Here is a 56,957-nt window from a genome sequence, read left to right on the forward strand (position 1 = left end):
GGCCGCGCCCCGCCCGGCGGCCGCCGGGCTGCGGCGGACCGCCCGGCGCAGCGTCGCCGTGCTCGGCGGCGGGGTGGCGGGCCTGACGGCCGCCCACGAACTGGCCGAGCGCGGCTTCGCGGTGACGGTCTACGAGCGCAAGGCGGCGCTCGGCGGCAAGGCCCGCAGCATGGACGTGCCCGGCAGCGCCCGCGGCGGCCGCAAGCCGCTGCCCGGCGAGCACGGCTTCCGCTTCATACCGGGCTTCTACCGCAACCTGCCCGACACCCTGCGCCGCATCCCGTTCCCGGGCAACGACAACGGCTGCCACGACAACCTCGTCCCGTCCACCGAGGTGATGCTCGCCCGCATCGGCCACGAGGACATCCGCCTGCCGTTCCGCAGCATCGGCAAACCGCCGCCCGTCCTGACGCCGGACGCATTCCTGCGCATGCTGACGGCGCTGCTGGAGACCTTCGCGGGGCTGCCGCCTCATGAGATCGCCTACTTCGCGGGGCGATTGCTCGTCTGGTTCACCAGCAGCGAGCGCCGGCGGACGCAGGAGTGGGAGCGCGTGCCCTGGTTCGACTTCACCAGGGCCGGCCGGATGTCGGCGAACTACCGGCAGCTGCTGGCCATCGGCATCACGCGCAACATCGTCGCGACCAAGGCCGAGGTGGCCAGCACGAAGACCGTCTCCACCTGCGTGGAGGCGTTCCTCTACAACGCCCTGGGCCGCGGCGCGGACGGCGAGCCGGACCGGGTGCTGAACGCGCCGACCAACGAGGCGTGGATCGACCCGTGGGTGACCCATCTGCGCGCGCTCGGCGTGGAGTTCCGCACCGGCTGGGCCGTACGCGAGCTGCGCCCGGCCGGCGGCCGGATCACCGAGGCCGTGCTGGAGGACGCGACCGGGGCGCGCCAGGTGGTCACGGCGGACCACTTCGTCTCGGCCATGCCCGTCGAACACGCCCGCAGGACCTGGAACGCGCAGGTGCGGGCCGCCGACCCGGCCCTGGCCCGCTGCGACAGGCTGCAGACGGACTGGATGACGGGGATCCAGTTCTACCTGACCGAGCCGACGCCGGTCGTCCACGGTCACATCAACCACATCGACTCGCCGTGGTCGATCACGGCCGTCAGCCAGGCCCAGTACTGGTCCGGGCGCGACTTCCGCCGCGACTACGGGGACGGCACCGTGGCCGACTGCCTCTCGGTGGACGTCTCCGAATGGGACCGGCCCGGCATCCTGTACGGCAGGACGGCCAGGCAGTGCACCCGCGAGGAGGTCGCCCGCGAGGTGTGGGCGCAGATGAAGGCGGGGCTGAACGACACCGGCCGTACGGTGCTCAGCGACGCGAAGCTGCACTCCTGGTTCCTGGACCCGGCGGTCGAGCTCGACGGCACCCGCGCGAGCAATGACGAGCAGTTGCTGATCCACCCGACGGGCACCTGGTACGACCGTCCCGCGGCCCGCACCGCGATCCCCAACCTCTTCCTGGCGGGCGACTACGTCGCCGTCGACATCGACCTGGCCACCATGGAGGGCGCCAACGCCGCGGCCCGGGCGGCGGTCAACGCACTGCTGGACGAGGAGGGGTCGGGCGCGGCGCGGTGCGAGGTGATCCCGCCGTACCAGGCACCGGAGTTCGAAGGGCTCAAGCGGCAGGACGAGTTCCGCCACCGGCTCGGGCTGGCCAACGTCTTCGACCTGGGCTGAGAAGGCCTGTCCGGCGGCGGCGCCCCGTAAGGGGCGCACCACCACCGGCCCGCGGACGCGCGACGCGTCCGCGGGCCGGTGTGCCCCGGGTGCGGGTCAGTGGGCGGTGCGCAGCGGGCCTTCGCAGGTGAAGTCGGCGGTGCCGGCCTTGCCGTCGGACCAGATGCCGACGGCGCCGAAGGCGCAGTTCATGTCGGCGAAGTTGTCGGCGGCGGGCGCCGTGCGGTCGAGGATGAAGTAGTCGACGGCGTCGGACATGTCCTCGAAGACGTGGTCGGGACTGGTGGCGTCGCTGAGGTTGGCGGTGATGCGGCCGGTGCAGGTGAAGCGGGGGTGGCCGGTGTCACCGTTGGAGGTGCAGGCGGAGGGGGTCACGGAGGTGGCGGCGGCGAAGGCCGAGCGCACGCCTGCCGGGTCGGCGTAGGTGAGCTGACCGACGGGCTCGTGGGTGGTGACGGGGACGTACAGGTCGGCGACGTGGCGGATCTGCTCGTCGAGGAAGGCGTCGTAGCCCTTCTGCAGGGAGGCGTCCCGGCCGGTGCGGGTGCGCCAGGCGTCGAAGCCCTTGGGGTCGTCGGCGCGCTCGTAGCCGTACATCTCGCGCAGCAGCGAGGGGTGTTCGCGCCAGAGGAACTCGAAGAAGGTGCCGGCGTAGTCGTAGAAGCGGAAGCCGTCGCCGTCGTAGGTGGCGTGCAGCAGCTTGTCGACGGTCATGCGCGGCTTGCCGCCGGCGGTGTCGTTGATGATGCCCTGGACGAGGGACTTGCGGACCTTGATGCCCTCGTCGCGGGTGGAGCCGTCGAAGAACTCGGCGGTGCCCTCGTCCATGGCGGTGGTCAGGTCACCGGTGTACCAGGGGCCCTGGCCGAAGAAGCCGGGCACGGCCCAGCGGCCGTTGAGGTAGTGGGTGTACTCGTGGCGGAAGAGCTCTTCGAGGGTGAGCCGGGAGTCCTGCGGTACGCGGCGCTGGTAGGTGTAGAAGGTGGCGCCCTGTTCGACGTAGACGCCGCCGTTGTTGGTGCCCATGCCGGTCAGGAACGGGTGGAAGACCTCGTAGTCGGCGCGCGAGGCGTACAGGTGGATGTGCAGGGTGCTGTTGGGGTCGCCGGCCAGCGGCCGGTCGGTGCCCAGGACCCGGAAGAACTGGGTCTTGACCTGCTTGCTCGCGTAGTAGAGCTGGTCGACGGTGGCGGCGTCGAGGGCGGTGCGCACCTCGATGCCTCCCTTGTCGTAGGTGTAGGTGCGCGGGAAGAGCCGGGTCTCGATCTGCGGCTTGCAGACGTTGTACGGGGCGCAGGCCTGGTAGAAGTTCAGCCACGAGGCGACGCTCAGCCAGGGGGCGCTGAGCTCGCCGAAGGTGGTGCCGGTGGTGCCGAGCAGGCTGCCGCCGAGCTCGGCGACGATCGCGGTGTGCAGGGCGTCGATCTGGCCGAAGCGCCCGTACTCGCCCACGGCGTCGCGCGCGGCCCAGGCGTTGGGGGTGTCCTTCAGGTGGCGGTAGCCGGCGAAGGCGCGGAAGGCGGCCCGGTAGCCGGCGTCGGCGGCGACGGCCTGCCGGAAGGCGGTGTCGTCGTTGCCGGGGTAGATGCCGAGGTAGTTGACGGTGAGGGCGGCCAGGGCGGCGTTGCCCCAGGCGGGGTCGGTGGCCGTGGCGGCGCCGGGTGCGAGCGTGCCCAGCACCTTGCGCACCAGGGCGAGCTGGTGCTGGCGCAGTCCGCCGGAGCCGGCGGTGTACAGGGCCTCGCGCAGGGCGTCGGCGTTGGGGCGGGTGGGGTCGAAGGCGTGGGGCGCGTCGGCGAGGGCGGCGACGGCCGCGCGCATGGCCTCGACCGTCGCGGGATCGGTCAGGTCGATCTCGGTGCGGGAGAAGTCGTGGTAGACGGCGGCGTGGAGGTAGGTGAACAGCTCCACCAGGTGGCCGTTGTCGGTGCCGTCGTGGCGGGGGGCGAGCGCGGTGATGCGGGCGGCGACGGCCTGGACGTGGGGCCTGGACATGACCGGTGCGAGCCGGGCGTCCCAGGTCCAGATCAGGCCGCGCAGGCAGCCGTCGGCGGTGACGGCGGGGTCGGTGAGGAAGTCCGCCAGCTGGTTCGGGGTCAGGCCGGTGAGGCCGTCGAGCGTGCAGGGGACGCTGCCGGCCAGGGCGGTGCCGTGCGGCCGGCCGGGGGTGCCGGGGGCGGTGTCGCCGGGCAGGTGGCCGGGGGTGATTCTGCCGCCGCCGGGCACGGGGGGTCTGGAGTCCTCCTTGGGCGGCGCGGCGAGCCGGTCGACGCCGTCGCGGGGGTCGTGGACGGACGGGGCGGCCGGGGCCGGTGCGGTGCGGGCGGCGGGCGCCGCCGGGGCGGCGTGGCCGGCCTGGGCCGCCGGCAGGGCGAGGCAGGCCGCCGTGACGGCGGCGAGCAGCCCCTTGCGCGCAGTGCGTAACGCAGACACCTGTACTCCTCGGTGGGGTTGATGTGGCGTCAGGTACGGCTGGGTGTGCGGCGTAACATAGTAATGTGATATTTCACTGACAACCCGTTGCGCAGCGGGTTGCCGTTTCTTGACCAGCCGTTAATTCTTGACCGATCGTTCTCGAAACGCCTAGCATCCCGGTATGGCAAGGACCAAGGAGTTCGACCCGGACGCCGCCCTGCAGTCGGCCCTGGAGCTGTTCTGGCAGCGGGGCTACGAGGCGACGTCGATGGCCGACCTGGTGCAGCACCTGGGCATCGCGCGGGCGAGCCTGTATGCGACGTTCGGCAGCAAGCACGCGCTCTACCTCAAGGCGCTCGAGCGCTACGGCGAGCAGCAGAACCCCAGGCTGACCGAGGAGCTCTCGCAGCCCGGCCCCGCGCTGCCCGCCGTACGGGCCCTGGTCCGCCGTTTCACCGCCGAGGCCGCCTGCGACAGCGGGCGGCGGGGCTGCTTCGTGACGAACACGGCCGCCGAGCTCGGCCCGCACGACCCGGCGGCGGCCCGCCTGGTCGAGGCGAGCTGGGACGCCATGGAGGGCCTGCTGACCTCCGCGCTGACCCGGGCCCGTACGCAGGGCGAACTCGCGCAGGACAGCGATCCCGCAGCCCTCGCCCGGATGCTGCTGGTCTTCCTCCAGGGCCTGCGGGTGACCGGCAAGACCGGCTCCCGGCCCGGCCTGCTGCACGACGCGGCGGAGCAGATCCTCGCCCTGCTGCGCTGACGCGAAACCGCTCGGACGCGACGCCGGGCCGCCGCACACCCTTTTTCAAGACCGATCGTTCCAGAAATCTGGGAGTACCGACATGACCGCACGTTTCACCGGCAGCACCGTCCTGGTCACCGGCGGCGGCACCGGCATCGGCCGGGCGATCGCCGTGGCCTTCGCCCGCGAGGGCGCCCGGGTGGTGGTCGCGGGCCGCCGGGCCGAGCCCCTGCACGAGACGGTCGCCGCCATCCGCGCCGAAGGCGGGGAGGCGAGTGCCGTGACCGCCGACGTGACCCGCTCCGAGGACGTCCGGGCCCTGGTGGAGCGGACGGTCGAGCGGTACGGGAGCCTGGACGTCGCCGTGAACAACGTCGGCATGCTGCCCCCGCTCGCCAAGACCGCCGACATCGACGAGGAGGACTGGCGGGCCGCGCTGGCCACCAACCTCACGGGCCTGTGGCTGTCGATGAAGCACGAGATCGGATACATGCGGGAGCACGGCGGCGGGGCGGTGGTGAACATCTCGTCCAACCTCGGCGCCCACCTGCGCGTGCCCGGCCTGGCGGCGTACGCCACCAGCAAGGCCGCCGTCTCCGCGCTCACCCGCAGCGCCGCACGCGACCACATCGGCGACGGCGTGCGGATCAACGCCGTCAGCCCGGGCCCGATCGAGACCCCCATGTCCACCCGGCCCGGTGAATCGGCCGGGGAGAAGGCCGAGCGCATGCGCGACGCGGTGCCGGCCGGCCGCGCCGGCACACCGGAGGAGGTCGCCGCCGCGGTGCTCCACCTTGCCTCGGACGAGGCCGGCTACACGGTCGGCACCGACCTCGTCCTGGACGGCGGCGTCACGGCCTGACGGGCTCCGCGGCCGCGGCCATACGCTCAGCGGCGGGCACCTCGGCGGGCCCGGCGGCGGGCTGCGCCGCGGCCTGCTCCCCCGCCGTGGCCGCCTTGCGGCGGGCCGCCAGCCACACGTAGACGAGGATGCCGGCGAAGAGGAACAGCGTGCCCTGGTAGACCGCCGCGTAGCCGGCGCCGGCCACCAGCCAGAAGGAGAAGCCGAAGCCGCCGAGCGCGAGGACCATGTCGCGGGCCATCCGGCCCGCCTGGACCTTGTCGCGGGCGCCGGTGAGCAGGAAGTACACCTGCGCGGCGGTGGACAGCAGGTAGGGGACGGTGGCCGAGAAGGTCGTGACGAGCACGAGGATCTCGAAGACGCCACCCACCCCGGTGGTGTAGTTGATCAGGGTCAGCAGCGTGGCCAGCACCGCCGCGGCGAGCACGCCCACCGTGGGCACGCCGCGCTTCTTCTTGGCGAAGGACGCCGGGAACAACCCGTCCTTGGCCGCCGCGTAGGGCGACTGGGCACTCATGAGGGTCCAGCCGTTGAGGGCGCCCACGATCGAGATCACGGCCGCGAAGGCGATCAGGGTGCCGCCCCAGTGGCCGCCGAACATCGCGTCGACGGCGTCGGAGAAGGGCGCCGTGGACTTCACCAGCTTGTCGTGGGCGACCGTGCCGAAGACGGCCAGCGTGCCCAGCAGGTAGACCAGGGCGGCGCCGATGGTGCCGAGCACGCTGGCCCGGCCGACGTTGCGCTCCGGGTCGCGGACCTCGCCGGCGCTCATGGCCGCCGACTCCACGCCCACGTAGCTGTAGAGCAGGATGGCCGCGGAGGCCGACAGGCCGCCGGTCCAGCTGTGGCCGCCCTCGGTGAAGGAGCCCAGGTTGGACGGGTCGAAGAAGAAGATGCCGATGACGGCGACGAACAGCAGGGGCACGAACTTCAGCACCGTGGAGATCATCTGCACCGCACCCACCCAGCGCGTGCCGGCCAGGTTCGCCAGCGCCGGCAGCCACAGCATGAGCAGGGCCACGACGAGGTCGGTGCCCTTGGACGGGTTGCTGCCGGTGAGCACGTGGAAGTAGCCGACGCCGGCGACGGCGAGGGCGGCGTTGGACACCCACGTCATCGTCCAGTACGACCACGCCGACAGGAAGCCGGCGAAGTCGCCGAACGCCTCGCGGGCGTAGACGTACGGGCCGCCGGTGTGCGGATGGCGCTCGGCCAGGCGCCCGAAGACGAGGGCGAGGGCGATCGCGCCGATGGTGAGCACGCCGAAGGCCAGCAGGCTCACCGTGCCGAAGGGCGCGACGGAGGCGGGCAGCAGGAAGATGCCGCCGCCGATGATGTTGCCCATGACCAGCGCGGTGGCCGTGGGAAGTCCGAAACGGCGGCCGGAACGGCCGTCGGTGTCGTGCATGGGGTGGTGCGCCTCTCGTCCTGCGGGCAGGTCGCCGGTCTCGTGCGTCGCACATGTGGGTGCGAGTCCACATAGTGAATGGCACAGGGGGCGGCGCAAAATCAATGATTTTTGTCCCGTGATTAGCGCCACGTGGCCGGAAAAGGTGCGGAAAGAAGGCCCCGGGACCGTGATTCGTCCACCTCGCGACGATCAAGCGGAATCGTCCCGGCCGCTTTCCCGGTCGAGGGTCGGGTCGAGGGCGGAGTCGTACGTGCCGGACCCCCGGCAGTGCCGGCACTGCCCCGCGCGGTGCACGGTCTCGGCGGGGCCGGCGAAGGGGTCGGGGCCCGGGGTGCGCGCCAGGGCCCGGCTCACGTAGCCGGCGCCGTGACACCACTGGCACGTCCTGCCCTCGGACTCCTCCTCGGGAAGGTCTTCGCATTCGCTCAACGGGACCGACCAGCCTCGCGCCACATGATCGCTGCCTGCACCCCTCAGCCTAGACCTCCGGCGGCACGCCGCCCGGCGCCTGCCGGAGAGCACCCGAACGGGTGAAACCGTCCCGGTGCAGGGCGTGCAGCAGCGCCGGGACGTCGGCGATGGAGTCGACGGTGTGCGCCGCCCGCCCGGCCGTCCCCTCGGCGGCCTGTCCGGCGTACTTCCCGGTGCGGACCTGGATCGTGGTGGCCCCGATGGCCCGGCCGCCGGCGGCGTCGGTCGTGGCGTCGTCGCCGATCACGGCCGTGTGCCGGGGGTCGAAGCCCGTGGAGGCGGCGGCCAGCCCGAAGTACTCGCCCGACGGCTTGCCCAGCAGCCGGGCGGTGCGGCCGGTGCCGTACTCCAGGGCGGCCACGATCGCCCCGGTGTCGAGGAACTCCTGGCCGTCGGGGGTCCGGTAGAGCGCTCCGCGCTGGAGCGCGATGAGCTGCGCCCCGGCCCTGACCGCCCGGAAGGCGCGGTTCAGCAGCGGGTAGTCGAGCACGTGCTGGCAGTCGCCGACGACGACGTGCGTGTGCCCGCCGGTGCCGGTGTCGAGCGGGGCGAAGGTGGCGCTCAGCTCCGCCGACATCAAGGCGAGCACCCGGGGGCCGGGGTGGTCGGCCAGGAGCGTACGGGCGGCCACCACGGGTGTGAAGAGCTCCGCGGGCTCGACGTGCAGGCCGCAGCGGGAAAGGCTCTCCAGGGTGTCCTCGACCGTTTTGGATTCCGTATTGGTCAGGAAACGCAGCGTATATCCCTCGTCGCGCAATCGGTCGACGGCCTCGGGGGCACCCTCCACGGCGATCCCGTGGTCGAAGACCGTGCCGTTGATGTCGATCAGCAGCGCCCGGACGGGAAAGTCCACGGCGTCAACGTCCACGGCTTCCTCCTGCTCGCCGACAAAGCCCCGCGACGGGGTATTTCCCGGCAATTCCGCACCGATAAGCGCAATGTCACCAATGCTGCCATGATGAATTATCGGCCGCCTCCGGTCGTCCGCTGATCGCAGGTCGCGCGCCTGCCGCACGGAAGGTTCCCGGAGATGAGAGCAGGCTTCGACCCGGCGCGGATGCGCCGGCCGTTCCGGTCCATAGGAATCGCGGCGGAACACGAATCGCCGGAGAACCCCGACGGTTCGGAGGACAGGGTCGCGCTCACCCCCGGCGGCGTCGCGGCGCTGGTCGCGCACGGGTGCCGGGTGAGCGTGGAGCGCGGCGCGGGCGCCGGCACCGGATATCCGGACGCCGCCTACGCCGCGGTGGGCGCGCGCATCGAATCCCGGGACGCGCTGTATCCGGGAAAGGACCTCGTCGTCAAACTCAAGGGGCCCGCGCACCACGACCTCGCGCGCATGGACCCCGGTTCGAGCCTGTTGTGCATGGCCCACGTGCGCTCCCTTCCGCAGCGCGCGGCGATCGCCGGGGAACGCGGCGTGAACCTCATCGCGATGGAACTCGTGCGGGAGTGCCCGGAGTTCGTCTCCGACGAATTCCTGCGCAGCCGCCTGGCCGCGCGCCGGTGGTTCGCGCGGCTGCCCGTCGCCGACCCCTCCCGGCTCTCGGTCGCCTTCACCGGGCACTCCCTGCGCGCCTTCGGCGCCCTGCAGTACGCCGCCCGGACGCGGCCGCGGTCCCTGCGGATCCTGCAGGCTCCCCCGCCGCCCGGACCGGACACGGCCACCGTGGGATTCGCCGAACTCGACGACATGGCCGCGCAGTTGCCGGCGGAGGAGGTCGACCGCGAGCGTGCGCGCCACCGGCTGCAGGCGTACGGCAGGCGCAGGATCGAGTGCCTGCACGAGACGGGGCGGGCGGGCGCCCGCTTCGGGATCGCCCTCGCGCTGCGGCAGAACCCGGCCCTCGGCACCCCGGCCCGCATCCACACCGCCGTCCTCGGCTACGGCAACGTCGCCTTCGGCGCCCTGGACGAGTGCGCCCGGCACGGCGTGGCCCATGTCGAGATCCTCACCAAGCGGACCACCACGAGACCGGACGTCTGCCACCACCTGCACGCCAGCGACCTGGTGATCAACGGGGCCGAGCCCGCCGACCGGGGGCGGACCGGCTATGTGATCACCGAGGCCGACCTGGGCGGCGTGCTGCGGCCCGGCACCGTCGTCGTCGACCTCGTCGGGGGCTGCGCCACCAACCGCTCGGTGGTCGAGCCGCTGGTGGAGTGCACGCACCCGGGCGATCCGTACGTGGTGCGCGAGGGCGTGTTCCTGGCGGCGGTCTGGGGCTGGCCGCTGCTGGGCTTCAAGCGGGAGTCGGTGGAGCGCTACAGCGACCAGATCACCGCCGTACTCCTGCACGAGGAACGGCTGGCCGACGGGCTGGCCACGGCGCCGCCGGGCGTCTTGCGGGCCGTGGTCGCCGGCCCCATGCTGTCCCTGACGCCCTCTTCCCAGCAGGTGGCACTCAGTGCCACACTCGGGGGATGATCAAGAGGTCGTCCGAAACCGCCGCCCACGCCTGGCAGTTGCTCGGGGGTGATCCCGCGCTGATGGCCGCCGTCGAGTACGGGGGCGCCGAGGGGGTCCTCCCGGCCCGGCTGCCCGCGCGCGAGCTGGCCCGGGCGACCGTGACCTGCGCCGCACTGGCCGCGGCCGAGCTGCAGGCCGCGCGGCGCGGCGGGGGCGCCCTGCCCGCGGTGCGCGTGGACGACGGCGCCGTGGCGGCCGCCTTCACCAGCGAGCGCCTGGTCCGCGTCGAGGGCCGGGCCCCCACGAACTTCGCCCCGCTGTCGCGGTTCTGGCGCACCGCCGACGGCTGGCTGCGCACCCACGGCAACTACGCCCACCACCGCGAGCGCCTCCTGGCCGCGCTCGGCGTGCCCGACCCGGGGCCCGCGGGCGATGCCGCCGCGGCCGAGCGCGTCGCCGCCGAACTGGCCGGCCGCACGGCGCAGGACGCGGAGGAGCTGATCGACGCCGCGGGCGGGCTGGCCGTGGCCGTGCGCACCCCCGCGCAGTGGGCCGCGCACCCGCAGGGTGCCGAGGTGGCCCGCCGGCCGCTGCTCGCCGTGGAGCGGTTCGCCGACGGGCCGCTGCGCCGGCCGCTCGCGGCGCCGGACGGCCTGCCCGCCGCGGGGCTGCGCGTGCTGGACCTGACCCGCGTCCTGGCCGGCCCCGTCGCCACCCGCACCCTCGCCCTGCTGGGCGCGGACGTGCTGCGCATCGACGCGCCGTGGCTGCCGGAGAGCCAGGAGCTGCACGACGACACCGGGCTGGGCAAGCGCTCGGTCTGCCTGGACCTGGCGCGGCCCGCCGACCGGGCCGCCTTCGAGGACCTCCTCGCCACGGCCGACGTCGTGGTCACCGGCTACCGGCCGGGCGCCCTGGACCGCCACGGGCTGTCCCCCGAGGCCCTGGCCGAGCGGCGGCCCGGCCTGGTCGTGGGGCAGCTCAGCGCCTGGGGCGCGTACGGGCCCTGGGGCGCCCGGCGCGGCTTCGACAGCCTCGTCCAGGCGGCCTGCGGCATCGCGGTCACCGAGTCGGCGCCGGGAGCGGACGCGGACGCGCCGCCCGGCGCGCTGCCCGCGCAGGCGCTCGACCACGGCACCGGGTACCTGCTTGCGGCGGCCGTGCTGCGGGCCGTCACCGAGCAGCACGCCACCGGCGGCACCCGCCTGGCCCGGCTCGCCCTGGCGCAGACGGCGGCCTGGCTGTGCCACGGCGTCGTCGCCGACGAGGGCGAGCCGGAGGGCGACCACGACGCCCGCGCCCACCTCACCGAGGGCAAGGGGCCGCTCGGCCGGATGCGGCACGCGCGGCCCGCGGTGGCCTTCGACGGCAGTCCCTGTGACTGGTGCCGGCGACCGGGCCGGCTGGGCGCGGACACCCCTGTGTGGCTGTGAGCCGGCGAAAGGAGCGACAAAGAGCCGTGGCAACGACCATCCGTCGCACCGTCCTGACCCTGCCCGCGGCACCGCTGGGTCCGGAGGACCCGCTGCCGCCGCTGGCGGCCCCCGCCGACGTCCACCGCCGCGGCCGCGGCCTGCCCCCGGACCTGCCGGCGGAGATGGCCCGGCGGATGGCCTACGAGCCGCTGCGCTCCCTGCTGCCGGTGCGCCGCCGCGACGGCTACACGCGCGAGCGGGTGCCCACCGACGTGGAGGCGATCGTGGTCGAGAACGACCGGCTGCGCGCCACGGTCCTGCCCGGTCTCGGCGGGCGGGTGCACTCCTTGGTGCACAAGCCCACGGGCCGTTCGCTGGTGTACACGAACCCCGTCCTCCAGCCGGCCGGGTTCGCCCTCAACGGCGCCTGGTTCTCCGGCGGCATCGAGTGGAACACCGGCGCCACCGGGCACGGCACCCTGTCGGTGGCGCCGCTGCACGCCGCCCGCGTACCGGCGCCCGACGGCGGCGAGATGCTGCGCCTGTGGGAGTGGGAGCGGCTGCGCGACCTGCCCTTCCAGGTGGACCTGTGGCTGCCGGAGGGCTCGGACTTCCTGTACGTGGGAGTGCGCGTGCGCAACCCCCACCACCACACGGCACCCGTCTACTGGTGGTCCAACACCGCCGTCCCCGAGGGGCCGGGCACCCGCGTCCTGGCGCCCGCCGACGCCGCCTGGTCCTTCGGACCGGAGCGGGCGCTGCGGCGCGTGCCGGTGCCGGACGGCGCGCACGGCTCGTACCCGCTGCGGTGCGCGCGGCACGGCGACTACTTCTACGACCTGGCCGCGGACGAGCGTCCCTGGATCGCCGCCCTCGACACGGACGGGCGGGGGCTGGTGCAGACCTCCACGCGCCTGCTGGGGGGCCGCAAGCTGTTCGTGTGGGGCACGGACGAGCCCGGGCGCCGCTGGCAGGAGTGGCTCACCGAGCCGGGCACGGGCGGCTACGCCGAGATCCAGGCCGGCCTGGCCCCGACGCAGCTGGAGCACGTGCCGCTGGAGGCTGGCGGGGAGTTCGCCTGGCTGGAGGCGTACGGGCCGCTGACCGCCGACCCGGCCGCCGTCCACGGGGCCGACTGGGCGGCGGCCCGCGCCGAGGCCGCCGGGCGGCTGGAGGCCGCGCTGCCGCGCGCGGCGGTGGACGCCGCGTACACCGCCTGGCGCCCGTACGCCGACCACGAGCCGAAGGAGACGCTGGCGACGGGATCGGGCTGGGGCGCACTGGAGGTCGAGCGGGGCCGCCTGGAGCTGCCCGGCACGCCCTTCCCCGCCACGACCCTGGGCGCCGAGCAGCAGCCCTGGCTCGCCCTGCTGCGCACCGGCACGCTGCCGCAGGACGGGCCCGAGCCCGGGCCGTCCCTGGTGTCACGGCCGTGGCGGGAGATGCTGGAGACCACGGAACCGGGGCCGGCCTCGGCGTACCACCTGGGCGTGGCGCAGTGGCACGCGGGCGACCGCTCGCAGGCGGCCCGCAGCTGGGAGACGGCCGAGCGGCTGGGCGCCGGCTGGCCGGCCCTGCGCTGCCTGGCCGCCGCGGACGCGCTGAGCGGCCACCCGCAGCGGGCCGCGCAGCGGTACGCGGCGGCGGTTGCGGCGGCACGGGAGGGGCGCGCGTCGCGGGCGGCGCGGGTGGCGCTGGCACGGGAGGCGATCACGGCACTGCTGGCCGCGCAGCAGGTGGACGAGGCGGCCGCCGTCCTGGCGGGGCTGCCGCCGGCGGCCCGCCGGCACGGCCGCTTCCGGCTGCTGGAGGCGCGGATCCTGCAGGCGCGCGGGGACGAGGAGGGGGCGCGGGCCGTCCTGGCGGAGGCGGAGATCGCGGACCTCGCCGAGGGGGAGGGTACGCCCGCTGCCCGGCCCCGCCCCTGAGCCGTCCGTGCCGGGCGGGGCCGGGAAAGGAATCACTCCTGGGATCACTCCTCCTTGCGGTCCACGTACTCGAAGACCGACCCGTCGGGGTGACGGGCCACCAGATTGCGGCCGATGGGGGTGCGCACCGGGCCGGCGACGATGTCCGCCCCCACGGCCCGCAGGTCCGCCAGCGCCTCGTCCACGTCGGTGACGGCGATGGTCGCCTTGATGGCGCGCAGCACCGACAGCTCCGCCTCCGGCCCGCTCATCAGGAAGAAGCAGCCGACGGCGGCCACGGACACGCCGCCGCGCCGAAAGCGCATGGCCTCGGCGCCGGTCAGCCGTTCGTACACCGCGATCGCCGCTTCCAGGTCGCCGACACACACCCGTAGCGAGGTCCCCAGAATGTTCATGAAAACAAGGCTAGTTGGCGGTGGTGGGCCCGGTCACCGGGGAACGGATGAGCCGGCCTTGCACAACAGTTCGCCGTTGAGGACGGCGAACCACGCGTCCTCGTGCCGTCCCCACGCGTGCCACGCCTCGGCGATCGCCGCGAGCCGCGCCTCGTCCGCCCAGCCGCCCTCGACGGCGTGGCGGGCGAAGGGGGAGGCGAGGGTGCGGTCCGCCCACAGGCCGCTCCACCACTGCCGTTGCTCCGCGCCGGTGTAGCACCAGGCGCCGGCGGTGGCCGTGACGTCGGTCAGGCCGGCCTGCCGGGCCCAGGAGTACAGGTGGCTGCCCGCGTCCGGCTCCCCGCCGCCGGCCCGGGCGACCGCCACGTACAGCCGCTGCCAGTCGTCCAGGCCGGGCACCCGCGGGTACCAGCTCATGGCCGTGTAGACCACGTCGCGGACGGCGATGACACCGCCGGGGCGGCACACCCGGCGCATCTCGCGCAGCGCGCCGACGGGGTCGTCGAGGTACTGGAGCACCTGGTGGGCGTGGACGACGTCGAAGGCGCCGTCGGGGAAGCCGAGGGCACGGACGTCGCCGGTGGTGAAGTCCACGTTGTCCAGGCCGCGTTCGCGGGCGGCCGCACGGGCGGTGGGCAGGATGTCCGGCGCGGCGTCCAGGCCGGTGACGTGGCCCTGCGGGACGAGCGCGGCGAGATCGGCGGTGATGCTGCCGGGCCCGCAGCCGATGTCCAGCACGCGGTGGTGCGGGCGCAGTTCGGGCAGCAGATAGGCCGCGGAGTCGGCGGCCGTGCGCCGGCTGTGGGAGCGCAGGACGGATTCGTGGTGGCCGTGGATGTAGTGCATGGTGCCCCCTCGGTCGCCCGGGTCGGTCACGGTGCCGCACTCACCGTACGCCGCTTTTTCGCATGGCGAGAGGGCAGTCTTGAAACGTGGGACGGCTCGATGGGAGGGCTCGTCGTCCTGCCGCCCGTGTCGGCCACCGTCCTCGCGCCGTGATCTGCGAAGGTGGGTCAGAGGACCCATCGAGGCGCCCGGCGCGGCGCGGAGGTGTGCGGACGGATGCAGCAGCGCTTCCCGGCACTGACCGGCCTGCCGGCCCCCGAGCGCGGAATGCCCGTCCTGCCGGAACTGGCCGAGCAGCTCGCCGGGGCGGCCGCGCACGGCGACCCCGAACCCGTCGGCGGCGGCCCGCGCCTGCGCGAGGCCGCCTGCGGCCACTGGGCCCGCCGGGGCCTGCCCACCGGCCCGGGGCAGGTGCTCGCCGCCCCGGGCGCCGCGCCGCTGCTGCTGGCCCTGCTGGCCTCGGCGGGCGGCGAGGTGCTGCTGACCCGCCCCTGCGCCGCCTGGTACGCGCCGGTCGCCCGGCTGGCCGGGCGGCTGGCCTACCACGTGCAGGTACCGGCCGAGTGCGGCGGGGTGCCCGACCCCTTCGCCCTGCTGGAGACGGTGAGCCGGATCCGCGCCGAGGGCGGGCGGCCGCGCTTCCTGGTGCTGTCGGTCGCCGACGAGACCACCGGCACCGTCGCCCCGCCGGAGATCGTGCACGAGGTGTGCGAGGCCGCGGCCGCCGAGGAGCTGACCGTCGTCAGCGACGAGACCTGGCGCGACGCCCTGCACGACGCGCACGCCACCGTCCACGTCGGGCCCGCCGAGATGTACCCCGACCGGGTCGTCGTCCTCACCGGCCTGGCCGGGCCGCTGCTGCCCACCGCCTGGCCGGCCGCGGTGGCCCGCTTCCCCGCCGGCGGCACCGGCCCGGCCCTGCTGGCCCGGGCCGGCACGGTGCTCCAGGCGATCGGCGCCGAACTGCCGCCGCCGCTGGCGGCCGCCGTGCGGTGGGCACTGACCGAGCCCGGGCCGGTGCGCGCCCGCACCGCGGCCGCCGCCCGGCTGTACGCGGCACTGGGCGCCGCGGTGCGCGAACGCCTGGACGCGGCGGGCGTGCTGTGCCGGCCGCCGCAGACCGGCCCCTACCTCTACGCCGACCTCGGCGAACTGCGCGGCGCCCTGGCCGCCCGCGGCATCAGCGACTCCGTCGAGCTGGAGGCGCACCTGGGCGAGGTGCTCGGGCGGCCGGTGCCGGGCGGCCACCGCTTCGGCGACGCCCCCGACGCGCTGCGGGTGCGGCTGTCCACCGCGGCGCTGCTCGGCGACGACGACGAGCGGCGCCGGCGCGCCCTGGCGGCCCCCGCCCCGCTGGCCGAGCCGGATGTCGCGGAGGCGTTGTCCGCTTTTGGATCGGCGTTCAGTGAACTCGCCCGCACCTGATCTACCGTCGACCGGTGAGCGTGCCACGGCGCGGGGCGCGCGCCCGGCGTGCCGCAAGCCCCGCGCCAAGGTTCCGGTTCCCCACGAATGGAGCCCCAGATGACCGAACAGACCGAGCGTCCCCTCGCGGAGCCGCGTCCTCTCGGTGAGATCCGCTCCTGGCCCCGGTCGTTCGCCGACCGCCTGACCGCCCCGCTGCCGGGCGTGCGCGCCCTCGCGCGGCTCGCCCGCGAGGGCCGGCTGCGCCCGAGCGCCGCCTCGCTGCACGAGCTGGCCCTGCTGCCCCTGGAACCGGGCCCGCTGCCCGCCGTGGACGCCGGCTCCCTCGCCCTGACCTGGGCGGGGCACGCCAGCTGGGTGCTGCGCATCGGCGGGCTGACCGTGCTGACCGACCCGGTCTGGTCCCGCCGCATCCTGGGGACGCCGCCGCGCGTGACCCCGGTGGGGGTGCGCTGGGAGGACCTGCCGCACGTCGACGCCGTCGTCATCAGCCACAACCACTACGACCACCTCGACCTGCCCACCCTGCGGCGGCTGCCCCGCGACACCCACCTGCTGCTGCCCGCCGGCCTGGCCCGCTGGGCGCGCCGGCGCCGCTTCGCCCACGTCACCGAGCTCGACTGGTGGGAGGCGGTGGAACTGCCCGGGCCGCGCGGCCCGGTGCGCTTCGACTTCGTACCGGCCCACCACTGGAGCAAGCGGACGCTGACCGACACCTGCCGGTCGCTGTGGGGCGGCTGGGTGATCACCGCGCCGGGAGGCCCGCGGGTGTACTTCGCGGGCGACACGGGCTACGGCTTCTGGTTCGAACGGATCGGCGAGGCCTACGCGGACATCGATGTCGCACTGCTGCCGATCGGGGCGTACGACCCGCGCTGGATGCTGGGGCCGGTGCACACCGACCCGGAGGAGGCCGTGCGCGCCTGCACCGACCTGGGGGCCCGGGTGATGGCCCCGATGCACTGGTCGACGTTCCTGCTGTCGGCCGAACCGCCGCTGGAACCGCTGCGGCGCGTGCGCGCGGCCTGGGAGGCGGCGGGCCGGCCCCGCAAGGACCTGTGGGACCTGCCGGTGGGCGCCTCACGGGTGCTGACGGGCGTGTGAGCCCGGGCAGCCCTTGACTCAGCGGCTCCAGACGAACGTGAACCGGTTGGCGCCGTGACCGGTGCAGGTGAGGTACGAGGGGAACCGGCTGGCCCGCGTGTCGATGCCGGTGGTGCGGGTGGCCTCGTCATAGGTGAAGCGCACCGTGCCGCGGCCCACCAGCTCCTCCCCGTGCCGCACCACCATCTGCACGTCCTCGCCCTCGTGGACCGCGAAGTCCACGGCGGGCTGATGGGAGGTCAGCACGACGTCCGGACCGCCCCGCGGGTCCCGCAGCCGCAGGCTCAGGGCCCGCTCGGGGCCGCCCTCGCGGGTACGGAAGTCCGCGCGCGCCGTGCGCCCGGCGGGGCCGTCGCCGGCGACGACGGCCAGGCTGTGCCGGCCGCCCGCGGCGACGGCCGCGACGCGCTGCCCGGCGGCCGCGGCCAGCAGGCCCGAGACCTGCCGGTCGCCGTCCTTGCCCGCGCCCACGAGCTGTCCGGCGGAGGTCAGGGCGAGGCTGTGCAGATGGCCCGCGGCCACGGCGGCCACCCGCTGCCCCTGGGCCGCGCGCAGGATGCCGGAGACCTGGTGGTGGCCGTCGTGCCCGGCGGCGAGAATCCGGCCGTCCTCGGTCACCGCCAGGCTCTGCAGCGCGGCCGCCGCGACGGCGACGACCTTGTGGCCCTCGGCCGCCGCCAGCAGGCCGGAGACCTGCTGGTCGTCGTCGCGGCCGCTGCCCAGGAGCCGGCCGTCCTCGGTGACCGCCAGGCTGTGGAAGTCGCCGGCGGCGGCCGCCACGACGCGGTGACCGCGGGCGGCCGCGCGGATGCCGGCGACCTGCCCGTCGCCGTCGTGGCCCGCGGCCAGCAGATCGCCCTCCTCGGTCACGGCGAGGAGGTGCACCGCGCCGCAGTCGGCCCCGGTGACCTTCCTCCCGCGGGCCGCCTCGCGGATGCCGGTGACCTGGTGGTTGCGGTCGTCGCCGGCGGCCAGCAGCCGGCCGTCGGCGGTCACGGCCAGGCTGTGCGAACCGCCGGCGGCCACGGCCGCCAGGCGCAGCCCGCGGGCGGCGGCGAAGATCCCGGTCACCTGGGCGTGGTCGTCGAGCCCCGCGGCGAGCAGCCGGCCGTCCTCGGTCAGCGCCAGGCTGTGGCGGTCGCCCGCGGCGACGGCGACGACGCGCTCGCCCTCGGCCGCCATCAGGATGCCCGGCACCTGCCCCTCGTGGCCCAGGCCCGCGGCGAGCAGCCGGCCGCCGGGGTGGCCCGCACCGGCGGATGCGGCGGGCGGCGGGGGCGACACGTCGGACACGGCGGCTCCTTCGGCGCGGGGCGGGGGCGGCACGGCGCGTGCACCGCCCCCGTCCACGCTCTTCGCTCGGCCGCCAGCGAGCACGTGCGGTGCGGCCGAACGTGTGAGCCGCCGCCCCCGCCCGGGCCAGGCGCATCTTCGCCACGCGGCACCACTGCGCCCCGTAGGGGCGCGGGGAACTGCGCGACAAGCCACGACGCGCCCGCAGACGAAGTGCCGTGCTCCGCCCGGACCCCGGGCTGGCGCGTCAGCTGCGGGCCGTCGGTGGCCGATCGCGCCCACGCGGCGGCAGCCGCAGATCGACACCGCCCCGCGCCCCTACGGGGCGCCGTACGACCCGCCGGACACGCGCCCTACGGGCACGTCTCCAAGACGTGGACGCACAGCGGCACCCCGTACCGCGGATGGGTCGTGCGGCGCTCGCGGCGCATACCGAGCTTGCCCAGGACGCGCTCGGACGCGTGGTTGCCGGTGGCGTGCACGCCCACGATCCTGGCCAGGCCGCGGTCGCGCAGTGCGAAGTCCAGCACGACGCGGGACGCCTCCGTGGCCAGCCCCCGGCCCCAGAAGGGCCGGGCCAGGCGCCAGCCGAGCTCCACGGCCGGCAGGATCTCCGGCAGGAAGGACGGCACGGACAGCCCGGCGAAGCCCACGAACTGCCCCGACTCCCGGCACTCGACGGCGAACAGGCCGACCCCGTGCTCCTCCCACTCCCGCTCGCTGGCGTCGATGCCGGCCCGGGTGCGGGCCCGGTCGCGGACCGATCCGTCGCCGATCCAGCGCATCACCTCCGGGTCGGCGTTGATGGCCGCCATGGGGCCGAGATCGTCCTCGCGCCAGCGGCGCAGCGTCAGTCGGGGCGTCCGGAGCACAACGGTCGTCGTCATGGGCAGAGCCTGCCCACATCCTCCGTCGGCTACTTGGCCAGTTCCAGCACGGGTATGCCGGGGACGTCGATGCCGAAGGTCTGGGCGTACAGGGAGAGCTCGGCCTCCAGGGAGCGCACGACGCTGGCGGCCTTGCGGAATCCGTGGCCCTCGCCCTCGAAGGTGAGGTAGGCGAACGGCACCCCGCGCCCGGCCATGGCCTCGGCGAACCGCTCGCTCTGCTCGGGCGGGCAGACCGCGTCCTCAAGGCCCTGCAGCAGCAGGAAGGAGGCGGTGACACGGTCGGCGCGGGCGAGCGGGGAGCGGTCGCGGTAGCGGTCGGGCACCTCGGCGAGGGGGCCGATCAGATACTCCAGGTAGTGCGACTCCAGGTCGTGGGTGCCGCCGTCGGCCCAGGTCAGCAGGTCGAGCACGGGATAGGCGATGGTGGCGCAGGCGTAGGTGGAGGTGGTGGCGAGGGAGGCGGCGCTCGTCCAGCCGCCGGCGCTGCCGCCGCGGATGGCGAGCCGGGCGCGGTCGGCGGTGCCCTCCTCGGCCAGCGTCTCGGCGACGGCGGCGCAGTCCTCGACGTCCACCACGCCCCACCGCTCGCGCAGCCGGTCGCGGTAGTCGCGGCCGTAGCCCGTGGAACCGCCGTAGTTGACCTGGGCCACGCCTATGCCCCGGGAGGTGAAGTAGGCGATCTCCAGGTCGAGCACGAGCGGCGAGCGCCCGGTGGGGCCGCCGTGCGCCCACACCACGAAGGGGGGCAGCTCGTCGGCGGGTGCGGTGTGGTCGGGGCTGTGCGGCGGGTAGATGTGGGCGTGCACCTCCCGGCCGTCGGGGCCGGTGAAGGTGCGGATGAGCGGCTCGGGGTAGTAGGCGGGGTCCACCGCGTCGGTGTGCCGGGCGCCGATCGCCCGGGCCCTGCCGGTGCGGGTGTCCAGCTCGACGACCTCGTAGGCGGTGCGGGGGCTCGCGGCCACCCCCACGACCCGGGTGCCGCTGACGGCCAGGGTGGAGCGCCACTCCGTCCACGGACCGGCGGCGTCCACCACTTCGCCGGTCTCGGGGTCGAGTATGCCCAGGCGCTGGGCGCCGCGGCCGTGGACGACGGCGACCGTGCCGCCGGGCAGGGGGGCGAACCAGCGCTGGCCCGGCACCCAGGGGGCGCCGGCGAACTCCTCCTCGCGGCGGCAGAGGTTGACGGCCCGGCCGGTGTCCGGGTCGACGCGGTGCAGGTTCCACCAGCCGGTGCGGTCGGTGACGGCGAGCAGGCTGCCGTCCGGGGCCCACTCCACCTGGGCGACGGACTCCCGCTCGCCGCCCGCCACGGTGCGCACGTCGTCGAACGGGGCGCCGGGTCCGGCGACGTCGGCGACCTTCAGCTCGGTGCCCTCCCAGGGCATGCGCGGGTGGTCCCAGGCCGTCCAGGCCACGCGCCGGCCGTCCGGGGAGAGCCGGGGGCCGGTGACGAAGCGGTGCCGGTCGTCGGTGAGCTCCCGTACGGCGGCGCGGTCCTCGGCGGCGGAGCCGTCGAGCGGGACGGCGGCGATGACCCGGCGCACGTCCTGCGGACCCTCGCCGGTGAACTCCTCCAGCACGCACCACACTTCGCCGCGCTCGGGCAGCAGCAGCGGGTCGGCCCAGCGCAGCCCGCCGCCGACGGCCGAGACGGGCGTCAGGGGCCGGGGCGCGCCGCCGGCCGGGTCGTCCGGCTCCCAGGCGTACAGCCGCTGGTCGGAGCACTCGGTGAAGACCAGCAGCGGGCCCCCGGCGCCCCGGGCGACGCCCGCCCAGGGCCGGCCGCCGTACTCCGTCAGCCGGTTGCGCACGTTCCACGGTGCGGGCAGCGCCGGCGCCTCCGCTCCGTCGGTGAGGCGGCGCACCAGGGTCTTGCGGCCGTTCTCCGCCGGGCGCGGAGCGACCCACCAGACCTCGTCGCCGATCGTGCCCACGTGCTCCGGGGCTCCCTCGTGCGCCGCGACGAGCGCGGCGTCGATGGGTGACTGCCAGGCTCCGTAGGGCGCCGTGGACACCATGATTGCTACGCCTCCTTGTGAAGGGGGTCAGTGGGGACGAGTCGGGGATCAGTACGGATCGGAAAGGGGCTCGGCCGGGGTGCGGCCCAGCAGGCTGCGGTCCGTCAGGCTGCGATCCATCAAAAAGTGATCGAGCACCCGCACGCCGAAGTGCAGCGCGTCGACGGGCACCCGTTCGTCGACTCCGTGGAAGAGCGCCTGATAGTCGTAGCCGGCCGGGAGCCTGACGGGCGAGAAGCCGTAGCCGGTGATGCCCAGGCGGGAGAAGTGTTTGGCGTCGGTGCCGCCTGACATGCAGAACGGCACCACGCGGGCGTCGGGATCGAAGCGTTCGAGCGCGGCGCGCATCCGGGCGAAGACCGGGGCGTCGACGGGGGCCTGCAGGGAGATCTCGCGGTGCTCGTACTCCCAGTCGACGTCGGGCCCGGTGAGCTCGTCCATGATCCGCTCGAACTCGGCGTCGCCGCCGGGCACGGTGCGGCCGTCGACGTGGCCGACGGCCAGCCCCGGAATGACGTTGATCTTGTAACCGGCGTGCAGCATGGTGGGATTGGCGCTGTTGCGCACGGTGGCCGCCACCAGTGCGGCCGCCGTGCCGAGCTTGGCGAGCAGCTCGTCGGCGTCGAAGCCCGGCGCCTCGGGGTTGGCCTCGATGCCGTGGACGGCGGCGATCTCCCGCAGCGCCGCACGGACGGTGGGGGTGAGCCGCACGGGCCACTTGTACTCCCCGATCCGGGTGACGGCAGCGGCCAGACGGACCACGGCGTTGCGCCGATTGACCTTCGAACCGTGCCCGGCGGTGCCCTGTGCGGTCAGCCGGACCCAGGCCGAGCCGCGCTCCCCCGCCGCCACGGGGTAGAGCCGCAGGCCCCCGTCGGCGTGGAAGGTGTAGCCGCCGGACTCGCTGATGCCGACCGTGCAGCCCTCGAAGAGACCGGCGTGCTCGGCGGCGAGGAAGGCCGCGCCGGGCAGGGAGGTGTCCTCCTCGTCGGCGGTGTAGGCGATCACCACGTCCCGCGGGGGGCGCACGCCCGCCCGGGCCCAGGCCCGGACGACCGCCAGGACCATGGCGTCCATGCCCTTCATGTCTATGGCGCCGCGTCCCCACACCACGCCGTCGCGCACCTCGCCGGAGAAGGGGTGCACGCGCCAGTCGGCGGGCTCGGCCGGGACGACGTCCAGGTGGCCGTGGACCAGGATCGCCTCGGCGCCCGGGTCGGTGCCGGGGATGCGGGCGACGACGTTGGTGCGCCCGGGCTCCTTCTCCAGCAGCAGCGGCTCCAGGCCGGCGTCGGCGAGCTGCTCGGCGACATACTCGGCGGCCGGGCGCTCCCGGCAGTCGCCGCCCCCGCGGTTGGCGGTGTCGATCCGGATCAGGTCCGAGGTGAAGCGCACCGCCTCGGCCAGGGCCCGCTCGTCGATCCGGCCGGAGATCCGCTCACCGGGTCTGCTCGCTCCCCCGTTCCCCCCGTGGGTCGTTTCAGCCATACTGCTCCTCCACCGCCGCCGAGACGACGGTCGTGACCGCCTTGAAGCAGCGGATTGCCTCGTACATGGTGGGCAGGGTGTAGGCCACCAGCCGTTCACCGGTCTGGGCGACGCCGGGCACGGCCGTGGCCGCCCCGGCGAGGTGCTCGGCGTCGAACTCCACCTCGACGGTGAAGGGCCCGCCGTGCACCGGCTCGTGGCGTGCCGCGAGCACGGCGGCGGCCTCGGCGGCGGACCGGATGTCCGCCGCCGTGCGGGCCGGCGGGCGGCAGACGGCCGCGTACCGGGAGACGTAGTCCTTCACGGCGACCGAACGGGCCTCGGGCGCATACCCCTTGGCGTCCTCGCACGTCCGGTCGTCGCCGGTCACCAGCACCACCGGCACACCGTATTCGGCGGCGACCAGAGAGTTGAGCAGGCCCTCGCTGGCCCGCCTGCCGTTCACCCGGACGCCGGTGATGGAGTTCGCCAGGTAGGTGTGCGCCAGCACGCCCTCGGCTCCGGCCGCCGCGTGGTAGCCCACGAACGCGATGCCGTCGACGTCTCCGTGCTGCACCCCCTCGACCATGCTGAGCGTCTTGTGCTTGCCGGTGAGCATTTCCGCTCGCTCGTCCAGCTGCTCCAGCAGCAGGTTGCGCATGCTCCAGTGCGCTTCGTTGACGAGGACGGCATCGGCACCACCGTCGAAGAACCCGGCGATCGCCGCGTTCACGTCGGAGGTGAACAGGTGGCGGCACCGCTCCCACTGCGCCGCACCGGGCAGCACGTCACCGGGCCAGGTGACGCCGGTGGCACCCTCCATGTCCGCGGAGATCAGGATCTTCATGTCCCGTCACGTTACGCGCCCGGGCAGATGCGGACCAGGCCTGTGGATAACCTTCAGCGCCCCGTCGCGACGAACCACCGGGCCGGCAGCCGGACCCTGCGGCCGTCCGGGTGGCAGGCGGTCATGGTCAGTTCCGTGTCGCCCTCGGCGAGGATCTTCAGCCCGGCACCGGTCAGCAGTCCGGCCACCTCGCCGTCGGCCGCCTCGGCGGGCCGCAGCCCGTGCTCCAGGACGCGCCGGAGCCCCTCGGGCGGCCCGCCGGGCGCCTGCGCCAGCTCGGCCAGCACCGTTGCGGCGGCGGGCTTGAGCTCCACGACGAAGGCCCGGCCGCGCTCCCCCGCCAGCCGCGCCACGGCCGCGGCGACCGGGCCGCGGTCGGCGGCGTCGCTCTGGTGGATCACGGCGCGCATGTAGACGTTGCAGTCGCCCAGTCGCTCGTGCAGGCTGCGCACCGCCGCCGCGTCGACCAGGTCGAGCTGCTCGTACTCCGCCAGGCCCTCGGGGTCGGCGCGCCGGGCGCGCTCGACCGCCGCGCGGGAGAGGTCGACGCCGACCGCGCGGGGGAAGTGCCCGGCCAGGTGCCGGGTGCGGGTGCCGTTGCCGCAGCCGAGGTCGACCACCGGCAGGGCCGGGTCGGCGTAGGGCAGCAGGAGGGTGAGGTGGGGCTCGGCGGCCAGGGCCGGGTCGGAGTCCCAGATGACCTCGCCGGGCGCCTCCGGGACGCCGCCCCAATAGCCTTCCCAGGCACTGCGGTAACGCTCCGTCACGCTCATGGCTGCACCAGAGTCTGCTCGAACCACACCGTCTTCCCCCGTCCCGTGTGACTGGCGCCCCATTCCCGCGCCAGTGCGCTCACTACCCGCAGACCGCGCCCGTATTCCTCGTCCGCCTCGGCGCTCAGCAGCACCGGCAGGGTGTGGTCGTCGTCGGTGACCTCGCACAGCAGCACGTCCGTGCGCACCAGGCGGACGCCGATGCGCCAGGTGCGTGCGTGACGCACGGCGTTGGCGACGATCTCGCCGACGAGCACCTGTGCGGTCGGGGCCGCCGCGGCCAGGCCCCAGCGGGTCAGCTGCTCGCCCACCAGGTGCCGGGCCCGGGCGGCCTCGGCGGCCCGGGGCGCGATCTCCCACTCGGCGACCTGCTCGGGCGGGATGCCGTTGAGGCGGGCCATGAGCAGGGCCACGTCGTCCTTGCGTCCCTCCCGGGTGTTGAGGGCGCGCACGATGGCGTCGCAGGCGTCGTCCATGGAGGCGGCCGGGTGGGCGGCGGACTCGCACAGCACGGCCAGGCCGGCGCCGATGTCCTGGCCGCGCACCTCGACGAGGCCGTCGGTGCACAGCACCAGCCGGTCGCCGGGCGCGACGCGCACGGTCACCGCTTCGAAGGGCACCCCGCCCACGCCTATGGGCGCGCCGGTGGGCAGCTCCAGCAGCCGGCTGCGGCCGTCCTCGGCCCGGACCAGGACGGGCGGGATGTGCCCGGCGTTGGCGAGGGTCAGCTCCGAGCGGATGGGGTCGTAGACGGCGTACAGACAGGTGGCCAGGTAGTGCTCGCCGAGCCGCTGGGCGAGGTCGTCGAGGTTGCGCAGGAGCTGTTCGGGCGCGAGGCCCAGGGTGGCCATGGTCTGCACGGCCGTGCGCAGCTGACCCATCATCGCGGCGGAGTGCAGGCCGTGTCCCATCACGTCGCCGACGACCAGTGCGGTGCGGGAGCCGGGGAGCTTGATGGTGTCGAACCAGTCGCCGCCGACCCGGCCGAGCCGGGTGCCCGGCAGGTAGCGGGTGGCCGTGTCGCAGCCGGGCGTGCGCGGGGCGACCTGCGGGAGCATGCTGTCCTGCAGGGTGTCGGCGACGTTCTCCTGGTGGGTGTACATCCGGGCGTTGTCGAGGACGAGCCCGGCGCGGGCTGCCAGTTCGGCGCCGGTGGTGCGGTCCATGTCGCCGAAGGGCTCGCGCCCCGGGCGGCGCAGCAGCACCATGAAGCCCAGCACCACGTTGCGTGCCTTCAGGGGCACGACGAGCAGGGAGCGGCCGCCGATCAGCGGTCGCAGGTCGCGCTTTTCGAACTGGCCGGAGATGCGGGCGGACAGCTCCTCGTCGATCCGCGGGATGAGCACCGGCTCGCCGGTGACCATGCACCGGAAGAACGGCGTGTGCTCGGGGAAGGAGATGGCCTCGCCCACGGGCACGGTGTCGTCCCAGCGGCCGGGCTCGTCGTTGTGCTCGACCCAGACGCGGTGCCAGACGGTGGTGACGTCGGGCGGGCCGTCGGGGAAGCCCTCGCCGGCCAGGACGGCGGCGCGCAGGTGGGTGCCGGCGAAGTCGGCGAAGCGGGGCACGGCCGCGCTGGTGACCTCGCGGATGGTGCGCTCCAGGTCCAGGGAGCTGCCGATCGAGCCGCTGACCTCGTTGAGGAATTCCAGCCGCTCGCGCACCGCGGCATGTTCCAGGTCGGCCGCGGTGTCGTCCTCGGTGTCGGCCGGGGCCGCGAGCGGCTCGCGGGCCGGGCGCTGCGCCGGTACGGCCGGGCGGGCGCGCCGTCCGGCGTGGCGCGGCACGCCCCAGTCGGGGGTCACCGGCACCCTGCGGCGCCGGCTGAACTCCAGCACCGGGTAGCCGAGTTCCAGCACCTGGGAGACGATGCGGGCGCCCGCGGCCGGGCCCATGTTGGGCAGGATGTCGGGCAGCCGGGCGGCGAGCTCCTCGGCGTCGGGGAAGCCGGTGTGCGGGGCGAAGCCGGGGGCGGCGACCACGGAGCGTTCGGCGTCCTGTTCGCCGCCCTCCGCCCGCGCGGCGTCGGCGGCCAGCACGAGCAGCCGCTCGGGGCCGGGCCCGATCAGGGGGTAGGCCCACCACAGCACGTCGAGCGGGCCGCTGCCGGGCACCTTGCAGCGGGCGCGGCCGGCGCTGGGGTAGCCGGGGACGCCCTGCAGGGCGCCGCATATGGGCATCAGGTCGACGGCGAGGGCGCCGACGGCCTCCTCCCGGGTGGGCCCGAAGAGCCGGCGGGCGCCCGAACTCCAGTGCGTGACCGCTCCGGTGGGGCCGACCACGACCACCGCGAGCGGCAGGCGCCCCAGGGCGGCCGTGTGCCGGCCGTCGCCGGGCTCCGGCGTGCCACGGTCCATGGGCGGTTGCTCCTTCGTACGCGTACGCCAAGATCTGCGCCCCCTGTCACCACGGTAGGGCCCGTGGGGCCGCGAGGGGGCGTCCTTGCGCCAAACGTCCTTGGCGCGGCGCCGCGTTCGCCCCGCCGCGGCGCCCCGTAGGGGCGCGGGGCCGTGTCGATCTGCGGCTGCCGCCGCGCGGGCGCGACAAGCCACGACGCGCCCGCAGGTGGGCGGCTTGGTTCCGGCGCGTCGACTGCGGGCCGTAGGCGGCTGATCGCGCCCACGCGGCGGAGCCGCAGATCGACACTGCCCCGCGCCCCTGACGGGGCACGGCCCTAGTCCGCGTGACCCAGCTGGAGGTCCCGTTCCGTGCGGCCGCCGCCGGCGACCTGAAGGACCGTGGCCACGGGCGGGTAGCCGGCGGCCACGACGGTGTATTCGCCGGCGGACAGGTCGACGAAGCGGAAGGTGCCGTCGGCGCCGGTGATGGCGGAGTCGACGACGTTGCCGGCGGCGTCCAGCAGCGTCACGCGCGCGTCCTCGACGGGCCGGCCGCCGCCGGCGCGGACGGTGCCGCGCAGCACCGCGCCGCCGGCGAGTTCGACGTCCTGTCGGGTCTCGCGCGCGGACTGGACGGTCACCTGCAGGGCCGCGGGCCGGAACGCGGGGGCGCTGGAGGCGAGGGTGTACTCGCCCGCGACCAGTTCGTCGATCACGTAGGAGCCGTCGGGGCCGGTGCGGGTGGAGGCGACCACTTCGCCGTGCACGTTCGTCAGGGTGACCAGGGCCTCGCGCACGGGGGTGCCGTCGGCGGTGCGCACGGTGCCGGCGAGGCGGCCGGCACCGCCGAGGACGACGTCGAGCTCGACGGGCCGCTCGCCGACGGTGACGGTGACGGCCTGCGGCTGGTGGCCGCCGGCCGCGGCGATCAGCACGTACGAGCCGGTGCCGGGCGTGCTCAGGGCGTACCGGCCGTCCTCGCCGCTGGCGCCCCGGCCGATCTGCCGGCCCTGGACGTCGATGAGGGTCAGGGCGGCGCGCGGCACGGTGGTGCCGTCGTGGTGCTGGACGGAGCCGGTCACGGGGATGCCCGCGACGAGGGGCACCGGGTCGGCCGGCGGTGCGGGGCGCGCGGAGGGGATGGCGGCGCCGGGGGCGTTGTAGGACACCAGTGGTTTCTCTTTCAGCAGGAAGGCGAGCAGGAAACCGACGACGAGCACCGGTACGAGGGCGAGGAGCACGTGGGGCACGGTCTGGGCGTAGGCCCGGACGTAGGCGTCGTGCAGCGGTGCGGGCAGGGCGCGGACGAGTTGTGCGGTGACGGCGCCGGGTGCCGGCAGCCCCGTACCGGGCGGGAGTTCGGCGGCCAGGGCGGAGCCCAGGCGGCGGGCGAAGAGGGCGGCGAGGACGGCGGCGCCGATCGAGGCGCCGAGCTGCCGGAAGAGGTGGTGGGCGCCGGTGACGGCGCCGGTGTCGGCCGGCCGGGCGGAGTTCTGCACGGCGAGAACGAGCACGGGCAGGGTCAGGCCGATGCCGACGCCGAGGATGGCCATCCAGACGCTGTGCACGAGCCGGCCGGTGGTGGCGTCGAGGTGGGAGAGCAGGTACATGCCCTCGGCCGAGAGGGCGCCGCCGAGGACGGGCAGGAGTTTGTAGTGGCCCGTTCGGCTGACGAGGTGACCGCAGACCAGCGAGGCGACGGCGATCCCGCCCATCATGGGCAGCATGAGCAGTCCGGACTGGGCGGCGTCCACGCCGTCGGCCATCTGCAGGAACGTGGGCAGGTAGCCGGCGGCGCCGAAGAGGGCGAGGCCGCAGACGGCGCCGAGGAGCGCGGTGACGACGAAGACGGAGTCCCGCAGGAAGTGCGGTGGGATGATCGGTTCTGCGGCGAAGTGCTCGACGACGGCGAGGAGCAGGGCCGTTCCGACGGCCCCCGCGCCCAGCCCCAGGACGGTGCGGGAGGTCCAGGCGTACTCGGTGCCGCCCCAGGCGGTCAGCAGCACCACGCAGCCCGAGCAGGCCGCGAGCAGCAGGGCGCCGAGCACGTCGAACCGGGCCCGGCGCGGCGGCGCGGGCAGCCGCAGGCTGCCGGCCACGACGGCGAGTGCCAGCACGCCGAGCGGGACGTTCAGGTGGAAGCACCAGCGCCAGGAGGCGCGGTCGGCGACGATCCCGCCGAGCAGGGGCCCGGCGACGGCCGCGAGCCCGTAGGCGGCGCTGATCACGCCGAGGTGGCGGCCGCGGCGGCGTGCGGGCACGAGGTCGGCGACGGCCGCCTGGACGCCGGTGAGGATGCCGGCCGCGCCGAGCCCCTGCAGGGCGCGGAAGGCGATGAACTGGTCCATCGTGCGGGACCAGCCGGCCAGGGCCGAGCCGGTGACGAAGACGACCAGCGCGAGGACGAGGGCGGCCTTGCGGCCGCGCAGGTCGCCGAGCCTGCCGAACAGCGGCAGGGCGGTGGTGGACGTCAACAGGTAGGCGGTGACGGCCCAGGACGCCCGCTGCGGCCCCTGCAGCTCCACCGCGATCCTCGGCAGGGTGCTCGCGACGACCGTCTGGTCGAGGGCCGCGAGCAGCAGGGCGAGCAGCAGGGCGGCGAACGCCGGCCCCGCCCGTGTCGCGTCCCGGGCGGGCGGCGGGGCCGGGGCGGGCGGGGCCGGGGGCAGGGCGCGCGTGCCGTCGCTCTTCTCCAAGGTGGTCTCGAAGGTGGACCCGCCCACGAACTGCTCCCCTCGTCGCGCCTGCGCTGCCGCCCATTTCTCGCATTACGCGACAACGGCCAGCAAGCGCGACGATTTGTGCGGGAGCGCCGGGGACGGCACTTTTTGCCGGTGGGAGGCGGTTTGGGCACAGCAGGACCGCACCAGGAAAACCACCCGAACCGGTGAGCCCGGCCGGCCCCGCGGTATCACCGGGGCATCAGCCGAGGCCGGGCTTGCCCTCCACCTCGGCGGCGAGCCGGGCGAGCATCGCGTCGTAGATGCGGCCCAGGCCCTTGGGCGCGAAGGTCCGCTCGAAGAAGCCGCCGATGCCGCCGGCGCCCGTCCAGGTGGTGGTGACCACGACCCTGGAGCGGCCCTCGCCGGCGGGGGTGACGGTCCAGGTGGTCACCATGGAGGAGTTGCGGTCCTTCTCCACGAGCTGCCCGTCGGTGGGCTCGTCGACGTCCATCAGGCAGTCGCGCACGCGCTTGCTGGTGGCCTGGAGCTTCCAGTGCACGACGGTGCCCTTTCCGTCGCCGCCCTCGCGCACCTCGTACTCGCTGAAGTGCTCGGGCAGCAGCTTGGGGCGGGTGCCGCTGTAGTCCGCGAGCGCGTCGAAGACGTCCTCCGCGCCTGCGGCGACGATGCGCTCAGTGGTGGCCTCGACCTGGCCCATGGGTGGTCCTCCCGGACGATGAGTGGTGCTGCGTGCAGGCCCGACCATACGGGAGCGCCGGCCCGCCCGCGGGCGTCAGGGAGCCACCCCCCGGCGGTTGAGCCGGGCCAGGGCCGCGATCGCGGCGGGGCGCAGCTTCTCGTGTTCGCGCGCCGCCACCAGCGTCGCCTCGGCGCGGCGGTCGCCGAGGATCCCCAGCCCCTCCACGCACGCCCGTGCCACGGGCCACACGTGGTCGCGCGCCGCCAGCAGCCGTTCCAGCGTGGCCAGCAGGGCGGGGACGGATTCCGGCGCCCGCAGCTCGGTCAGCAGCCGCACGGGGTAGACCGCGTAGGCGGTGCGCAGCGGGTTGGTGGCGAGTGCGGCCGCGGCCTTGGCGGTGCGGGGGTCGCGCAGGCGGGCCAGGACGTGGGCGGCCGTGGCGCACCGTACGGGCTCGCGGTAGTTGAGGAGGAGGACGAGGGTCTCGAAGGCCCGCCGGTCGCCCTTGCTGCCGAGGGCGAAGGCGGCGATCTCGCGGGCCCACAGCGGGCGTTCGGGCGCGACGAGGACCTCGGCGAGCTCGTCGCGCGCCGCGCGGGTGTCGGACCGCACGAGCGCGAGCAGCTTTTCGTACGCCGAGAACTCGGCCGGGGAGACCAGTTCGGCCCGGACCCGCTTCAGCAGCGCGCGGAATTCCTCTTCCATGTCCCGCTCTCCTCCCCGAGTGGCCTGGGCCACATCGTAAGTCGCGCGCGCGACCCCTGGCGCTCTTGGTTACCCGTCGGTTAATCTCCCGGCCGGAGCAGCATTCCCGCTCCGGTGGTCTGGTGACGCAGCCGCCGCAGCATTGACGTCGGTTCGGCATTCTCGAGTACGGCAGGGCCCCGGGACAGGGCCCGCCGGTCGCACGATTCCCGCCCCCCGGGCGCCCCTTGGCGCGCCCCGGCGGCAGGGACTTCGCTCACGAGCCCGCCGCGCTGCGCGCGGCCCGCCCACCGCCGTCCTTCCCCTTGTGCACGGGGAACACCCACTGGAGTCTCGCGATGGACCGTTCGTCCACCTCTGACCCGTCCACCCGGCCCCGCCTGCAGACCGTCGCCGTGATCGGCCTCGGCACCATGGGCACCGGCATCGCCGAGGTGCTCGTCCTGGCCGGACGTGACGTCATCGGCATCGACATCAGCGACGCGGCCGCCCTGCGGGCCGGTGCGGCGCTGGAGGCCGCCACCGCCCGCGCGGTGGAGCGCGGCCGGATCACCGAGGCCGGGCGCCGGGCCGCCCTCGCCCGCTTCCGCACCTCCGGCGACCTGGCCGCGGCCGCACCCGCCGATCTGGTGATCGAGGTCGTGCCGGAGGACTACGCGCTCAAGCACGAGGTGTTCACCGCCCTCGACGCCGTCGTGCGCCCGGACGCCGTCCTCGCGACCGGCACCAACGCCCTGTCGGTCACCCGGCTGGCGGCCGATTCCGCGCACCCCGAACGGGTGCTCGGCCTGCACTTCTTCAACCCTGCGCCGGCGATGAAGCTGGTGGAGGTCGTCTCCTGCGTCCTGACCGACCCCGCGGCCGTCGCCGCGGTCACCGACCTGGCCCACGAGCTGGGCAAGGAGCCGGTGACGGCGGGCGACCGGCCGGGCTTCGTCGCCGACGGCCTGCTGTTCGGCTACCTCAACCAGGCCGCGGCCATGTACGAGTCGCGCTACGCCACCCGCGAGGACATCGACGCGGCGATGCGGCTGGGCTGCGGCCTGCCGATGGGCCCGCTCGCCCTGCTGGACATGATCGGCGTCGACACCGCCCGTACGGTGCTGGAGGCGATGTACGCCGCCTCCGGCGACCGGCTGCACGCCCCCGCACCGGTGCTGGGCCAGCTGGCGGCGGCCGGGCTGACCGGCCGCAAGGCGGGGCGCGGCTTCTACACGTACGAGGCGCCCGGCTCCCCAGTCGTCGTGCCGGACGCCCTGACCCCCGATGCGGCCGCCGCGGCGACGGGCGGCCGCGAGGTGCGCTCCGTGGGCGTGGTGGGGTCGGGCACGATGGCGGGCGGGATGGCCGAGGTGTTCGCCAAGGCGGGGTACGCGGTCGTGCTCGCCGCGCGCTCGCCGGAGAAGGCGGAGGCGGCCAAGGGGCGGATCGCGAAGTCCCTGGACCGCTCGGTGGCCAGGGGCCGGCTGACGGTGGAGCAGCGGGAGGCGACGCTCGCCGCGATCACGCCGGCCGGTTCGCTGGAGGCCCTGGCCGGGGTGGACCTGGCCGTCGAGGCGGTCGCCGAGGACCTGGAGGTCAAGCGCCGGTTGTTCGCCGACCTGGACAAGGTCTGCCGGCCCGGCGCGGTGCTGGCCACCACCACCTCCTCGCTGCCCGTCATCGCGTGCGCCCGGGCCACCTCCCGCCCGCAGGACGTCATCGGGATGCACTTCTTCAACCCGGCGCCGGCGATGAAGCTGGTGGAGGTGGTGCGCACGGTGCTCACCGCCCCGGACGTGCACGCCACGGCCCGCGCGGTGTGCGCGAAGGTCCGCAAGCACCCGGTGGACTGCGGGGACCGGGCCGGTTTCATCGTCAACGCCCTGCTGTTCCCCTACCTGAACAACGCGGTGAAGATGGTGCAGGAGCACTACGCCTCGCTCGACGACATCGACGCGGCGATGAAGCTCGGCGGCGGCTATCCGATGGGTCCCTTCGAGCTGCTGGACGTGGTGGGCCTGGACGTGTCGCTGGCCATCGAGAAGGTGCTGCACCGGGAGTTCCGCGAGCCCGGCCTGGCGCCGGCGCCGCTGCTGGAGCACCTGGTGGCGGCCGGGTGCCTGGGGCGCAAGACCGGGCGCGGTTTCCGCGAGTACGCGAAGGCCTGAGGCGGCCGTGCCCGGCCAGGGGACGGGTTGGGGCGGACTGCTGGGGCCCGGCGGGCCCCTCCCGGCGGTGGCCGGGGGAGGTCCGCCCCGGCACACCCACACGGACGCGTGTTACGTTCCCCACATGTCCCAGCCCGCCAAGTCCGCCCCCGCCCGCCGCGGGGCCGCCACCGAGCCGCCCGCCACCGAGGGCCCGAAGGCGGCCAAGGACCGCCCGGAGCCCGGCGCCGTGAGCGCCGGCTCCCGCCGAGCCGCCGCCCAGCGGCTCGGCATGCGCCGCAAACTGGCCACCGCCGCCATGGAGTTGTTCGCGACCAAGGGCTACGAGGGGACGACCGTCGACGAGATCGCGGCCACGGCCGGGGTCGCCCGCCGGACGTTCTTCCGCCACTTCCGCTCCAAGGAAGAGGCGATCTTCCCCGACCACGACGACACGCTGGTGCGGGCGGCCGCGGTGCTGGACGCCGCGCCGCCGCACGAGAACCCGCTGGACACCGTGTGCCGGGGCATCAAGGAGGTCATGCGGATGTACGCGGCCTCCCCGGCCGTCTCCGTCGAGCGCTACCGCCTGACCCGTGAGGTGCCGGCGCTGCGCGAGCGCGAGATCGCCTCGGTGGCCCGCTACGAGCGGCTGTTCACCCGCTACCTGCTGGGCCACTTCGACGAGACCGCCCACCACGTGGGCGACGACGACCCCCTGCTGGCCGAGGTCGCCGCCTCCGCGGTGGTCACGGCGCACAACCACGTCCTGCGCCGCTGGCTGCGCAGCGGCGCCCAGGGCGACCTGGAGGCCCAGCTCGACCACGCCTTCGCCATCGTGCGCGAGACGTTCGGCGCCGGCATCGGAGCGGGCCGCGCCGCCGAGGAGACGCCGGTGGCGTCCGCGCGCAGCGAGGGCGAGGTGCTGGTGGCGGTCGCGCGCACGGATGCCCCGCTGGAGGAGGTCATGCGCACCATCGAGAAAGCGCTCAAGAAGAGGTAGCCGCAGAAGTAAACGCAGAAAACCGGATATTCCCCGACAAAGGCCGCCCCCTGTGGGCGGCCTTTGTTGCTCATGCGTGCCCTCCGGATGACATCTGAGAGAAATTGTTGGCACGCAGTGTCTTGTCGAGTGGCACGCGGTGCCATACGTTGTCCGTGTCCGGGCGGCCGGCGCGCAGACACGATCGTCGCGTGCCGGCTGTCCCCGCAAGCACCTTGCGCGCCCGGACGCCTGCGTCACCAGGCACCGCACCCGCGCCCACCGGCGCGGCCCCGTACCACCCCGCCGGACCGACGGCACCGCCTCGTGTTCCACCCGACGCATCACCCCCGACGTTCCCTCAAGCCCGTTCGCAACCGACGTGCTTCGCCGGAGGCCATCCGTGAACCAGATACTGGACGCCATCGTCGCGCCCGACACCAGCGCCGAGGACTTCGCCGCGCTCCCCCTGCCCGAGTCGTACCGCGCGGTGACCGTGCACAAGGACGAGGCCGAGATGTTCGCCGGCCTGCCCACCCGCGAGAAGGATCCGCGCAAGTCGCTGCACGTCGAGGACGTGCCCCTGCCCGAACTCGGGCCGGGCGAGGCGCTGGTGGCCGTCATGGCCAGCTCGGTGAACTACAACTCGGTCTGGACCTCGATCTTCGAGCCCCTGCCGACCTTCGCCTTCCTGGAGCGCTACGGCAAGCTCTCGCCGCTGGGCAAGCGGCACGACCTGCCGTACCACGTCATCGGCTCCGACCTCGCGGGCGTCGTCCTGCGCACCGGCCCCGGCGTCAACGCCTGGAAGCCCGGCGACGAGGTCGTCGCGCACTGCCTGTCCGTCGAACTGGAGTCCGCCGACGGCCACAACGACACCATGCTCGACCCGGAGCAGCGCATCTGGGGCTTCGAGACCAACTTCGGCGGCCTGGCCGAGATCGCGCTGGTGAAGTCCAACCAGCTCATGCCCAAGCCCGGGCACCTGAGCTGGGAGGAGGCCGCGGCCCCCGGCCTGGTCAACTCCACCGCCTACCGCCAGCTGGTCTCCCGCAACGGCGCCGGCATGAAGCAGGGCGACAACGTGCTGATCTGGGGCGCGAGCGGCGGACTGGGCTCGTACGCCACCCAGTTCGCGCTGGCCGGCGGCGCCACCCCCATCTGCGTGGTCTCCAGCGAGCAGAAGGCGGAGATCTGCCGGCGGATGGGCGCCGAGGCGATCATCGACCGCACTGCCGAGGGCTACCGCTTCTGGAAGGACGAGCACACCCAGGACCCCAAGGAGTGGAAGCGCTTCGGCAAGCGCATCCGCGAACTGACCGGCGGCGAGGACATCGACATCGTCTTCGAGCACCCGGGCCGCGAGACCTTCGGCGCGAGCGTCTACGTCACCCGCAAGGGCGGCACCATCACCACCTGCGCGTCGACCTCGGGCTACATGCACCAGTACGACAACCGCTACCTGTGGATGTCACTGAAGCGGATCATCGGCTCGCACTTCGCCAACTACCGCGAGGCGTGGGAGGCCAACCGCCTGATCGCCAAGGGGAAGATCCACCCGACGCTGTCGAAGACCTACGCACTGGCGGAGACCGGCCAGGCGGCGTACGACGTCCACCGCAACCTCCACCAGGGCAAGGTCGGCGTGCTGTGCCTGGCGCCCGAGGAGGGCATGGGCGTGCGCGACGAGGAGATGCGCGCGCGCCACATCGAGGCCATCAACCGCTTCCGGAATGTGTGATGACGGAACGCCGTAAAGACCGGCCTTGGTTGATGCGGACGTACGCCGGCCACTCGACGGCCGAGGCGTCCAACGAGCTGTACCGGCGCAATCTCGCCAAGGGCCAGACCGGCCTCTCGGTCGCGTTCGACCTCCCGACGCAGACCGGCTACGACCCCGATCACGTCCTGGCCCGCGGTGAGGTCGGGCGGGTCGGGGTCCCCGTCGGGCATCTGGGCGACATGCGGCGGCTGTTCCAGGACATCCCGCTGGAGCGGATGAACACCTCCATGACCATCAACGCCACCGCCATGTGGCTGCTGGCGCTGTATCAGGTGGTCGCCGAGGAGCAGGGCGCCGACATCTCCGCGCTGCAGGGGACGACGCAGAACGACATCGTCAAGGAGTACCTCTCGCGCGGGACGCACGTCTTCCCGCCGGGTCCCTCCCTGCGGCTGACCACGGACATGATCACCTACACGGTGAACACCATCCCGAAGTGGAACCCGATCAACATCTGCAGCTACCACCTGCAGGAAGCGGGGGCCACTCCGGTCCAGGAGATCTCCTACGCGATGTCCACGGCGATCGCCGTCCTGGACGCCGTACGGGACTCCGGGCAGGTGCCGCCCGAGCGCTTCGGCGAGGTGGTGGCCCGCATCTCCTTCTTCGTCAACGCCGGGGTCCGCTTCATCGAGGAGATGTGCAAGATGCGCGCCTTCGGCCGCATCTGGGACCGCGTCACGCGCGAGCGCTACGGCATCGAGGACCCCAAGCAGCGCCGCTTCCGCTACGGCGTGCAGGTCAACTCCCTCGGCCTGACCGAGGCGCAGCCGGAGAACAACGTCCAGCGCATCGTGCTGGAGATGCTGGCGGTCACCCTCTCCAAGGACGCCCGCGCCCGCGCCGTCCAGCTGCCCGCCTGGAACGAGGCCCTCGGCCTGCCCCGCCCCTGGGACCAGCAGTGGTCGCTGCGCATCCAGCAGGTGCTGGCGCACGAGAGCGACCTGCTGGAGTACGACGACATCTTCGCCGGCTCGCACGTGATCGAGGCCAAGGTGGAGGCCCTGGTGGCCGACTGCCTGGCCGAGATCGAGCGGATCCAGGCCATGGGCGGGGCGATGGCCGCCGTGGAGTCCGGCTACCTCAAGGCGCAGCTGGTCTCCTCGCACGCCGAGCGGCGGGCCCGCATCGAGTCGGGCGAGGAGAAGATCGTCGGCGTCAACTGCTTCGAGGGCACCGAGCCCAATCCGCTCACCGCCGACCTCGATGCGGCCATCATGACCGTGGACCCGGCCAACGAGGCCCGCGTGGTGGCGGCCCTGCACCGCTGGCGCGACAACCGCGACGAGGTCCGTGCGCAGGAGGCGCTCTCGGCGCTGAAGAAGGCCGCCGCCGGGACGCGGAACCTGATGCCCGCGACGCTGGAGTGCGCCCGGGCGGGCGTGACGACCGGCGAGTGGGCCTGGGCGCTGCGCGACGTCTTCGGCGAGTTCCGCGCCCCCACGGGCGTGGGCGGCGCCCCGGTGGCCGTGGCCGCCGAGCCCGGCACGCCGCTCGCGGCCGTACGCGAGAAGGTGCGCCGCACCGCCGATGACCTGGGCACCGGCAAGCTGCGGCTGCTGGTCGGCAAGCCGGGGCTGGACGGGCACTCCAACGGTGCCGAGCAGATCGCCGTACGGGCCCGCGACGCCGGCTTCGAGGTGGTCTACCAGGGCATCCGGCTCACCCCGGAGCAGATCGTCTCGGCGGCGGTCGCCGAGGACGTGCACTGCGTGGGGCTGTCCATCCTCTCCGGCTCGCACGCCGAGCTGGTGCCCGACGTGCTGGCGCGGCTGCGCCGGGCGGGGGCGGCGGAGGTGCCGGTGATCGTCGGTGGCATCATCCCCTCCGCCGACGCCACCGCCCTGAAGGCGGCCGGTGTCGCGGCGGTCTTCACCCCGAAGGACTTCGGAATCACGGAGATCATCGGCCGTATCGTCGACGAGATCCGCACTGCGAACAAGCTCGACCCCCTGGAGGTCACCGCATGACCGGCAACACCCCTGTGAACCGCCTCCGCCCGCGTCGCTCCTGCCTCGCCGTCCCCGGCAGCAACCCCCGCTTCCTGGAGAAGGCCCAGGGCCTGCCGGCGGACCAGGTCTTCCTGGACCTGGAGGACGCGTGCGCGCCGCTGGCGAAGGAGGGCGCCCGGCACACGGTCGTCGACGCGCTGAACAAGGGCGACTGGACGGGCAAGACCCGGGTGGTGCGGGTCAACGACTGGACCACCCACTGGACGTACCGCGACGTGATCACGGTCGTCGAGGGCGCGGGGCCGAACCTGGACTGCATCATGCTGCCCAAGGTGCAGGACGCCCAGCAGATCGTCGCCCTGGACCTGCTGCTGACGCAGATCGAGAAGACGATGGGCTTCGAGGTCGGGCGCATCGGCATCGAGGCGCAGATCGAGAACGCCAAGGGCCTGGTCAACGTGGACGCGATCGCCGCGGCCTCGCCCCGGCTGGAGACGATCATCTTCGGCCCGGCCGACTTCATGGCCTCCATCAACATGAAGACGCTCGTGGTGGGCGAGCAGCCGCCCGGCTACCCGGCGGACGCCTACCACTACATCCTCATGCGCATCCTGATGGCCGCCCGCGCCCACGACCTGCAGGCCATCGACGGCCCCTACCTGCAGATCCGCAACGTCGACGGCTACAAGGAGGTCGCCGGCCGGGCCGCGGCCCTGGGCTTCGACGGCAAGTGGGTGCTGCACCCGGGCCAGGTCGAGGCGGCCAACGAGGTCTTCTCGCCCTCCCAGGAGGACTACGACCACGCCGAGCTGATCCTGGACGCGTACGACTACTACACCTCCGAGGCGGGCGGCAAGAAGGGCTCGGCGATGCTCGGCGACGAGATGATCGACGAGGCCAGCCGGAAGATGGCCCTGGTCGTCGCCGGCAAGGGGCGGGCGGCCGGCATGGCGCGCACCTCGCGGTTCGAGATCCCGGAGGCCTGAGCGCGATGCAGTTCGGACGGACCTACGAAGAATTCACGGTCGGCGACGTCTACAAGCACTGGCCCGGAAAGACGGTCACCGAGTACGACGACCACCTCTTCTGCCTGCTGACCATGAACCACCACCCGCTGCACATGGACAGCAATTACGCGGAGAAGACCACCGATTTCGGCCGGAACGTGGTGGTCGGCAACTACATCTATTCGCTGCTGCTGGGCATGTCCGTGCCGGACGTCTCCGGCAAGGCCATCGCCAACCTGGAGATCGAGTCGCTCCGGCACGTCGCACCGACGTTCCACGGCGACACCCTCTACGGCGAGACGACGGTGCTGGACAAGACGCCGTCGAAGTCCAAGAGCGACCGCGGGATCGTGTACGTGGAGACCCGCGGCTACAAGCAGGACGGCACCCTCGTGTGCGTCTTCCGGCGCAAGGTGATGGTGCCCACCGCCACGTACATCGAGGAGCGCGGCGGGGAGCAGCCCGGCCGGCCCGAACCGATCACCGGGGAGAAGTGAGATGGGCCGCCTGGCACAGACCGAGGGGCTGACGGACGTCCAGCGGGAGATCCTCGCGACGGTCCGGGAATTCGTCGACAAAGAGATCATTCCGGTCGCCACCGAGCTGGAGCACCGGGACGAGTACCCCACGCGGATCGTCGAGGGCCTCAAGGACCTCGGCCTGTTCGGGCTGATGATCCCGGAGGAGTACGGCGGGCTCGGTGAGTCCCTGCTCACGTACGCGCTGTGCGTGGAGGAGATCGCCCGCGGCTGGATGAGCGTGTCGGGGATCATCAACACCCACTTCATCGTCGCCTACATGCTCAAGCAGCACGGCACCCAGGAGCAGCGGGAGCACTTCCTGCCCCGCATGGCGACCGGCGAGGTGCGCGGCGCGTTCTCGATGTCGGAGCCGGGCCTGGGCTCGGACGTGTCGGCGATCACGTCCAAGGCGGTGCGCGAGGGCGACGAGTACGTCCTGACCGGCCAGAAGATGTGGCTGACCAACGGCGGCTCCTCGACGCTGGTGGCCGTGTTGTGCCGCACGGACGAGGGGCACCCGGAAGGCACCGCCCCGCACAGGTCCATGACCACCTTCCTGATCGAGAAGGAGCCCGGCTTCGGCCAGGTCCGGCCGGGGCTGACCATCCCCGGCAAGATCGAGAAGATGGGCTACAAGGGCGTCGACACCACCGAGCTGATCATGGACGGCCTGCGGCTGCCGGCCGACCGGGTCCTCGGCGGGACGACGGGACGTGGCTTCTACCACATGATGGACGGCGTCGAGGTGGGCCGCGTCAACGTCGCGGCGCGTGGCTGCGGCGTTGCGCAGCGTGCGTTCGAGCTGGGTGTGACCTATGCGCAGCAGCGCCGGACCTTCGGAAAACCCATTGCGCAACACCAGGCCATCCAGTTCAAACTGGCCGAAATGGGAACAAAGGTCGAGGCGGCCCATGCGATGATGGTGAATGCGGCCCGGAAGAAGGACTCGGGCCAGCGCAACGACCTCGAGGCGGGAATGGCCAAATACCTGGCCTCGGAGTACTGCAAGGAGGTCGTCGAGGATGCCTTCCGCATCCACGGCGGCTACGGATTCTCCAAGGAGTACGAGATCGAGCGGCTCTACCGCGAGGCCCCGATGCTCCTGATCGGTGAAGGTACGGCCGAGATCCAGAAAATGATCATCGGCCGGCGACTGCTCGAGGAGTACCGGATACAGGGATAATTGCCCGTTTTGGGGATGTTTGAAGGTGCGGTTGCAGAGAAGAAGATCACACCCTGTGATCGACGTCCGGCCAGTGACTGGCCCTGGCGCTTAGCCAGTTACCGCCCGCACCCGATAGCATCCCCGGAAAGCCGCCGTCCCCCGATCGTTACGCGGCACCCTCCGCTACGAAGGTCACCCATGCCCCACAGCTCTTCCTCTGCACATCGCGACAGCCTCCTCGGCGTACGCCTCGCGCGCGGAGCATCGCCGTGGCTCCTCCCCACCGTCGCCACCGCGGCGGTCAGCCTCGCCAAGGCCCGCCGCTCCGGCCGCTGGGCCGCGCTGGCCGTGCCCACCACCGCACTCGCGGCGGGCATGCTGTGGTTCTTCCGCGATCCCGAGCGCGAGATCGCCCAGGGCCGGGTCATCTCCCCGGCCGACGGCGTGGTGCAGAGCATCATGCCGTGGAAGGACGGACGCACCCGCGTCGCGATCTTCATGAGCCCGCTCAACGTCCACGTCAACCGCGCGCCCATGGCCGGCACGGTGACGTCGGTCGAGCACGTCCCGGGCGGGTTCGTGCCGGCGTTCAACAAGGAGAGCGAGAACAACGAGCGCGTCGTCTGGCACTTCGACACCGAGCTCGGTGACATCGAGATGGTCCAGATCGCCGGCGCCGTCGCCCGCCGCATCGTGCCCTACGTGCCGGCGGACACCAAGGTGGAGCAGGGTGACCGGATCGGCCTGATCCGCTTCGGCTCGCGCGTCGACATCTACCTCCCCGAGGGCGTCGAGGTCGCGGTCGAGGTCGGCCAGCCCACCACGGCAGGGGTGACACGTCTTGACCGTGATTGATCCGGACACCCAGGCCGCCTGGGTCCCCGAGGCGGAGGCCGAGGACGCGGACGACATGCCGCTGTCGACGCGCCTGTCAATAGCGGACACCCTCACGCTCGGCAACGCGATCTGCGGCTTCATGGCGGTGTACTTCACCACCACCGGCGTCCTCATCCCCCACCTCACGGGCAACGAGGACGGCGGCATGGCCCGGCACAGCGCCGCCACCGCCGTGATACTGATGCTGCTCGCCTCCGTCTTCGACCTCTTCGACGGGCTCGTCGCGCGCAAGCTGCGCAGCTCGGCGATGGGCGCGGAGCTGGACAACCTCTCCGACCTGATCAGCTTCGGCCTGGCCCCGGCGTACTTCGTCGTCGTCTGGGGCATGGTCGCCGACGACGCCATGCAGCGGGTCTCGGCGGTCGCCGCGATCGTGGTGCTGCTGGCGGTCGTCCTGCGGCTGGCGCGGTTCTCCTGCGTACCGATGCGGGACGGCATCTTCCAGGGCATGCCCAGCCCCTTCGGGGCGCTGACCGTCGTCTCGATCGTGCTGCTGGAGCTGCCGTTCGTGCCGACGCTGCTGGCGATCATGGGTGTGGCGTGGCTGATGGTCAGCCGCGTCGAGTACCCCAAGCCCCGCGGGCCCCTGGCGGTGGCCATGCTCAGCTGGATCGTGCTCAGCATGGGCCTGCTGGCGGCGTGGGCGTTCGACGCCCCCGGCGGCGAGCTGCTCCTGCAGACCGGCTGCGCCCTGCAGGTCGTCCTGGGCGCGGTGATCCCCCTCTTCGCGACGGCACGACGGGTGAACACCTTCCGCGACAACCGCCGCGAGGCGCGCGAGGCGGAAGCGCAGCTGCAGTAGCGGCGCGGCGTGGAACAACGGCGTGGGGCCCGGGCGAAAGCCCGGGCCCCACGCCGTTTTCCGTTCGTCAGCCGAGGTAGTCGCGCGCGATGGACTCGGCGAGACGCTCCAGGAGCGGCCCCGCTTCGGCCATGCACCGCGCCGGATCCGCCTCCAGGTCGCTCAGCGCGTACGCCCGCTCGATCCCCGCACCCGCAAGGGCCTCCCCCTCCAGCGCCAGCCGCCCGCAGACGGCCACCACGGGCACTCCGCGCGCCGCCCTGGCCACGCCCACCGGCGCCTTCCCGTGCAGCGTCTGCGCGTCCAGGGAGCCCTCCCCCGTCACCACCAGCTCCGCCCCGGCGACAGCCGCGCCGAAGCCGACCACGTCGAGCATGACCTCGATCCCGGGCCGGAAGACGGCCCCCAGCACCGCCAGCGCGGCGTACCCCACGCCGCCCGCCGCCCCCGCGCCGGGGGCGTCCGCGAGCCGCCCCCCGTCCAGCACCTGCGCGTAACGGGCCAGCGCCGCGTCCAGCGTGGCGGCCTCCGCCGCGCTCGCCCCCTTCTGGGGCCCGTAGACGGCCGCCGCGCCGCGCGGCCCGGTCAGCGGGTTGTCGACGTCGCTCGCCAGCACCAGGCGCGTGCGGGCCAGCCGTGGGTCGAGCCCGGACAGGTCGGCCTCGGCGAGGGCGGCCAGCGGGCCGCCGCCCGGCCCGAGGGGCCGGCCCGCGCCGTCGCACAGCCGTGCGCCGAGCGCGGCCAGCATGCCCGCGCCGCCGTCGGTGGTGGCGCTGCCGCCCACGCCGAGCACGACGGTGCGCGCCCCCGCGTCCAGCGCGGCCCGCACCAGCTCGCCGGTGCCGTACGTGGTGGCCGTCAGCGGCGCGAAGCGCCCCGGCGGCAGCAGCCGCAGCCCCGAGGCCTCGGCCATCTCGACGACGGCCGTACCGTCGCCGCCGAGGGCGTACGCGGCCGTGCGCCGCTCCCCCAGCGGCCCAGTGACCGCGACCTCGCGCCGCTCGTAGCCGGCCGCCACGACCGCGGCCACGGTCCCGTCGCCGCCGTCGGCGACCGGCAGCGCGGTCACGGCGGTGCCCGGCGCGGCCCGCCGCAGCCCGGCGGCCACGTGCCGGGCGACCTCGACGGCCGCGAGCGATCCCTTGAACTTGTCCGGAGCGACCAGTACGCGTCGTGTGTCCGCCACCGTCTCCTCGCCTTCCCCAGCCGGGTCCGTCGCGCCGCGGCGACCCTACCGGGGCCGCGGCGTGACGAGGAGACGCCGGGGCACCACGTTGGTGCGGAAGACGGGGCGGACGGACCGGCCGGGCACGGGTTCGAGGGTCCAGCGGCGGGCGACGGTGGCGAGTACGGTGATCGCCTCGATCCAGGCGAGGGGTTCGCCGACGCAGCCGTGGACGCCGCGGCCGAAGGGCAGGTAGGCGTGCCGGCGACGGCGCTCGTCGGCGTCCGGCAGCCAGCGGTCGGGGTCGAAGACGTGGGGGCGGTCGAAGAAGCGCTCGTCGCGCTGGAGGGCATAGGGCGAATAGAAGAGGTTCGTGCCGGCGGGTACGGTGTGCCCGCCGAGCGGGGCGTCGGCCGTCGCCTGCCGGGTGAGCAGCCACACCGGCGGGTACAGCCGCATGGCCTCGGTGATCACGCGCCGGGTGAGGGCGAGGCGGGCCAGCCGGTCCAGGTCCGGCGGCCCGTCGCCGAGGACGTCGTCGGCCTCGCGCTGCAGGCGGGCCTGGAGCGGGGGGTGCCGGCTGACGAAGTACGCGCTCCAGGTGAGGGCCGTGGCGGTGGTCTCGCCGCCGGCGCTGAGGATGGAGAGGACCTCGTCGTGGAGCTGCCGGTCGGTCATGGGGCGTCCGGTGTTCTCGTCCCGGGCGGCGAGGAGGGCGGAGAAGAGGTCGTCGGTGTCGCGGCCGGTCGCCCGCTGCCGGGCGATGACGCGGTCGAGGGCCTCGTGGACCTCGCGGTTGGCGGCGGCGAAGGCGCGGTTGGAGCGGGTGGGCAGCTTCTCCAGCAGGTCCGTGGGGGCGAGGGTGCGCCGCATGATGGCGGCGAGCAGGGTGGGGAAGGTGTGCTGGATGGTTTCCAGGACCCGGGGGTCGGCATCGGCGGAGAACAACACGTGGGAGGCGACGTCGAAGCCGAGCCTCTGGAGTTCGCCCACCAGGTCGACGGGACGGCCGGGCGGCCAGGCGGCGATGCGGCGCCGGGCCACCTCGTCGACCGTGGCGGCGTAGGAGACGAGCCTTCCGTGGCGGAACGCCTGGCGGATCATGCGGCGCTGGCGGCGGTGGTGCGGGCCCTCGGAGAGCACCAGTCCCTCGCCCAGGAACGGCTTGGCCTTCTCGAAGAGGCGGCCGCGCAGGAAGACGTCGGCGTCGGTGACCAGCATCCGGTGGACGAGGTCGGGGTGGTTGACGAAGCAGGCCCGCGCCGGTCCCAGGCGTACGGAGGTCAGGTCCCCGTGGCGGGGCAGGGCGGTCAGAAAGGCGTGCGGCCGGCGGGCGAGCGCCGGCGCGCTGCCGAGCAGCGGCAGTCCCGGTACGGCCGGGATGGCCGCCTCCGGCTCCGGGGTCACGGCCGTTCCCGCGCGGTGAAGTGGGTGCCGACGCGGTAGCGGTCGGTGGCCAGGCCCCAGTCGTAGAACCCCCGCATCATCGAGCGCAGTCCGCCGAGGTAGCGCAGCAGCAGGGGGCCGGCGTGCTCGCCGACCCGGGCCTCGAGGGCGAGGTAGGCGGCGATCTCCTCGTTGTGCATGCGGGCGGCCTCCTCCAGGGCCTGCTGCGGGCCGATGTTCCGGTCGGCGGCGAGGACGGTGGGCAGGTTGAGCGGGGCGGCACCGGGCCGGGTGCTCTCGCGCCCGTAGGACAGGACGTCGTTGGCCCAGCCGTTGACGTGGGCGGTGATGCGGCACAGGCGCCGGACGTCGGGGTGGCGGTGGTCGGCGTCGGGCAGTTCGAAGCCGTAGGCGGCGTCGAGGACGGCCAGCGCGACGGGGGTGGCGCAGTTGTAGTAGCGCATGGTGAGGTAGTCGCCGACGGACGGCGGCGTGCCGGTCTGCACGGCCGCGCTCTGGGTGAGGACGCCCAGCAGGTACATGCGCTCGGCCGCGAGGAACCGTTCGAGGTGCGCGGGGGTCCCCAGGGCGGCCAGATGGTGGCAGATGTCGGCCAGGGCCCGTGCGCACGGGTCGCCGGCGGGCCCGGGCCAGGGGGCGCCGGGCAGGTGCGGGGCGCGGGTGCCGGCGAGGGCCTCCTCGGCGGTCGTCAGCATGCGCAGGGCGGCCGCGGCCAGCCCCGCCGTGTCACTGCCGTGGTGCGGCTCGTCGCAGTACCGGTCGTCGAAGACGAAGTGCCAGACGTAGATCTCGCAGGCCAGGCGCAGCCCGGCGGGGGTGGCTCCGGGGAACTCGCGGGCCACCACGTCACCGAACCGGGCCGCGGCGACCGCCGCGTACTCGGCGTCGGTGGTGACCAGCCCCTGCCGGCGCGCCCACTGCCTCACGTGCGCCTCCGCGGCCCCGGCGTCCGGGTGGATCTCGGGCGGGAAGGGGTAGTGCAGGGCCGGCAGCCGCCAGCCGGCGCCCGGTGGGGTCGTCACAGGCCGCGCCTCCTGTCGCGCTCCGCGTACGCCGCGAGCGCCCGGTCGAACTGGGTGCGGTCGAAGTCGGGCCAGCACACGGGGGTGAAGTACAGCTCCGCGTGGGCGCTCTGCCAGGGCATGAAGCCGGACAGGCGCATCTCGCCCGAGGTGCGGATGAGCAGGTCGATGTCGGGGTGACCGGCGGTGGAGAGGTAGGACGCCAGCAGGTCCTCGGTGATCTCGGCGGCCGGGTGCCGGGAGGCACGGGCGGCCGCGGTGACGATGTCGCGGCGGCCGTCGTAGGCGACGGCCACGGTCAGGATGCTGCCGGGGGCGTCGGCGGTGCGGCGTTCCACCAAGCGCAGGGCGTCGGCCTGTTCGGTGTGCGGGAGCAGTTCGACGGAGCCCGTCACCTTGATCGGCCAGCGGTCCTCGGCCGCCATCCGCCACAGTCCCTTGATGATGGCCTGGACGATCTCCTCCACCAGCCGGGGTGGCCGGCACAGGTTGTCGCGGGAGAGCGCCCACACGGTCACGAACCGGATGCCGGCCTCCTCGCTCCAGGTCAGCAGGTCCCGGACGCGCTCGGCGCCGGCCTCGTAGGCGTCGGCCAGCGGGCGGCCCCGGCCTTCGGCCCAGCGGCGGTTGCCGTCGAGGATGACGGCCAGGTGCCCGGGCACCGGTGCACCGGGGGGATGTGGCCGGTCCGGGGACGGGGTGGGCGGTGCGGGCGTCATGACGGGCCTCCCGCAGGGGAGTCGACAATGGCTTATTTCTCTTTTCATCCTGACATCCGATGAACAGGGGGCCAGGGCGCAGGCGCGGGGCGCACGGTTGTACGGACGTCGCGCCCCGGCCGGCGCGGTGGCAGCGCATCGTCGCCACGGCGCACACGCGCCGCACACGCCCACCGGGGCCGGGAGGTTGTGACAGGGACGTGACAAGATCGCCGCCGGGTGGTCGATCCGCGCCTCCTAAGCTGATCACCGTCGCGGCAGACGCCGCGTCGAAGAACCACCCTCGGAGGAACCGTGCGACGCATATCCCTCGCGCTCACCACCGCCGCCCTCATCGGCACCGCGGCCGCCGTGGCCGCCCCGGCGCAGGCGGCCGGCCCCGCGGCCGCCCCGCAGGCCGTGCGGGCCGCCTCGGCGTGCCACGAGGACAACGCCATGATCTACACGGACGGCACCCGGCTGCGCACCAAGGCGAGCACGTCGGGCGGGGTCATCGGGCAGCTGTACTTCGGCGACCCGATCCGCATCCTGCGCTCGTCCGGCGGCTGGGACTACGTCCAGCTGAAGGAGAAGAGCAAGGGCGGCCTGGGCAAGGGCACCCGCGGCTGGGTGGCCCACAAGAACATCATCCCGCCCTTCTGCGGTCACTGATTCGGCAGGGGCGTGCGGTTACCGTCGGGGCATGACGACTGTCCCGTACGCCCCCACCGCCCCCACCGTGGGCTCGCTGCTGCGCGAATGGCGCGACCGGCGGCGGATCAGCCAGCTGGAGCTGGCGCTGCGCGCCGACTCCTCGGCGCGGCACATCAGTTTCATCGAGACCGGCCGCTCCACGCCGAGCCGGGAGATGGTGCTGCGGCTCGCCGATCACCTGGAGGTGCCGGTGCGGGAGCGCAACGCCCTGCTGGTGGCGGCCGGTTACGCCCCGCACTATCCCGAGCGGCCGCTGGACGACCCGGCCCTGGCGGGCGTGCGCGAGGGGCTGGAGCGGCTGCTGCACGGCTACGAGCCGTTCCCGGCCCTGGTCGTGGACGGCGCGTACCAGGTGGTCGCCGCCAACAGCGGCATCGCGATGCTGCTGGAGGGGGTGGCGCCGCACCTGCTCGCGCCCCCGCTGAACGCCATACGCCTGGCCCTGCACCCCGAGGGCCTGGCCCCGCGCATCGTCAACCTGCCCGAGTGGCGCGACCACTTGCTCCACCAGATGGAGCGTCAGCTCGCCCTGCTGCGTTCGGCGCCGCTGCGTGAGCTGTACGACGAGGTCAGCGCGTACCCCGTGCCCGGCCGCGGGAGCGGAAGCGGCAGGACGCGAACGGCCGCCGTACCGTTCGCGCTGCCGATGGTGATCGAGCACGCGGGCCGGGAGCTGTCGTTCGTCTCGACCATCGCGACGTTCAACACGCCGATGGACGTGACCGTCTCCGAGCTGGCGCTCGAGGCGTTCCTGCCCGCCGACCCGGGGACGGCCGCGTTCCTGCAGGACCTCACACGGCCGGAACCCGGTCGAGGAAGCCCAGCACCGTGCGCAGGCGACCGTCCTCGGCGAGGGTGACGACGTCCGACCCGGCGACGGGCGCCGACCCGTCGGCCACCGAGACGAGCTCCCAGGAGAAGCGCGCGATGCCGTGGTGCCCGTCGACGTCCCCGGTGAGCCGGAACTCGTGTCCGGGGAACTGCTCGTGGACCCCGGCGATCAGGCCGGCGATCCCCTCGTGCCCGCTGACGTCCGCCAGCGGGTCGGTGTACACCCCGTCCTCGCTCCACGCGTCGGCGACGGCCTGCTTCAGGGCGACGGCCTCGGCGGCGTTCCAGGCGGCGAAGTAGCGGGCGACGGCGGTCTCGTACGTCGACATGGCGGTGGCTCCCCACGGGTTCGGTGACGGATCTTGCCGGCTCCCCCGGGCCCGAGTGCGCGGGTCCGGGGGAGCACTGCCCTCACCTTGCCGGGAACGCCCGTACGGCGCGATTACCGCGGAAGTAATGGCCTTACGAGGCCGACGCCGCGCGGCGCCTGCGCAGGACGGCCGCGCGCGCCGTCGCCGCGGCGCCGAGCGGGATGAGCACCGCGGCCGCGAACGGGAACCAGGGGGTGCCCTCGCCGCGGGACCAGCCGACGATCAGGCCCGCCCACAGGACGGCCCCGGCGGGCAGCACCATCCAGTGGGAGACGGTACGGGCCCGGCCGGCCGCCCGCTGTCTGCCGTGCGTGCGCAGCAGGTCGTCCACCGCGTACGGCCAGAGCATCAGCAGCAGGGCCGCGACGGCCCAGTCGAGCCCCTCGCCGCGCACCCAGTCGACGACGACGCTCACGGTCAGGACGGTGATGGAGACGGCGAACAGCCAGGCCACGCTCCTGCTCCTGCCCACGGACATCGCCCTCATCCCGTCCCGGCCGCGGCGCACGTCCTGCGCACAGCCGTCATGTCTCGAATAACCGTCATGCCAGCAGCATAGGGACATCGACCGGTGCGCCCCGCCACGGCTCCGGCGGCGTGCCAGGGCGGCCATTCACCACCATCCCGGGCATAGTGGGGCGCCATGAGCACCCAGAGCCCCGAGGTCACCGGCTCCCGCGCGCCCGAGGACGAGGCACCCGACCCGCCCCTGGTCCTCATCGGCGGGGCCGCGGTGCTGGCGGTGGTGGCGTGGGCGGCGCTGGGGAAGCACTCGTTCGAGCGGGTGTCGACGGCGGCGCTGGGCTGGGTGCTGTCGAACTTTGCCTGGCTCTTCGTCACGGCCGCCGACGTCTTCCTCGTGCTGTGCCTGGTGATCGCGGTGAGCCGGTTCGGGCGGATCAGGCTCGGGGCGGACGGCGACCAGCCGGAGTTCGGCAACCTGGCCTGGATCGCGATGATGTTCAGTGCGGGCATGGGCATCGGTCTGATGTTCTACGGGGTCGGTGAGCCGCTGCAGCACTTCGTCACCCCTCCCCCGGGCAGCGGCGTCTCGGCCGGTTCGCCCGCGGCCGCCCGGACGGCCCTGGAATACTCGTTCTTCCACTGGACGCTGCACCCGTGGGCGATCTACGGCATGTCCGGGCTCGCCCTGGCCTACGCCGGCTTCCGCAAGGGCCGCGGCAACCGGCTCAGTTCGGCCTTCGTGCCGCTGCTCGGCGAGGAGCGGGCGGCCGGCTGGCCGGGCCGGGTGATCGACCTGCTGGCCGTCTTCGCCACGGTCTTCGGCACGGCGACCAGCCTCGGCCTGGGCGCCCTGCAGGTCGCCAAGGGGCTGAACATCACCACCGGGGCGAAGGACTCCACGGCGCTGGAACTGGTCATCATCGCCGCCCTGTCGGCCGCCTTCGTGCTCTCGGCCTTCTCCGGGCTGCACAAGGGCGTCAAGTGGCTGAGCACGCTGAACATCGCGCTGGCCGCGTGCCTGATGGTCTTCGTCTTCCTGCTCGGGCCGACCGTCTTCGTCCTCAACGCCATCCCCTCCGCCACCGGCGGCTACCTCTCCGACCTGATCACGATGGCCACCCGCACCGGCGCCTTCACCGACTCGGCGTGGCTCGGGGCGTGGACGGTCTTCTACTGGGCCTGGTGGCTGTCCTGGGCACCCTTCGTGGGCACGTTCATCGCCCGGATCTCCCGGGGCCGCACGATCCGGGAGTTCCTCGTGGGCGTGCTGCTGGTGCCCAGCGGCGCGACGGTGGTGTGGTTCTGCGTGATGGGCGGCAGCGCGCTGCGGCTGGACATGACGGGGACGGCCGACATGGCCGGCACGGTCAAGGAGGGTGCGGAGGCGTCGCTGTTCGCGCTGCTGGACACGCTGCCGCTGGCCACGCTCACCTCCTGGATCGCGATGGCGCTGGTCATGACGTACTTCATCACCAGCGCGGACTCCGCCTCGCTGGTGATGGGCTCGCTGACCAGCCGGGGCGCCCTGCACCCGCGCACCTGGCTGGTGGTGGTGTGGGGGGTGCTGATGGCCGCGGTCGCGGCGGTGCTGCTGGTGGCGGGCGGGCTGAAGTCGCTGCAGTCGGCGACGATCCTCGTGGCGCTGCCGTTCGTGCTGGTGATGCTGGCCCTGTGCGGGTCGCTGCTGTCGGAGCTGCGCGAGGACCCCGGCGCGGGGCCCGCCCGGCACCACGCCCTGCACGGGCTGCGGGACGCACTGCGCACGATGGTCGGCGACGCCATGACCGGGCAGGCGCCGGTGCGCCACCACCGGCTGCGCCGGGTCGCCGAGAGCGCCCGCGAGCGCGGGGACGAGGGCCCGCGCTGACGCGCCGCCGCCCGGCGGCGAAAGTCGGGTGCCCCGGCGCCGCGGCGCCCGTACGCTCGCGGGCATGACCGCAAAGCCCCTCGTGGCGATCCTCAGCGGGGCGGGGATCTCCACCGACTCCGGCATCCCCGACTACCGTGGGCCGAACGGCCTGTGGCGGCGCGACCCGGAGGCCGAGAAGCTCGTCACGTACGCGTACTACATGTCCGACCCGGAGATCCGCCGCCGTTCCTGGCGGATGCGCGGCGAATCCCCCACCCTGAAGGCGCGGCCGAACGCCGCGCACGAGGCGGTGGTGCGCCTGGAGCGCTCCGGGGTGCCCGTGCGCGTGATCACCCAGAACGTGGACGGGCTGCACCAGATGGCCGGGATGCCCGAGCGCAAGGTGCTGGAGCTGCACGGCACCGCCCGGGCGGTGGTGTGCACCCGCTGCCACGCGCGCTCCTCGATGGAGGAGGCGCTGGAGCGGGTGGCCGCCGGTGATCCGGATCCGGCCTGTACGCGGTGCGGCGGCATCCTGAAGTCGGCGACGGTGATGTTCGGGGAGCACCTGGACCCGACGGTGCTCGGCGAGGCGGTGGCCGTGGCCAAGGCGTGCACCGTCCTCGTCGCGGTCGGCACCAGCCTGACGGTGCATCCGGCCGCGGCCCTGGCCGGGATGGCGGCCGACCACGGTGCGCGGCTGATCATCGTCAACGCCGAGCCGACGCCGTACGACGAGCGGGCGGACGAGGTCGTGCGCGAGCCCATCGGCACGGCACTGCCCGCACTGCTGGAGCGGCTGGGCTCGCCCTGAGGGGGCGTCAGGCGGCGCTCAGCCGCCGCCATACGGCGCGTGCGGCGTGGTGGCCCGACATGCCGTGCACGCCCGGGCCCGGCGGGGTCGCGGAGGAGCAGAGGTAGACCGCCGGATGGGAGGTGGCGTACGGGACGCGGGCGAGCCGGGGCCGGACGAGCAGCCGCAGCCCGGCCACCGATCCGATGGCGATGTCGCCGCCGACGTAGTTGGCGTTGCGGGCGGCGAGCGACGGGGGGCCGGCGGTCGCGCGGGCGAGCACCACGTCGGTGAAGCCCGGCGCGAAGCGCTCGATCTGGCGCTCGATCACCTCGGTGGCGTCGCCCTCCCAGCCGTTGGGCACGTGTCCGTACACCCAGAAGGTGTGCCGGCCCTCGGGGGCCCGGGTGGGGTCGGCGAGGCTGGGCTGGGCGGTGATGAGGAAGGGCACGGCGGGGTCGTCGCCTTCGACGGCGGCGCGCAGGGCCTCGCGGATCTCCCCGTACGTCGGGCCGACGTGCACGGTGCCGGCGCGGCGGGCGGGCCCGGCGGTCCAGGGCACGGGCTCGGACAGCGCGTAGTCGATCTTGAAGACGCTGGGGCCGTAGCGGAAGCCCTCGTACGCCCGGCCGAGCCCCGCGATCCGGGCGAGGGCCGTCGGGGAGGTGTCGAAGACGAAGGCCCGGGCGGGCGGCAGGTCGTCGAGGTGCTTGACCTCGAAGCCGGTGTGCACCACGCCGCCGAGCTCGCGCAGGTACGAGGCCAGGGCGTCGGCGATCGACTGGGAGCCGCCGCGCGGCACCGGCCAGCCGCACTCGTGGGCGGCCAGCGCGAACATCAGGGCCATGCCGCCGCCACCGAAACCGGTGAGCGGGGCGATGCCGTGGGCGGCCAGCCCGGCGAGCAGGCCGCGGGCCTTCTCGCCGCGGAAGCGGGTCTTCGCCAGCAGGGCCGCGGACTGGGCCGCGACCATGCCGAAGCGGGCGTAGGTGACCGGGTCACGGGGCAGGCCGTCCCACTGGGGGCGCAGGAAATCGGCGGCGAGGGTGTCCCAGCGGCCGCGGAAGGGCGCGAGCAGCCTGCGGTACGCGCCGGCGTCCCGCGGCCCCAGCGAGGCCGCGGTCTCGCCGATCGACCGCGCGAGGACGGCGGCCGTGCCGTCGTCGAACGGATGGGCCATCGGCAGATCGGGGTGGACCCACTCCAGGCCGTGCCGCTCCAGCGGCATGGCGGTGAACGCCGGCGAGCGCACCCCCAGGGGGTGCACGGCCGAGCAGGGGTCGTGCCGGAAGCCCGGCAGCGTCAGCTCCTCGGTGCGGGCGCCGCCGCCGACCGCGTCGGCCGCCTCGAACACCTCGACGGACAGGCCCCGGCGGGCCAGTTCGACCGCGGCGGTCAGCCCGTTGGGACCGGCGCCCACTACGACCGCGTCGAGCATGGTGGCCACTTCGCCGACTCCCCTCGTCGTGCACGGGCCCCGGCTGAGGCCGTGTCAGCCGGCGGACGCCAGCAGCCCCAGGATATGCCGCAGGGTCTCCTCGTCCCGCGCGGCACTGAACGGCAGGGCGTTGCCCCCGGTGACGCGGAACGGCTCGCCCGCCACCGTGCCGCTCGCCCCGCCGGCCTCGGCGACCAGCAGCAGACCCGCGGCGTGATCCCACGGGTTTTCCCAGGAAAAGGCCAGCGCGTCGAGCGAACCCTGGGCGATGTGCAGGTACTCCAGGCCCGCCGAGCCGCAGGGCCGCGGGGCGACGCCCTCGGTGTGCAGCGTGGCCAGGACGCGCTTCTCCTCGTCGGTGGTGAAGTCGAAGTGCGAGGTGGCCACCCGCAGCGCGATCCCCGGCTCGGGCGAGCCGCAGCGCAGCGGCACGCCGTCCAGCAGCGCGCCCCCGCCGCGCCGGGCGACGGCCAGCTGGTCGAGCGCCGGGGCGTACGTCCAGGAGGCGAGCAGCTCGCCCCGGTGGGCCAGGCAGACCAGGGTGGCGAAGCCGGGGTCGCCGTGGACGAACTGGCGGGTGCCGTCGACCGGGTCGACGATCCACACCGGCGCCTCGCCGCCGAGGGAGGTCAGCACGCGCGGGTCGGCGTGCACGGCCTCCTCGCCCACCACGACGGAGCCGGGCAGCAGGGCGGTCAGGGCGTGGGTCAGCTGCTCCTCGGCGAGCCGGTCGGCGACGGTGACCAGATCGTGCGGACCGTTCTTCTCGATGATCTCGTCGGCCCCCAGCTGCCGGAAGCGGGGCACGATCTCGGTGGCGGCCGCTTTGCGGATGACCTCCTCGACGTCGCTCAGATCACCTGCGAGGAACGTGTCGACCATGTGAACCATACGAACAATCGAACCACGCCCCGCCGACAAGCGGTGACGGTCCCGGGGCCACACCGTGAAACGCAGGTGAACGCCCGTGCGGCGGGGGCGGGGGCCGCGCTCAGCGCCCGGTGGCGTAGCCCTGCATGCCCCGCGGATTGGCGGCGGCCGAGAGCACACCCGTCCGCGGATCGCGGGCCACCGCGCACAGCCGGCCCTCCGACCAGGGCGCGCCGACGGTCACCCGGTGGCCGCGGGCGCGCAGGGCGTCGATCACGGCCCCGCCCAGCCGGGACTCGACGGTGACGGCGCCGGGACGGGCGGTGCGCGGGTGGAAGGAGCCGGGGAAGCCCTCCTGGTGCCAGTTCGGGGCGTCGATCGCGCCCTGCAGGTCCGGGCCGCCGCGCACCGGCGGGCGCAGCGCGAGGGCGAGGAAGAAGTGCAGCTGCCACTGGTCCTGGCAGTCGCCGCCCGGGGTGCCGAAGGCCAGGACGGGCTCGCCGCCGCGCAGGGCCAGGGAGGGACTGAGGGTGGTGCGGGGGCGGCGGCCCGGGGTCAGCGAGTTCGGCAGCCCTGCCTCCAGCCAGGTCATCTGCAGCCGGGTGCCCAGCGGGAAGCCCAGCTCGGGAACGACGGGGTTGGACTGCAGCCAGCCGCCGCTGGGCGTGGCCGAGATCATGTTGCCCCAGCGGTCGACGACGTCGAGGTGACAGGTGTCGCCGCGGGTGGCGCCGTCCGCGGTGACCACGGGCTCCCCCGCTCCCAGGGCCGGCGCCGCGTCGGGGACGGGACCGTCGCTCACCTCGTGGCGGGCGATGCGCGGGACGCGCCCGCCGGGGCTGCCCGGGCGCAGGGCGTACGAGGCGCGCTCGCCGATCAGCGCGCGGCGGCGGGCGTTGTAGCCTCTGGAGAGCAGCGTGGCGAGCGGTACGTCGCCGGTGGCGTCGCCGTACCACGCCTCGCGGTCGGCCATGGCCAGCTTGCTCGCCTCGATCAGCAGATGGACGTACTCCGGTGTGCCGGGGCCGAGTTCGTCCTGGCCCGGCAGCAGGGCGAGCTGCTGGGCCAGGACCGGGCCCTGGGACCAGGGGCCGGCCTTGCACAGGGTCCAGCCGTGCCAGTCGTGGGTGACGGGCTCCTCGAAGGCGGCGCGGTAGCGGGCGAGGTCCTCGCCGGCCAGCGTGCCCGCGTGCCGCTCACCGCTGGTGTCCAGGGTGGGGCGGGCGGCGGTGCGCAGCAGGGCCTCGGCGATGAACCCCTCCCGCCAGATGCGGCGGGCCGCCTCTATGCGTGCCTCCCGGCCGCCGCCGGCGGCCGCCCCGGCCCGCGCCGCGCCCTCCGCCTCGATCACCAGGCGGCGCCAGGTGGCCGCCAGCTGCGGGTTGCGCAGCAGCTCACCGGGGCGCGGCGGGTTGCCGCCGGGCAGGTACAGAGCCGCGGAGGCCGCCCACTCCGGCTCGCCGGACAGCAACCGCTGCACCGCGCCGACCGCCGCGCCGACCCCCTCGACCGGAGCGTGACCGCGCTCGGCGTAACCGATGGCGTACTCCAGCACCTCGGCCGGCGACTTGGTGCCGTGATCGCGCAGCAGCAGCATCCAGGCGTCGAACGCACCGGGCACGGCCGCGGCGAGCGGACCGGTGCCGGGCACGAGGTCCAGGCCGAGGGATGCGTAGTGGGCCGCACTCGCCCCGGCAGGGGCGGGACCCTGACCGCACAGCACCCGCACGGGCCCGCCGGCGGGTGCCAGCACCGCCACCACCTCACCGGCCGGCCCGTTGAGGTGCGGCTCGACGACGTGCAGCACGAAAGCAGCCGCCACGGCGGCGTCGAAGGCATTGCCACCGCTCTCCAGCACCGCCATCGCGGACTGCGAGGCCAGCCAGTGGGTGGAGGACACCATGCCGAAGGTGCCCTGCAGCGTCGGACGCGTGGTGAACATGAGTCCACCAAGGCAGACGTGACGGCCGACGGCAAGACCGCCTGCCGCCGGACCGGATGACGGGAGCGGGTTACGGTGGAGCTCGCCGGGGCGAACGCGGCCGGCGAGGAAGTGGAGGGATGCGCCGTGCACGGTGAGTACAAGGTGCCGGGCGGCAAGCTCGTCGTCGTCGACCTGGAGGTCGCGGACGGGGTGCTGCGCGACGTCCGGGTGGCCGGGGACTTCTTCCTCGAACCCGACGAGGCGCTCCTCGACATCAACCGCGCCCTGGAGGGCGCCCCCGCCGACGCCGACGCCCAGCAGCTCGCGGCACGCATCGAGGCCGCACTGCCCGAGGGGGCGGTGCTGTTCGGCTTCACCGCCGAGGCCGTGGGCATCGCCGTCCGGCGGGCGCTGGCCAACGCCACCGACTGGCACGACTACGACTGGCAGCTCATCCACGACGGCCCCCAGTCCCCCGCCCTGCACATGGCCCTCGACGAGGTCCTCACCGCGGAGGTCGCCGCGGGCCGGCGGCCGCCGACGCTGCGGGTGTGGGAGTGGGGCGCGCCGGCCGTCGTCATCGGCAGCTTCCAGTCCCTGCGCAACGAGGTCGACCCCGAGGGCGCGGCCCGGCACGGCATGACGGTGGTGCGCCGCATTTCCGGAGGCGGAGCCATGTTCATTGAACCCGGCTCGACCATCACCTACTCGCTGTCCGTGCCCGAGGCCCTCGTGCAGGGGCTGTCCTTCACCGACAGCTACGCCTATCTCGACGACTGGGTGCTGGCGGCCCTCGGCGACATGGGCGTCAAGGCCTGGTACCAGCCGCTCAACGACATCGCCACGGACGCCGGGAAGATCGCGGGCGCGGCGCAGAAGCGGATGGTCGCGGGCGGCGGCGCGGTGCTGCACCACGTGACCATGGCCTACGACATCGACGCGGACAAGATGCTCGACGTGCTGCGCATCGGGCGCGAAAAGCTGTCGGACAAGGGCACGAAAAGCGCGAAGAAGCGGGTGGACCCCCTGCGGCGGCAGACGGGGCTGCCGCGGGAAGCGGTGATCGAGCGGATGGTGGAGACGTTCCGCGGGCGGTACGGGCTCGCGCAGGGCGCGGTCACGGCCGAGGAGATGGCGCGCGCGGAGGAACTGGCGGCGACGAAGTTCGCCACGCAGGAGTGGACGGCGCGCGTGCCGTAGCGCCCCACAGGGGCGCGGGGCAGTGTCGATCTGCGGCTCCGCCGCGCGGGCGCGACCGGCCACCGACGGCCCGGAGCCCCGTAAGGGGCGCGGGGAACTGCGCGACAAGCCACGACGCGCCCGCAGACGGAGTGCCGGGCTGCGCCCGGGC

Annotated in this window: 47 protein-coding genes; 22 read left to right on the plus strand and 25 right to left on the minus strand. The window is 74.0% G+C overall.

The genetic code is table 11. The features are described 5' to 3' along the window. Positions 1-1,699: hydroxysqualene dehydroxylase (locus tag ABD361_RS28775; protein WP_425583355.1), on the plus strand; the 1,699-nt coding region annotated here is incomplete at its 5' end. A 96-nt stretch (positions 1,700-1,795) separates the two neighbouring features. Here ABD361_RS28775 and ABD361_RS28780 read toward each other — a convergent pair. Continuing rightward, a complete protein-coding gene (locus ABD361_RS28780; protein ID WP_344439648.1) occupies positions 1,796-4,132 on the minus strand; it encodes a collagenase in 2,337 nt (778 codons plus the stop codon). A 163-nt stretch (positions 4,133-4,295) separates the two neighbouring features. On the opposite strand from ABD361_RS28780, the gene ABD361_RS28785 reads away from it, so the two are divergent. Together ABD361_RS28785 and ABD361_RS28790 are read left to right on the plus strand one after the other, a co-directional pair. Then, positions 4,296-4,877 carry a TetR/AcrR family transcriptional regulator gene (locus ABD361_RS28785; protein ID WP_344439650.1) on the plus strand — a complete coding sequence of 194 codons (582 nt, stop codon included), beginning with the start codon at positions 4,296-4,298 and terminating at the stop codon, positions 4,875-4,877. Positions 4,878-4,959: 82 nt separating this feature from the next. Then, on the plus strand, positions 4,960-5,721 hold the full coding sequence (locus ABD361_RS28790) for an SDR family NAD(P)-dependent oxidoreductase (RefSeq protein WP_344439652.1): 762 nt from the start codon (positions 4,960-4,962) through the stop codon (positions 5,719-5,721). Here ABD361_RS28790 and ABD361_RS28795 read toward each other — a convergent pair. The 3 genes from ABD361_RS28795 to ABD361_RS28805 form a co-directional block, all read right to left on the minus strand. Then, entirely contained in the window at positions 5,711-7,129 is a 1,419-nt protein-coding gene (locus ABD361_RS28795) for an amino acid permease (RefSeq protein ID WP_344439654.1), read from the minus strand. The genes ABD361_RS28790 and ABD361_RS28795 overlap by 11 nt on opposite strands. A 192-nt stretch (positions 7,130-7,321) precedes the next feature. Continuing rightward, positions 7,322-7,561: a hypothetical protein gene (locus ABD361_RS28800; RefSeq protein ID WP_344439656.1), complete on the minus strand. Its 240-nt coding sequence runs from the start codon at positions 7,559-7,561 to the stop codon at positions 7,322-7,324. Between the two features lie 49 nt (positions 7,562-7,610). Beyond that, complete coding sequence (locus ABD361_RS28805) at positions 7,611-8,471, minus strand: HAD-IIA family hydrolase (RefSeq protein ID WP_344439658.1); 861 nt, start codon at positions 8,469-8,471, stop codon at positions 7,611-7,613. A 162-nt stretch (positions 8,472-8,633) separates the two neighbouring features. Between ABD361_RS28805 and ABD361_RS28810 the strand changes: the two genes are divergently transcribed. From ABD361_RS28810 to ABD361_RS28820, 3 genes are read left to right on the plus strand one after another with little or no spacing between them, the layout of a single operon-like run. Continuing rightward, complete coding sequence (locus tag ABD361_RS28810; protein ID WP_344439660.1) at positions 8,634-10,031, plus strand: hypothetical protein; 1,398 nt, start codon at positions 8,634-8,636, stop codon at positions 10,029-10,031. Further along, positions 10,028-11,446, plus strand: coding sequence for a CoA transferase (locus ABD361_RS28815; protein WP_344439662.1), 1,419 nt, complete (start codon positions 10,028-10,030; stop codon positions 11,444-11,446). Before ABD361_RS28810 ends, ABD361_RS28815 begins: the two co-directional genes overlap by 4 nt. A gap of 26 nt (positions 11,447-11,472) precedes the next feature. Then, positions 11,473-13,356, plus strand: a complete 1,884-nt coding sequence (locus tag ABD361_RS28820; protein ID WP_344439664.1) for a DUF5107 domain-containing protein — start codon at positions 11,473-11,475, stop codon at positions 13,354-13,356. A 44-nt stretch (positions 13,357-13,400) separates the two neighbouring features. Here the strand turns inward: ABD361_RS28820 and ABD361_RS28825 are convergent, their stop codons facing one another. After that, positions 13,401-13,751, minus strand: coding sequence for a VOC family protein (locus ABD361_RS28825; RefSeq protein ID WP_344439666.1), 351 nt, complete (start codon positions 13,749-13,751; stop codon positions 13,401-13,403). Positions 13,752-13,784: 33 nt separating this feature from the next. Beyond that, positions 13,785-14,597, minus strand: coding sequence for a class I SAM-dependent methyltransferase (locus tag ABD361_RS28830; RefSeq protein ID WP_344439668.1), 813 nt, complete (start codon positions 14,595-14,597; stop codon positions 13,785-13,787). A gap of 216 nt (positions 14,598-14,813) precedes the next feature. Here ABD361_RS28830 and ABD361_RS28835 point away from each other — a divergent pair, with 216 nt between their 5' ends. Next, entirely contained in the window at positions 14,814-16,022 is a 1,209-nt protein-coding gene (locus ABD361_RS28835; protein WP_344439670.1) for an aminotransferase class I/II-fold pyridoxal phosphate-dependent enzyme, read from the plus strand. An 87-nt stretch (positions 16,023-16,109) separates the two neighbouring features. Next, positions 16,110-17,126: an MBL fold metallo-hydrolase gene (locus ABD361_RS28840; RefSeq protein WP_425583356.1), complete on the plus strand. Its 1,017-nt coding sequence runs from the start codon at positions 16,110-16,112 to the stop codon at positions 17,124-17,126. Between the two features lie 18 nt (positions 17,127-17,144). Here ABD361_RS28840 and ABD361_RS28845 read toward each other — a convergent pair whose 3' ends face one another. From ABD361_RS28845 to ABD361_RS28890, 10 genes are all read right to left on the minus strand, one after another. After that, positions 17,145-18,419 (minus strand): RCC1 domain-containing protein, encoded by a 1,275-nt coding sequence (locus ABD361_RS28845; RefSeq protein WP_344439674.1) that lies wholly within the window; start codon positions 18,417-18,419, stop codon positions 17,145-17,147. Between the two features lie 353 nt (positions 18,420-18,772). Continuing rightward, positions 18,773-19,306, minus strand: coding sequence for a GNAT family N-acetyltransferase (locus ABD361_RS28850; protein ID WP_344439676.1), 534 nt, complete (start codon positions 19,304-19,306; stop codon positions 18,773-18,775). 29 nt (positions 19,307-19,335) lie between these two features. After that, a complete protein-coding gene (locus ABD361_RS28855) occupies positions 19,336-21,327 on the minus strand; it encodes a dipeptidyl-peptidase 5 (protein WP_344439678.1) in 1,992 nt (663 codons plus the stop codon). Positions 21,328-21,375: 48 nt separating this feature from the next. Then, the gene (locus tag ABD361_RS28860) at positions 21,376-22,815 is read right to left on the minus strand and encodes a M20/M25/M40 family metallo-hydrolase (RefSeq protein ID WP_344439680.1); all 1,440 of its coding nucleotides are present in this window, start codon (positions 22,813-22,815) and stop codon (positions 21,376-21,378) included. Further along, positions 22,808-23,641 (minus strand): M55 family metallopeptidase, encoded by an 834-nt coding sequence (locus ABD361_RS28865; RefSeq protein ID WP_344439682.1) that lies wholly within the window; start codon positions 23,639-23,641, stop codon positions 22,808-22,810. Before ABD361_RS28865 ends, ABD361_RS28860 begins: the two co-directional genes overlap by 8 nt. A gap of 53 nt (positions 23,642-23,694) precedes the next feature. Next, complete coding sequence (locus tag ABD361_RS28870) at positions 23,695-24,414, minus strand: methyltransferase domain-containing protein (protein WP_344439684.1); 720 nt, start codon at positions 24,412-24,414, stop codon at positions 23,695-23,697. Beyond that, positions 24,411-26,771 carry a SpoIIE family protein phosphatase gene (locus tag ABD361_RS28875; protein ID WP_344439686.1) on the minus strand — a complete coding sequence of 787 codons (2,361 nt, stop codon included), beginning with the start codon at positions 26,769-26,771 and terminating at the stop codon, positions 24,411-24,413. The genes ABD361_RS28870 and ABD361_RS28875 overlap by 4 nt, the downstream gene beginning before the upstream one ends. A 317-nt stretch (positions 26,772-27,088) precedes the next feature. Further along, positions 27,089-29,476 carry an MFS transporter gene (locus ABD361_RS28880; protein ID WP_344439688.1) on the minus strand — a complete coding sequence of 796 codons (2,388 nt, stop codon included), beginning with the start codon at positions 29,474-29,476 and terminating at the stop codon, positions 27,089-27,091. A gap of 199 nt (positions 29,477-29,675) precedes the next feature. Then, positions 29,676-30,134 (minus strand): SRPBCC family protein, encoded by a 459-nt coding sequence (locus ABD361_RS28885; protein WP_344439690.1) that lies wholly within the window; start codon positions 30,132-30,134, stop codon positions 29,676-29,678. 75 nt (positions 30,135-30,209) lie between these two features. Further along, a complete protein-coding gene (locus tag ABD361_RS28890; protein WP_344439692.1) occupies positions 30,210-30,821 on the minus strand; it encodes a HEAT repeat domain-containing protein in 612 nt (203 codons plus the stop codon). A 338-nt stretch (positions 30,822-31,159) separates the two neighbouring features. On the opposite strand from ABD361_RS28890, the gene ABD361_RS28895 reads away from it, so the two are divergent. The 9 genes from ABD361_RS28895 to pssA all read left to right on the plus strand — a co-directional run bounded on the left by ABD361_RS28895 (position 31,160) and on the right by pssA (position 42,059). Continuing rightward, positions 31,160-32,971 (plus strand): 3-hydroxyacyl-CoA dehydrogenase family protein, encoded by a 1,812-nt coding sequence (locus tag ABD361_RS28895; protein ID WP_344439694.1) that lies wholly within the window; start codon positions 31,160-31,162, stop codon positions 32,969-32,971. A gap of 124 nt (positions 32,972-33,095) precedes the next feature. Further along, a complete protein-coding gene (locus ABD361_RS28900) occupies positions 33,096-33,953 on the plus strand; it encodes a TetR family transcriptional regulator (RefSeq protein WP_344439696.1) in 858 nt (285 codons plus the stop codon). A gap of 382 nt (positions 33,954-34,335) precedes the next feature. After that, the gene (gene ccrA, locus ABD361_RS28905) at positions 34,336-35,673 is read left to right on the plus strand and encodes a crotonyl-CoA carboxylase/reductase (RefSeq protein WP_344439698.1); all 1,338 of its coding nucleotides are present in this window, start codon (positions 34,336-34,338) and stop codon (positions 35,671-35,673) included. After that, positions 35,673-37,685 carry a protein meaA gene (locus ABD361_RS28910; protein WP_344439700.1) on the plus strand — a complete coding sequence of 671 codons (2,013 nt, stop codon included), beginning with the start codon at positions 35,673-35,675 and terminating at the stop codon, positions 37,683-37,685. The genes ccrA and ABD361_RS28910 overlap by 1 nt, the downstream gene beginning before the upstream one ends. Then, positions 37,682-38,653 carry an HpcH/HpaI aldolase/citrate lyase family protein gene (locus ABD361_RS28915; RefSeq protein WP_344439702.1) on the plus strand — a complete coding sequence of 324 codons (972 nt, stop codon included), beginning with the start codon at positions 37,682-37,684 and terminating at the stop codon, positions 38,651-38,653. The genes ABD361_RS28910 and ABD361_RS28915 overlap by 4 nt, the downstream gene beginning before the upstream one ends. Before the next feature lie 5 nt (positions 38,654-38,658). After that, positions 38,659-39,171 (plus strand): MaoC family dehydratase, encoded by a 513-nt coding sequence (locus ABD361_RS28920; RefSeq protein ID WP_344439704.1) that lies wholly within the window; start codon positions 38,659-38,661, stop codon positions 39,169-39,171. A 1-nt stretch (position 39,172) separates the two neighbouring features. Next, on the plus strand, positions 39,173-40,378 hold the full coding sequence (locus ABD361_RS28925; RefSeq protein WP_344439706.1) for an acyl-CoA dehydrogenase family protein: 1,206 nt from the start codon (positions 39,173-39,175) through the stop codon (positions 40,376-40,378). A 180-nt stretch (positions 40,379-40,558) separates the two neighbouring features. Then, positions 40,559-41,215, plus strand: coding sequence for a phosphatidylserine decarboxylase (locus ABD361_RS28930; protein ID WP_344439708.1), 657 nt, complete (start codon positions 40,559-40,561; stop codon positions 41,213-41,215). Further along, entirely contained in the window at positions 41,202-42,059 is an 858-nt protein-coding gene (gene pssA, locus ABD361_RS28935; protein ID WP_344439710.1) for a CDP-diacylglycerol--serine O-phosphatidyltransferase, read from the plus strand. The genes ABD361_RS28930 and pssA overlap by 14 nt, the downstream gene beginning before the upstream one ends. Before the next feature lie 67 nt (positions 42,060-42,126). On the opposite strand, the gene ABD361_RS28940 is transcribed toward pssA, so the two are convergent. Genes ABD361_RS28940 through uppS form a run of 4 tightly spaced genes read right to left on the minus strand, consistent with a single transcriptional unit; the run spans position 42,127 to position 46,372 of the window. After that, positions 42,127-43,245 (minus strand): glycerate kinase, encoded by a 1,119-nt coding sequence (locus ABD361_RS28940; RefSeq protein ID WP_344439712.1) that lies wholly within the window; start codon positions 43,243-43,245, stop codon positions 42,127-42,129. Positions 43,246-43,290: 45 nt separating this feature from the next. Beyond that, positions 43,291-44,631: a cytochrome P450 gene (locus ABD361_RS28945; RefSeq protein WP_344439714.1), complete on the minus strand. Its 1,341-nt coding sequence runs from the start codon at positions 44,629-44,631 to the stop codon at positions 43,291-43,293. Next, complete coding sequence (locus ABD361_RS28950) at positions 44,628-45,653, minus strand: terpene synthase family protein (RefSeq protein WP_344439716.1); 1,026 nt, start codon at positions 45,651-45,653, stop codon at positions 44,628-44,630. Before ABD361_RS28950 ends, ABD361_RS28945 begins: the two co-directional genes overlap by 4 nt. Next, positions 45,650-46,372, minus strand: a complete 723-nt coding sequence (uppS, locus tag ABD361_RS28955; protein WP_344439718.1) for a polyprenyl diphosphate synthase — start codon at positions 46,370-46,372, stop codon at positions 45,650-45,652. Before uppS ends, ABD361_RS28950 begins: the two co-directional genes overlap by 4 nt. Before the next feature lie 294 nt (positions 46,373-46,666). On the opposite strand from uppS, the gene ABD361_RS28960 reads away from it, so the two are divergent. Together ABD361_RS28960 and ABD361_RS28965 are read left to right on the plus strand one after the other, a co-directional pair. After that, on the plus strand, positions 46,667-47,023 hold the full coding sequence (locus ABD361_RS28960) for an SH3 domain-containing protein (RefSeq protein WP_344439720.1): 357 nt from the start codon (positions 46,667-46,669) through the stop codon (positions 47,021-47,023). Between the two features lie 31 nt (positions 47,024-47,054). After that, on the plus strand, positions 47,055-47,924 hold the full coding sequence (locus ABD361_RS28965) for a helix-turn-helix domain-containing protein (RefSeq protein WP_344439722.1): 870 nt from the start codon (positions 47,055-47,057) through the stop codon (positions 47,922-47,924). Here the strand turns inward: ABD361_RS28965 and ABD361_RS28970 are convergent. Both ABD361_RS28970 and ABD361_RS28975 read right to left on the minus strand, forming a co-directional pair. Beyond that, entirely contained in the window at positions 47,857-48,225 is a 369-nt protein-coding gene (locus ABD361_RS28970; protein ID WP_344439724.1) for a nuclear transport factor 2 family protein, read from the minus strand. The two genes, ABD361_RS28965 and ABD361_RS28970, sit on opposite strands and share 68 nt — an antisense overlap. Positions 48,226-48,358: 133 nt before the next feature. Next, complete coding sequence (locus ABD361_RS28975) at positions 48,359-48,721, minus strand: hypothetical protein (RefSeq protein ID WP_344439726.1); 363 nt, start codon at positions 48,719-48,721, stop codon at positions 48,359-48,361. A gap of 189 nt (positions 48,722-48,910) precedes the next feature. Between ABD361_RS28975 and ABD361_RS28980 the strand changes: the two genes are divergently transcribed. Together ABD361_RS28980 and ABD361_RS28985 are read left to right on the plus strand one after the other, a co-directional pair. After that, positions 48,911-50,599 (plus strand): BCCT family transporter, encoded by a 1,689-nt coding sequence (locus ABD361_RS28980; protein ID WP_344439728.1) that lies wholly within the window; start codon positions 48,911-48,913, stop codon positions 50,597-50,599. Between the two features lie 64 nt (positions 50,600-50,663). Next, positions 50,664-51,395 (plus strand): SIR2 family NAD-dependent protein deacylase, encoded by a 732-nt coding sequence (locus ABD361_RS28985; protein ID WP_344439729.1) that lies wholly within the window; start codon positions 50,664-50,666, stop codon positions 51,393-51,395. A gap of 7 nt (positions 51,396-51,402) precedes the next feature. Here the strand turns inward: ABD361_RS28985 and ABD361_RS28990 are convergent, their stop codons facing one another. The 3 genes from ABD361_RS28990 to ABD361_RS29000 form a co-directional block, all read right to left on the minus strand. Further along, positions 51,403-52,821, minus strand: a complete 1,419-nt coding sequence (locus ABD361_RS28990) for a phytoene desaturase family protein (protein ID WP_344439731.1) — start codon at positions 52,819-52,821, stop codon at positions 51,403-51,405. A 45-nt stretch (positions 52,822-52,866) separates the two neighbouring features. After that, on the minus strand, positions 52,867-53,694 hold the full coding sequence (locus tag ABD361_RS28995) for an inositol monophosphatase family protein (protein ID WP_344439733.1): 828 nt from the start codon (positions 53,692-53,694) through the stop codon (positions 52,867-52,869). Positions 53,695-53,803: 109 nt separating this feature from the next. Then, a complete protein-coding gene (locus tag ABD361_RS29000; RefSeq protein ID WP_344439735.1) occupies positions 53,804-55,624 on the minus strand; it encodes a gamma-glutamyltransferase family protein in 1,821 nt (606 codons plus the stop codon). 126 nt (positions 55,625-55,750) lie between these two features. Here ABD361_RS29000 and lplAB point away from each other — a divergent pair, with 126 nt between their 5' ends. Continuing rightward, positions 55,751-56,806: a lipoate-protein ligase LplAB gene (gene lplAB, locus ABD361_RS29005; protein ID WP_344439739.1), complete on the plus strand. Its 1,056-nt coding sequence runs from the start codon at positions 55,751-55,753 to the stop codon at positions 56,804-56,806. The last annotated feature ends 151 nt before the right edge of the window (positions 56,807-56,957 follow it).

This window comes from Streptomyces luteosporeus, from assembly GCF_039532865.1.
Taxonomy (GTDB): domain Bacteria; phylum Actinomycetota; class Actinomycetes; order Streptomycetales; family Streptomycetaceae; genus Streptomyces; species Streptomyces luteosporeus.

Coding starts and splice junctions, on each gene's coding strand:
- ABD361_RS28785 (WP_344439650.1), top strand. CDS start 4,296: ATGGCAAGGACCAAGGAGTTCGACCCGGACGCCGCCCTGCAGTCGGCC.
- ABD361_RS28790 (WP_344439652.1), top strand. CDS start 4,960: ATGACCGCACGTTTCACCGGCAGCACCGTCCTGGTCACCGGCGGCGGC.
- ABD361_RS28795 (WP_344439654.1), bottom strand. CDS start 7,129: ATGCACGACACCGACGGCCGTTCCGGCCGCCGTTTCGGACTTCCCACG.
- ABD361_RS28810 (WP_344439660.1), top strand. CDS start 8,634: ATGAGAGCAGGCTTCGACCCGGCGCGGATGCGCCGGCCGTTCCGGTCC.
- ABD361_RS28815 (WP_344439662.1), top strand. CDS start 10,028: ATGATCAAGAGGTCGTCCGAAACCGCCGCCCACGCCTGGCAGTTGCTC.
- ABD361_RS28825 (WP_344439666.1), bottom strand. CDS start 13,751: ATGAACATTCTGGGGACCTCGCTACGGGTGTGTGTCGGCGACCTGGAA.
- ABD361_RS28830 (WP_344439668.1), bottom strand. CDS start 14,597: ATGCACTACATCCACGGCCACCACGAATCCGTCCTGCGCTCCCACAGC.
- ABD361_RS28835 (WP_344439670.1), top strand. CDS start 14,814: ATGCAGCAGCGCTTCCCGGCACTGACCGGCCTGCCGGCCCCCGAGCGC.
- ABD361_RS28840 (WP_425583356.1), top strand. CDS start 16,110: ATGGAGCCCCAGATGACCGAACAGACCGAGCGTCCCCTCGCGGAGCCG.
- ABD361_RS28850 (WP_344439676.1), bottom strand. CDS start 19,306: ATGACGACGACCGTTGTGCTCCGGACGCCCCGACTGACGCTGCGCCGC.
- ABD361_RS28855 (WP_344439678.1), bottom strand. CDS start 21,327: ATGGTGTCCACGGCGCCCTACGGAGCCTGGCAGTCACCCATCGACGCC.
- ABD361_RS28860 (WP_344439680.1), bottom strand. CDS start 22,815: ATGGCTGAAACGACCCACGGGGGGAACGGGGGAGCGAGCAGACCCGGT.
- ABD361_RS28865 (WP_344439682.1), bottom strand. CDS start 23,641: ATGAAGATCCTGATCTCCGCGGACATGGAGGGTGCCACCGGCGTCACC.
- ABD361_RS28870 (WP_344439684.1), bottom strand. CDS start 24,414: ATGAGCGTGACGGAGCGTTACCGCAGTGCCTGGGAAGGCTATTGGGGC.
- ABD361_RS28875 (WP_344439686.1), bottom strand. CDS start 26,771: ATGGACCGTGGCACGCCGGAGCCCGGCGACGGCCGGCACACGGCCGCC.
- ABD361_RS28885 (WP_344439690.1), bottom strand. CDS start 30,134: ATGGGCCAGGTCGAGGCCACCACTGAGCGCATCGTCGCCGCAGGCGCG.
- ABD361_RS28890 (WP_344439692.1), bottom strand. CDS start 30,821: ATGGAAGAGGAATTCCGCGCGCTGCTGAAGCGGGTCCGGGCCGAACTG.
- ABD361_RS28895 (WP_344439694.1), top strand. CDS start 31,160: ATGGACCGTTCGTCCACCTCTGACCCGTCCACCCGGCCCCGCCTGCAG.
- ABD361_RS28900 (WP_344439696.1), top strand. CDS start 33,096: ATGTCCCAGCCCGCCAAGTCCGCCCCCGCCCGCCGCGGGGCCGCCACC.
- ABD361_RS28910 (WP_344439700.1), top strand. CDS start 35,673: ATGACGGAACGCCGTAAAGACCGGCCTTGGTTGATGCGGACGTACGCC.
- ABD361_RS28915 (WP_344439702.1), top strand. CDS start 37,682: ATGACCGGCAACACCCCTGTGAACCGCCTCCGCCCGCGTCGCTCCTGC.
- ABD361_RS28920 (WP_344439704.1), top strand. CDS start 38,659: ATGCAGTTCGGACGGACCTACGAAGAATTCACGGTCGGCGACGTCTAC.
- ABD361_RS28925 (WP_344439706.1), top strand. CDS start 39,173: ATGGGCCGCCTGGCACAGACCGAGGGGCTGACGGACGTCCAGCGGGAG.
- ABD361_RS28930 (WP_344439708.1), top strand. CDS start 40,559: ATGCCCCACAGCTCTTCCTCTGCACATCGCGACAGCCTCCTCGGCGTA.
- uppS (WP_344439718.1), bottom strand. CDS start 46,372: ATGACGCCCGCACCGCCCACCCCGTCCCCGGACCGGCCACATCCCCCC.
- ABD361_RS28965 (WP_344439722.1), top strand. CDS start 47,055: ATGACGACTGTCCCGTACGCCCCCACCGCCCCCACCGTGGGCTCGCTG.
- ABD361_RS28970 (WP_344439724.1), bottom strand. CDS start 48,225: ATGTCGACGTACGAGACCGCCGTCGCCCGCTACTTCGCCGCCTGGAAC.
- ABD361_RS28980 (WP_344439728.1), top strand. CDS start 48,911: ATGAGCACCCAGAGCCCCGAGGTCACCGGCTCCCGCGCGCCCGAGGAC.
- ABD361_RS28985 (WP_344439729.1), top strand. CDS start 50,664: ATGACCGCAAAGCCCCTCGTGGCGATCCTCAGCGGGGCGGGGATCTCC.
- ABD361_RS28995 (WP_344439733.1), bottom strand. CDS start 53,694: ATGGTCGACACGTTCCTCGCAGGTGATCTGAGCGACGTCGAGGAGGTC.
- ABD361_RS29000 (WP_344439735.1), bottom strand. CDS start 55,624: ATGTTCACCACGCGTCCGACGCTGCAGGGCACCTTCGGCATGGTGTCC.